We start from the raw sequence: 55,615 nt of genomic DNA on the forward strand, positions 1-55,615 counted from the left end.
ACCTGGAAGGTGCTCCTCGAACTGGATCAGATAGGGACTTCGCAATCACTATCTTCCCAGGTCAGGGGCACTTTTCAGCTCACGCCACGCACTCCGCGACCCTCACCCGATGAAATCCCCGGGCTAAGACGATCTTGAGGTAGTGGCCGACCCGGTAGTCAATGTGCACGTAGATTGATCCCGTATCCGCAAGTAGCTCACGCATGAGAACGAGTCGAGGGGTTATCATTGCCAAGTAAGAGGCGGTTCCATCTGCCCATGTATCCGAGTATGCAAACTGCTCCAACACTGTCGGCTTCTGATTAATCGTGGTACCAGGAAGTGTGATCTTGGTCCGGTAGTCGGCCTTCGAGTCGAATGGAGGATCGATATAGATCAGACTCAGCTTTCCGCGCAGGCTCGGATTCTCCTCATCGCCGGCGAGCAGCGCTGACATCGCCAAGAGATTGTCTCCGTAGATCAGCCGATTGAAGCTGGAGTCTCCGGTCGTGATATCAACGCCAGCCTCCAGCCGCTCGGCTTGCTTGAACATGTCGACGTCGAAGGCATCTTTGGAAGGCATCACCAACTCGCGAGTTTGAAGCATGACTCGATTGCGGCCCTCTATGCCCTCAAGAATTTGTGCTGCGTGCCGCTTTCCGGCCGCGACAATCCCAGGCAACTGCTCAAGCAGGGACTTGTTCACGTGGTTCCTCCCGCGTCGACTTGCACCCGGGGAACTCGTCCGGTGTGCCCGGACTGACCCTACCGACTCAACGACACGCTGGCCGGTCAGGGACAGCGAATCGGATCCAACCCGCCATGCGTATGGCCACTTATGTGTGCACTTAGCTTCGTCGTTGAACTTACGAAGGCCCCCTGATCAGGCGTTTTGCCTGGCCAGAGGGCCTCCCCCGGAGCCGCCTATCGGAATCGAACCGATGACCTATTCAGGCCGTCCGGTCCTAGCGCTCAGTATCTTGCGTGTCGCTCGGCCCGTCGCATACAGCCGTAGACACGGCACACCCGCGCCAAGGTTCCCGCAACGCTGGCGAGCGGCCTGATCCTGATGGTCGGTCGCCACGTTGCTGCGAAGGTTCCTGCTCGTCTGGAGAGGCCGACCCGGGCAACTCGCATCGTTTGCGCCCGGTGTGCGCCCGGCAGGTCCCAAACAACGCGCTGACCTGCCCAAATGCGATCCTCTAGAAGTACCAGGGGTATGGCGACCAGTCGGGATCGCGCTTCTGCAGGAACGAGTCACGTCCTTCAACGGCCTCGTCGGTCATGTAGGCCAGCCGGGTCGCCTCCCCGGCAAACACCTGCTGGCCCATCAGCCCGTCGTCCGTCAGATTGAGCGCGAACTTCAGCATCCGCTGCGCGGTCGGCGACTTGCCGTTGATCTCCGCGGCCGCCTGCAGCGCCTCGACCTCGAGCTGGGCATGGTCGGCCACGATGTTGACCGCCCCCATCCGCTGCATCTCCAGAGCGTCATACGCGCGGCCGAGGAAGAAGATCTCCCGCGCGTTCTTCTGACCCACCATCTTGGCCAGGTAGGCCGAGCCGTAGCCCGCGTCGAACGAGCCCACGTCCGCGTCGGTCTGCTTGAACCTCGCGTGCTCCCGCGAGGCGATGGTGAGGTCGCACACCACGTGCAGCGAGTGCCCGCCGCCGGCCGCCCAGCCGTTGACCACGGCAATCACGACCTTCGGCATGGTGCGGATCAGCCGCTGCACCTCCAGGATGTGCAACCGGCCGCCCTGCGCCTTGGCGCGCGCCGCGTCCACGGTGTCGGCGGTCTCCCCGTCGGCGTACTGGTAGCCCGACCGGCCGCGGATGCGCTGGTCACCACCGGAGCAGAACGCCCAGCCGCCGTCCTTCGCGGACGGGCCGTTGCCGGTGAGCAGCACGCACCCGACGTCCGGGGTCATCCGCGCGTGGTCCAGCGCTCGATAGAGCTCGTCCACGGTGTGCGGCCGGAAGGCGTTGCGAATTTCGGGTCGGTCGAACGCGATCCGGACGGTGCCCTTCGCCGGCCCGTCCAGCACGCACCGGTGATAGGTGATGTCGGTGAAGTCGAAGCCGGGCACCTGCTCCCAGCTGGCGGGATCGAACGGCTGCGAGGACGTGGTGGAGTTGGCGTCAGTCACCCGCACACTGTATGCCGGGCCGAGCTGCGCCAACCTCCTGCACTGGCCGTGCACCTCCCGGACACTCGGAGTACCGTCTGGCCATGTCGAGGTCATCCCTGCCGGCAGAGCCACCGGTCGCCACACCACGTCGCCGCGACGTGCCGCCCCTGGTCGATGTGCTCGATGGGCTGCGCGTCGTCAGCATCCCGCTGCACACGAAGTTTCGCGGTGTGACGCACCGCGAGATCGCCCTGCTGCAGGGTCCGACCGGGTGGGGCGAGTTCTCTCCCTTCCTGGAATACGAGCCGCACGAGGCGTCCCGGTGGCTTGCCTCCGCGATCGCCTCCGCGTGGGAGGACTGGCCGGCGCCGGTTCGCGACCAGGTCGCCATCAACGCGACCGTCCCCGCCGTTGCCGCCGACCGGGTGGCATCGGTGCTCTCGCACTACGACGGCTGCCGCACGGCGAAGGTGAAGGTGGCCGAGGCCGGGCAGACCCTTCAGCAGGATGTCGACCGAGTGGCGGCCGTACGAGCCACGATGGGTCCGGACGCCCGTATCCGCGTCGACGCCAATGGCGGATGGACCGTCGACGAGGCCCGCACCGCGCTGAGCAGGCTCTGTGCCTACGACCTGGAGTATGCCGAGCAGCCGTGCGCAACGGTCGAAGGGCTCCGCGACCTGCGGATCGCCCTCGCCCGGCAGCACACCGATGTGCTGGTTGCCGCCGATGAGTCGATCCGCAAGGCCGAGGACCCGATGCGGCTGGCACTGCTCGAGGCCGCCGACGTGGCCGTGGTCAAGGTGGCGCCACTCGGAGGCGTCCGTGCGGCGCTGGAAGTTGCTCAGCGCTGCGGTCTGCCGATCGTCGTGTCGAGCGCACTCGACAGCAGCGTCGGCATCGCGGCGGGTGTTGCGCTCGCGGCCACCCTGCCGCAGTTGCCGTTCGCCTGCGGACTCGGCACCGTCAACCTCTTCGAGGGCGACGTCACGGTCGAGCGGTTGGTGCCACAGGACGGGGTCATCGAGGTCCGCCGTCCGGCCGTGGACGAGGCCGCACTCGATCGGTGGCAAGCCCTGCCCGACCGCGTGGAGTGGTGGATCCAGCGGGTGCACGCCTGCCACGACGTGCTGATCTCCTGATCGGTCAGGCCAGCTCGGCCCCGGACTCCACGACCCTGTCGTATGCCGCGCGGCCGGCCGCAACCACCAGCGGCGCCGCCAGCGTCTTCGGGTCGTAGGCCGTGCCGTCCAGATAACCGGCATACCCGCCGGTCTCGGCGACGATCAGCGCACCGGGCACGTGATCCCACGGCATCGTCGAACCATAGACGAGATAGTCCGCCACGCCTTCGGCGATCCGCGGGTAGTCGACCCCGCAACAGGCCCACGACAGGTCCATCGGGGTAAGACCCGGCAGCGCCCGGCCGACCCAGCGGCGCCGGGAGGTGCGACCGCGCAGCGCCTGCAGATCCGGTGCAACCCGCGTCATCGGCTCACCGTTGCGCATGACCCCGGCACCGCGCTCGGCCACGTAGGACGCCCGGTGCTGGGGCTGCCAGATCCAGCCCCGCACGATCTCGGCGCCACGGACCTCACCCACCATCACGGCGTGATCCGGCGAACCGTGCACGAAGTTCTTGGTGCCATCGACCGGGTCGACGGTGAACCAGTGGTCGGCGCTCGCCGCCTGATCCAGGATCGAGCGATCGGCCGACACCGCTTCCTCACCCACCACCAGCGCATCCGGGTAGGCCTGCTGCAACCGGCGGGTCAGGATGACCTCCGCCTCCCGGTCGGCCACGGTGACCAGATCTCCGGGATTCTTCTCCATCACCTCGCCGTCGGCCAGGGAACGGAAGCGCGGCTCGATGACTTCGGCCGCGACCTCCTGGAGCATGGTCAGCACCGCATCTGTCTGCACGGCGCCCACTATGCCGTCCGCACCCCAAGCACGGGCAGTCGCCCTCGTTTCGGACAGCCAATCGGCAATTCTTCGACGGTCGGTGGGCCTATGGCCTGAGCAGCAGATCCAACTCGTGCTGGTAGTGCGACGCGACCCGCAGCCCGCGCCGACTGGTGCGGGCGAGCCAGCCCCGGTCGAGGAACGCCTGGGTCATCGCAGCCGGGAGCGCTCCGGCCAGATGGGGCCGCCGCTGGGTCCAGTCGAGACACGACCTGGCAAACACCCGCCGGGTGGCCCGGAGCAGGTCCACATCGATGTCCAGCTCGGCCAGCACCCGATCACCACGCTCAGTGAGCCGGTGATCGAGGTCATCGACCTGTTTCAACACGCCTGCAGTCAGCAGCCGTTCACGCAGCTCGACTCCGCGGGCGCCAGCGAGGTGGTCGTAGCAGGTGCGCGCCTCGGCGAGCACGTGCGCCTCGCGCGACTGACGCAACGACCGGATGGGCGTGCTCGGCGCAATCCGGGCCAGCGACTCCAGCACGACCGCCACCTGCGGACCACTCAGCTCGTGGTACCGGTGCCGTCCCTGACTGGTCACGCGGACCAGCCCGCCGTCGACCAGCCGCCGCAGATGAGCGGTCGCGGTGGCGGCGGACACCCCTGCGATGGCGGCGAGCTCGCCGGCAGGCAGCGCCCGACCATCGGCCAGCGCGGTCAGCATCGCCACCCGGGCCGGATCCGCGAACAGTGCCCCTGCTGCGGCCAGATCAACCTGCCGGACTGGATGCTCCATACGGTCCAGCATGCCACGACCACGTTTCGGTCGCTGACGTAATGTCCGTCCGGTAACGTCGCGGCCATGGACGCAACCAGGGATTCGACTCAGCCGAGCTGGACCGCCAGCAAAGAGGATGCGGCCTTCATCCATCGGGAGTGGGACAGCCGCACCCGAGCGCAGGACCTCGACGGGCTGCTCGACCTGTACCTGCCCGATGCCGTGCTCGAGTCACCACTGGTCCCTCGGGTGCTCGATCAACGTAGCGGCGTACTGACCGGGCACGCTCAGCTGCGGACGTTTTTCGAACGCGGCACCAGCGGCCGCCCGAACGACCTCGTCCGCTGGCATCGCACGGAGCACTACCAGTTCAACGGGCACACCCTGATCTGGGAATACCCCCGTCGCACGCCCGACGGCGACCAGGTCGACCTCGTCGAGGTGATGGACCTGATCGGGCCCAAGATCGCCCACCACCGCATCTACTGGGGGTGGTTCGCCGCCCCACTGCTCACCCGCTCGGGGTCTTGACCACTTCAGCCCTCCGTGTCGGCGCGGGACGGCGCCCCGTCGACGTCGCCGAGTCGCGCTTCGGCGAGAGTGGGCTCGAACAGCTCGACCGGGTTCCCGGACGGATCCTCGACGAGAACCTGCTTCCCACCCACCCCGGAGACGATCTCGTTGCGAAACCGCGCCCCGGCATGGCGCAGAGCCGCCACCGTCGCTTCCAGGTCGTCGATCTCGATCGCGAACCGGTTCCAGCCGCCCGGCTCCGGCGCGGTCCCGTCCGGCATCGACTGACCGCCGCCGGGTCCACCCCCCGGAGCGCTGAGCACCAACCGCAACGGGCCCCTGGTGAGCATGGCGAAGGTCGGAGCCGGATGCATCTGCTCGCTGAAGCCAAGCTGCGAGCAGTAGAAAGCGATCGCGGCGTCGACGTCATGGACGATGTACCGCACGCTCACCTGCGCCATGGGCTGTCTCCGTTCGTATCTGGATACATCATGGCGCCCGTGTCACGCACGCGTCTACAGCGCGATCCTGCCGTGCACCCTCCCCGTCGACTTCGTCGATGTCAGCTCGAAGCCGACCCCTCTCATCATGACCTGCGCGGCAAGGTTCGTGTCGGCAGTATCTGCACGAATGGCACTCGCCCCACCGGCACGAGCCTGCGCCAGAACTCCCCTGATGGCGAGCCGTCCGACTCCGCATCCGCGAGCGACCGCACCAGCCAGATCCCGGCCTCGACGACATCGCCATCGCCGGTGCGCTTCAGCCGCACCGCACCCACCGGTGTGCCGGAGCTCGTGATCGCCCAGATCGCCTCACCGGCGGGCCCGTCCAGACCTTCGCGGCAGGCACGGTGGTAGGCCCGAAGCCACTCCATGCGCTCCGGTGTCCACTCGTTGTTTTCCGAGAGCGGCGGGGTGACCTCATCGGCGTCAGCACCGTTGACGGCCGCCTGGATCAGTGCCTCGAGCACCGGCTCGTCGATCGGAACGAGCTCGATGTCAGGCACGCCGCAACGATACCTACCTTCAGATGCAGATCACCGTCTCAGGTTCCTCTTGCACGGCGAGCTCCGGCCGCTTGGCATACTTCTCAGTGTCATGCCGCCGAGGTCGCAGTTTTCGGCGCTACCCGTAAACCACATCGCAATGCTCAGCCCTTCCACCCAGTTCCAAGGCGAAGAAATGCGACCTCGACGACGCGCAGGCCGAGGAACAACGAGCGTCTGCACCTCGACACCTACCCCCCGCTTCACCACCCCGCTGACACGAACTGCTGACGGTCGGCGCGGCTCGGCAACGCGGTCTACAGCGGCACCGTCCACGCGTCGTACCCGTAGACCCAGTCGCCATTGCTCGAGTCCTTGAGCCACTCGTTGCTGCGCGACTGGGTCTGCACTCGGCTCGTGCGGTCGACTCGCGCCACCTCGTAGGCCTTCAGCGCATTGGCTACGTCATCGTGGGCGGCGATCGATCGGGCGAGGACCACGGCGTCCTCGATCGCCATCCCTGCGCCTTGGGCCATGAACGGCATCATCGGGTGGCAGGCGTCGCCCAGCAGGGTCACGCAACCTTGGGACCATGTCGGTAGCGGGCTCCGCACGTAGAGAGCCGATTTCAAGACCGTGTCGCATGCGTCAAGCAGCGCTCGTGCGTCGGGGTGGAAGGCGCTGTAGGCGGCCCGCAGCTCCTCGACGCTGCCGGGTGTCGTCCACGACTCCTCACGCCAGTCGTCCTGCGGCGTCGTTGCGAAGATGAAGGTGTCGTTTCCACGCGTGAGCGGAAAGGTCACGATCTGAGTGGCTGGATCCGGGCCCCACCACTTGGTGAACGCATCCCGATCGGGCACCCCCGTCAGGCGTTCCCCGGGCACCACGGCGCGGTAGGCAACAACTCCAGTGAACTCCGGGTGCTCCTGGCCGAGGAGAGCAGAACGCACGACCGAGTGAATGCCGTCGGCGCCGATGAGCACATCGACGTGCTCGGTTGTGCCGTCGACGAGCTCGAGGCGTGCGCCATCTTCTTCCGGCGTGAGCCCGGCGAGCTTGCTGCCAAAGCGCAGTGCTCCCTCCGGCAGCGCCTGCTCGAGGGCAGTGAGCAGGTCCGCACGGTGCATCGTCAGCTGAGGAGATCCATACTTCTCCTCGGCAGCGTTGCCCATCTCGAGTCGCGATGTCACGACCCCGGTGTTCCAGGTGCGACTGATGCGGCGAGCGGGACGAGCTGCCGTGCGGCGCAGGTCGTCTCCGACACCGAGACCGTCCAGGGCCCGCACGGCGTTCGGTGTCAGGTTGATGTCTGCGCCAACCCGGCCGAATCGGCTTGACTGCTCGAACACCTGAACTCTTATTCCCTTACGTGCCAGAGCAATTGCTGTCGCTAGACCGCCGACTCCGCCGCCGATGATGCCAATCACCGAATCACCTTCTCCCATGAGACTCTCTGCTGACTTTGCCCGAAAGTAGCCGTGCAAAACTACGCATCTCGCCTGCCCCGCTGTGCGCCGCGGATCTCGCGCACGACGACCACTACCAGGGCGATCGCGCCGAGTGAGGGAAGCATCCGCTGCATGATCGGCGCCGATCCCCGGCTGAGACGGTGCAGGCGCCCCGGGTCGGCCGAGTGGGACGAGTCGCGCCCGGCCATCTCCGCACCATCGGGCTCTCGGTCGATCTCGAGAGCCAGGTTGTCGGCGAAGGTGGCGATGAGCTTGGCTGCGACACCCGAGATGATTCCTCGGCCGAACTGCGCCGGCCTGCCGGTGAGGTCGAGGTCGGTGCACACCCGCACGCCGGTAAGGTCCGCCGCCACCTGCTCGAGCGTGGCGGTGATGGTCGCCGAGACCGATCCTCCGCCCCGCTGCTCGGTGCCGTGCGCCTCGACGGTGATGCGATGGTCCGATGCTTCCTGCTTGAGTAGGCCCTCGCCGCGATAGGTCAGTCTCATCGGGCCGAGCTTGACCGTGACTCGACCGGTGAAGGTGTCACCGGTCACCGAGTCGACGGTGGCGCCGGGCACGCTGCGCACAACCCGCTCGAGGTCAAGGAGAACGGGCCACACGGTCTCGATGCTCGCGGGGACACGGAACTCGTTGTGAAACTGCATGGTCACCTTTCGGTTGCTCGCCCCGCGCGCAACAGCGCCCAGAGTCGATCTGGAGTAAGCGGGCAGGAGTGGATTACGACGCCGAAAGGGCTCAGAGCATCCTCCACCGCGTTGGCCAACGCGGCCGGTGGGCCGACCGCCCCGCCCTCACCAAGACCCTTCACCCCCAACGCGTTGGTGGGACTGGGGCAGACAACTTCGGCAAGGCGAATGTCGGGGACCGTGTCAACCGTCGGCAGCCGATAATCCATGAAGGTCGACGTGACGGGCTGCCCGGCCTCGTCGTACTGCATGTGCTCCAGGAGCGCCCCGCCGATACCTTGGGCGGTCCCTCCGACGATCTGGGCGTCGGCGATCTGTGGGTTGACGATCCTGCCCGCCTCATGAACGACGACGTAGTCCAGGATCTCCACGCGACCCGTCGCGGGCTGCACCTCGACCACGACCGCATGCAGTCCGGATGACGTCGCGTAGTTCGGCGGCTGGAAGTAGGAGACCTCGGAGAGTCCGTCGCGACCGCTGCCTCCCTGAGTCATGGGTATGGCCCGCATCAGCTCGGCCAGACTCATGGCACTGCCGGGAGAGCCCTTGACGACTACCTGGTTGTCCGCAATCTCGAGGTCCGCCGGATCGACCTCCATCAGTTCGGCTGCGCTGTCCAGAATGCGTTGACGCACGAGGACGGCGGCCTGATGTATGGCGTTTTCGGCGGTGACCAGGGCGCGGCTCGCGATCGTGCCGACCCCGAATGGGATGGTGGCGGTGTCCCCCGCAACGAGTTCGATCTCCCCCATCTCGACGCCGAGCGCGTCGGCGGCGATCTGGACGAAGGTCGTGCGATGACCCTGTCCCTGCGACGGGGCGCCCGTGTGTATGCGAATCCGTCCGCTGGGCAGCACACTCACCTTGGCCCCTTCGAACGGCCCGAGGGCGGTTGCCTCCAGGTACATCGCAAACCCGACCCCGACGTAGCGGCCGTCCACCCGTGCCTTCTGCTGCTCTGTACGCACTCTGGGCAGGTCGATCATCTTGACGGCCCGGTCGAGCATCTCCGGGTAGTCACCGGAGTCGTACTGCTGGGTCAGCCCGCGCCGGTCGAGCAGACCGGTCTGGTAGGGCATCTCTTGAGGTGTGACCACATTGCGGGCACGCAGCTCCGCCGGCTCCATCTCCAGCTTGGCCGCCAGCCGATCCATGATGCGCTCCATGGCAAAGGTCGCCTCCGGGCGACCCGCACCCCGATAGGGCGACGTGAACATCGTGTTGGTCAGCGCGCCCGTCGCCTCGATCTGCACGTTGGGCACCCGGTAGGGGCCGATCAGGTGACATAGCGAGTTGTATGGCACGACCAGGCCGACCATGTTGCGCGCGCCCAGGTTGACCACGAACCGGTCGCGGACGGCGAGCAGCCGACCGGATTCGTCTGCGGCGGCAGTGATGTGGTGAATCTGCTCGCGCGCGTGGCTACCCGCCGTGAGGTTCTCCTGGCGGTCCTCCGTCCACCGCACCGGACGTCCGAGGTCCTGGGCGACCAACGGGATGAGCAGCTCCTCGACCACCAGAATCCCCTTCTGGCCGAACCCGCCTCCGACGTCCACGGCGACGACGTGCACGTCGTCGGCAGGCAGGCCGAGACAAGACGCGATGTGGCCTCGAACCCGGTGGGGTGTCTGGGTGTTGGACCACACAGTGAGGCGGCCGCTGAACGGGTCCCGGTGCGCGACGATTCCTCGGCACTCCATGGGTGAGGGCACATATCGTTGCGATGCGAAGGTGTCCTCGACGATGACGGCCGCGCTCCGCAGGGCCTGATCGACATCACCGGTGCCATGCTCGAGGTGGATCCCGATGTTGTCTTCGGCCTCCAGCAGCACACGAGGCGAACCCTCCTCCAGTGCGGCTTCTGGGTCGATCACCGCGGGGAGCTCGTCGTACCGCACGTCGATCACTTCCAACGCGTCCTCGGCCAGGTAGCGTGACTCGGCCACCACCATCGCGATGGCCTGGCCGACGTAGTTCACCTCACCGGAAGCCAGCAGTGGCATGGGCTGAATTCGAACGACCGGATCGATGGTCGACCGGATGCCTTCAGGTATCCGAAGCTCTTCACTGTTGAGCAGTGGTTCGACCCGTCCGACCAGGGCTGCCGCGTTGTAGACGGCGACGACGCCAGGCAATCCGGCGGCCGCGGTCAGATCCACTTCATGAATTCGCGCATGCGCAACCGGACTTCGTAGAAATGCCACCTCCAGCATGCCCTCGATCTGGAGGTCGTCGATGAATCGGCCCTGTCCGCGGAGGAGCCGGTCGTCTTCCACCCGCGGGATACTGCGGCCGATGAATGGCGCCGGTCCCTCCTCTTCAGGCGTCACGGTCGGCCCCTTCGTCGACGGGGCGAGACCGCTCGCGCAGGCACGCACGCCGTGCCGCGTTGCGGATGTTCACGTATCCGGTGCAGCGACACAAGTTGCCGCCCAAGTGTTCCATGATGGCGTCATCGTCGATGACCTCCGATGACTCCTCGAGCGCAGTCATCGACATCAGAATGCCCGGTGTGCAGAAACCACACTGCATTCCGTGCTCCTCATGGAACGCCCGTTGCAACCTGTTCAGCTCACCTGACTCGGCGAGACTCTCGACAGTCCGCACGTCGCTGCCGTCGGCCTGGACGGCAAGAGTCAGGCAGGATCGCACGCCGACTCCGTCGACCAGGATGGTGCACGCTCCGCACGAGCCCTGCTCGCAGCCGACATGGGTGCCAGTCAGACCGAGCCGGTGTCGTAGGAAGTCGACCAGCAGCAGTCGAGACTCAACCTGCGCGCATACCGGCGCACCGTTGACCGTAACCCTGATGTCGTGCCAGCAGGAGGGTTCCGAAAGCGGTGGCCCCAATGGCCTTCGTGGAAGCTGGGGGTGGTTGAGGTCTGCCGTTGGTTCATTCATGCGCATCGCTCCCATGCCTGGTTGATCCCAGTGACCGCCAGCTGAGCCGCCAGCTCCTTGCGGAATGCCGCCGTGGCGTGAATGTCTCCGACGGGATCGAGCTGCTCCTCGAGCGCGGACACCGCTGCCGCAGTGGAGCTTGGGGTCACCGGCGCGTCGAGCAGTGCCTGCTCGGCGGCTGCCACCCGCACCGGCGAGCCACCCACCCCGAAGAACACCAGCCGCGCAGCCGAGACCACGTCGCCGGCGCGTTCGAGACGCACGACGACCCCGGCGGTCGCGAAGTCCCCGACCCGGGTGCTGAACTCCTGGAAGGACGAGCCGGACCACGCGGGCTGCCGGGGGAACACCACCTCCGTGAGGAGCTCGTCCTCCTCCAGGACCGTGCTGAACGGTCCGTCGAAGAAGTCAGCTGCATTGAGCCGCCGCAGACCGCGCTGCGATCGGGCAACCAGCTCGGCGTCCAAGGCCACCGCTACTGCGGGCAGCTCGGATGCGGGGTCGTTGTGTGCCAGGCTGCCGCACACTGTTCCTCGGTTGCGGATCTGCGGATGCCCGATGTGGCCGATCGCCTCCGTGAGCACCGGCCAGCCGGACCGCAGACGCGGGTCGGCGTGGGCCTGTGCCTGCCGGACGGCAGCACCGATGTGCACGGCCTCCTGGCTGTCCACGTCGATCGATCCGAGCTCGGGGATCCGGCAGATGTCGACGAGGACGTCCGGGTGCCCCATCCGCATATTGAGCACCGGCAGGAGCGACTGGCCGCCGGCGAGCACCTTGATCTCCCGGTCCCCGTCGCCGAGGAGTCGGATCGCCTCGGCGACACTGTGAGCCGCGCGATAGTCGAACGGGGCCGGCTTCATCTCGCCCGGTTCCGGCCGCCGCTGCCCTGCTCGTGCCTCATGCCGTGACCTTCGCTGCGAGGCTGCCGGCGCCTGTCGGGGCTTCAGGGATGTTTCGGAGCAGCCGCAGCACGTGTGCGCGCAGGCGAATGAACTCGGCATCCTCCTTGGTGGTGATCTGGTCGCGGGGCCGGGCCAGTCTCACGGGTATCTCCTCGGAGACCCGGCTGGGGGCCTTCGACAGCACGATGATGTTGTCGGCGAGGTAGACGCTTTCGTCGATGTCGTGGGTCACGACCAGAACGGTGATCTTCATCGTGGCCTGGATCGTCAGGAGAAGGTCCTCCAGCTCCGCGCGGGTCTGTGCGTCCACGGAGGCGTAGGGCTCATCCATGACCAACAACCGCGGGTGACAGGCCAGCGCTCGAGCGATCGCTACGCGCTGCTGCATTCCGCCGGACATCTCCCACGGATAGAGATGCTCCTTGCCTGCGAGTCCAACCGCCTCGAGGGCTTCCATCACCCGGGATCGACGAAGCTTCTTGTCGATCCGGCGTAACGGGAAGCCGACGTTTGCCTCGACTCGCAACCACGGGAAGAGTGACCTGGAGTAGTCCTGAAAGACCATGGCCAAGCCATCGGGCACCCCGTCGATCGGCGCCCCGTCGAAATGCACCTGACCGGAGGTTGGTGCGTCCAGGCCGCAGATGATGCGCAGCAGGGTGGTCTTGCCGGCACCGGATGGCCCGACAATGACGGTCACCTGACCGGCCGGGACGGTTGCGGAGATGTCATCGATTGCTCGGTTCGTGCCGTAGACCTTGGCGATGCCGGTCATCACCAGCTCGGCGGGTATCTGGTTGTCAGTCATGTTGCGACGTCGCTCCTTGATGCCAGGCAAGCACCCGGCGCTCGATCCGGACAATGATGATGTTCAAGATGATCCCAATGAGGGCCAGGACGAGCAGGACCGACCAGAACCCGGGATAGTCGAAGTTGCGCTGCGTCGCAACCAGGAGGTAGCCCAGGCCGTTCCGCGACTTCTGCAGCTCGGAGATGATCATCATGATGAGGGACAGCGACAGCGCGACACGTGCGCCGGCGAAGATCTTCGGCGCAGCGCCGGGCAGCAGGATCCGGAACAGCACGTCACGACGGCGGAGCTTGAAGACCTCCGCCACATGGGCGCGACCGGTGCCGATGCCTTGAACCCCATCGATCGTGTTGAACAGGATCGGCCAGATCACGCCGAAGGCGATCAGCAGGACCTTGGGCCAGTCGCCAGTGCCGAAGAGCAGGAAGAAGACTCCGAGCAGGGCAGGCGTCGGCAGGGACCGACCGAGATGCACCAGGGGCTGGAAGAGCGCGGCGACGACAGGCTTGACGCCCAGGGCGGTCCCCACGACAACCCCGACAACCAGGGCGAGCCAGAAACCCACTGTGGCGCGCCACAGGCTGGGCAGCAGGTCCTGCCAGGCGACCGTTCCCAGGAACAGGTGAGAAGCGTTGCCGCCGAGGAAATCTTGGAAGGTCCGCACGACGGTCGCCAGCGGCGACGCAATGAACAGTCCCTTGGTGGGACTGAGCGAACCGAGCCACCACACCAGGAGGATCAGGATCGGCACGATCGCAGACAGCACGACCCTGCGGCCGATCAACCGACTCCGCCTGGGGAGGTCAGATGCCGAGACGCCGGGCTGTGCTGCCCTGGTCAAGACGCTCACTGTGCGAGTCCTTTCTTCCACCCGAATGCGGCGCGATCGGCGAGCGCGAACAGGCCACTCACGAGCACACCGAGCAGGCCCGTCACCGCCGTTGCGGCGTAGACGACGTCAAGGTTGGAGGCACTGGTGCTGGCCAGCAGGATGTAGCCGCCGATGCCTCCGCCGGATCCGAGCAACAGCTCAACGCTGACCGCGACAATCAGTCCGATGGAGGCGGACACGCGAATTCCAGTGAACATGAAGGGAAGCGAGGCCGGAAGCCGCACCCTGGCCATGATGCCGAGCGGTGAGACGTGCATCGTCTTGGCGGTCTGGACCGCCACCGGGTCCACCGACCGCATGGCATACATCGCGTTGAAGAGAATCGGCCACACGCAGGCGGCCGCCACCGTCAACGACATCGGCAGCATGCTCGTCCCGAGCAGCAGCAAAAGCAACGGGCCGATGGCGATGGCCGGTAGCGGCCGAAGCACCTCGACGGGAAGCGAGAACATGGTGAAGACCGTGGGGATTGCGCCCATCAGACCGCCGAGGATCACACCGACGACCGAGGCGATGAGTAGACCCAACATCCATTCACGCAGGGTGTAGAACACCTGCGTCAAGAAGGCCGTGTTCCCCAGCAGGTGGTAGCCCTGCCGGACAACCGCACTGGGCAGCGGCAGCCCCGCACCGGAGATGACTCGGGTTCGGATCAGGACTTCGAGTATCAATCCGATGCCGAGTGTCCCGATGACTCCAAGGACGATGCGCTTCAGCAAGGACAGCGGTTCGCTGATCAGTTTCATCAGGCGCTCATTTTTCGTTGACGATCGTGTAGGCCGAGGCTTGGTAGCCCTTCTTGACCTGCCCGAGGCCTATCATGATGTCGGCGATTTTCTGCATGGCCGCGTCGCTCAGCTTGACGTCGAAGTTCGGCAGATTCATCGCTTTGGCGGCCTTTGCATTGGTGCCCAGGGCCTTTGGCATCCATGCCCGAAACTCTTTCTGATGCTTGGCGATATCGGCGCGGGCATTGTTGAGCGCAGTGGCAAACTTCTTGACGGTCCCCGGATCCGACTTTGCATAGTTCGTGCTGGTCACGAACGTCGAGACGGGTAGCGCCTCGTTCGGGCCGGTGACGAGGGGCGCTACTTCACGCAGGCCGGCATCCTTTGCGGCGGTAGCGAACGGCTCGGGCAGGTAGCCCGCCTGAATCGAGCCGTTCTTGACGCCGTCGATCATCTGCGGGAACGGCACCTCCACCCAGGATGGCTTGGCGTTGAGTCCTTTTGCTTTGGCCAGATTGGCGAACGAAACGTCGCCGACGTTATTCAAGGTGTTGATGCCGACCGTCTTGCCGTTCAGGTCGGACAGGGTCTTGATCGGCGAGTTCGGCTTGACGAAGATGCCCAGCTCACCGACACCAAGCCCGGACACGAGCGCGACGGTCTGCACCGGGGCGCCCTTGCTGGTGGCGATCGAGGAACTGATCGTGTTGGAGAAGCTGAACTGCAGCTGCCCGGTGGCGACCTCCTGCACGCCGACCGGACCGCCCTGCAGCGTCTGGAACGTCACGTCCAGCCCTTCCTTCTTGAAGAAGCCGTGATCCTTCGCCCAGTAGACGGGCGCATAGTCGGCCAGCGGTAGGACCCCGACCTTGATCGATGCAACTTTGGCGCTGGCGGAAGTGCCACTCGCCGCGTTGCCGCTGCCGGAGGAACCGCAGGCGCTCAAGAGCACGGCGACGGTGACGGATGACGCCGCCAGCTTCCAATGGACGGTCTTCATGGAATCTCCTGGTGAGGGTGGGGGCGAACGAGGGCCGCGCCGCCAGTGTGACTTACTTAACACTAAGAGGTCAAGGGCTAAGATTGATTTGGATGAAGATTTCTCGAGGCAGGCGGCACGCGTCAGTCCAGTAGCGAGAAGCCGGAGTGATCTGTGCGACGATGAGACAGGCCTCGCGTATCCTCCGAGCGGTCAGAGATACCTCACTACTCAGGAGCTCTCCATGGGAACACGTCACTCCGGTTCTGACCTGGTCGATCTGATCCTGGATCAGTGGCACCGCGAGACGCCCGACCTGGACGTCAGCAGCATCGCGGTCCTGGGCCGCCTGCATCGGGCAGACCTGCGGTACCAGGCGCTCGTCGCGGACGAGCTCGGCCGTTTCGGACTGTCGACTGCCGCCTTTGACGTCCTGATGTCCCTGCGACGCAGCGGCCCGACCTACCGCCGCACCGCGGGTGAGCTGGCCGAGGTCGGACTGATCACCAGCGGTGGCCTGACCCAGCGCATCGACCGCCTCGAGCGCGACGGACTCGTCGAGCGGACAAAGGAGCCGGGCGATCGCCGCAAGGTTTTCATTCAGCTCACGGACAGCGGCCGCAAGCTGATCGACGAGGTTCTCCAGGCGCACTTCACGGAGCAGAACCAGATGTTGGCCGGGTTGACCCAGACGGAGCATCGGCAGCTGGCCAAGCTGCTCGCCCGCCTGGAGGTCTCTCTTGAGGTCTACGACGGGCACCAGCTCGGCCGGGCCGAGCCGGCGGGCTGATCGTCCCAGCCCGTTGCCCGGCGCCACCCGAGACGGTCGCACCGCAAGCCCTATTCATGCTCCGCCCAGGGCAGCGGAGATCCGGCCGTCTCCCAGTAGATGCTCTTCTGCCGCATGTAGGACTTGATGCCCTCACGGCCCTTCTCCGTGCCGAGCCCGCTGTTCTTGTGGCCGCTGAACGGCGTGGAGATGCTGAACTGCTTATAAGTGTTGATCCACACGGTCCCCGCCTGGACGGCCTGTGCGATTCGCCAGGCTCGCCGGTAATCCGCGGTCCAGATCCCGCACGCGAGACCGTATTCGCTGTCGTTGGCCTGCGCGACAAGATCCGCCTCGGTGCCGAACGGCAGCACGACCGCCACCGGCCCGAAGATCTCCTCCCGACAGATCCAGTCCGTGTTCGCCACACCCGCGAGCACGGTGGGCAGGTAGTAGGCGCCAGTCGCGTAGCCCTCCCCCTCAGGCGACGAGCCACCGCACAACACCTGCGCGCCCTCGGACTTCGCCCGCTCGACCATCGCGCGCACCTTGTCGCGGTGATCGCGGTGCACCAGCGGGCCCACCTGGCTCTCCGGGTCGTCTCCGGGGCCGACTCGCAGGGCACGGGTGCGCTGGACCAGTTGGGAGACGAAGTCGTCGTAGATGCTCTCGTGCACGAAGACGCGCGAACCGGCAATGCAGCTTTGCCCGCTCGAGGAGAAGATTCCGAACAGGATCCCGGCCAGCGCCTGCTCCCGGTCGGCATCGGGGAACACGATGGTCGGCGACTTGCCGCCCAGCTCAAGGGTCACCGGCATGACCTTGTCCGCCGCGGCGCGACCGATCGAGCGGCCGGTCGTCGTGCCACCGGTGAACGACACCTTTCCCACCTGCGGATGTCGCACCAGCGCGTCGCCCACCACGGCGCCGGAGCCCGGAAGCACGGAGAGAAGGCCGGCCGGCAGTCCGGCCTCCTGGCAGATGCGGCCGAGCAGCAGTGAGACGCACGGCGCCCACAACGGGGACTTCAGGACCACGGCGTTTCCGGCTGCCAGCGCCGGCGCAACTTTCTGAGCCTCGCTGGCAATGGGTGAGTTCCACGGGGTGATGGCGGCAACCACACCGTACGGCTCGTGTGCGCCCATCGTCAGGTAACCGCCGCGCGCCGGTGTCACCGGCTCCTCCATCGTCTCCAGAGCGGCAGCCGTGTAGACAAATGTGCCGGCCGCACTCATGGCAAGCGCCCGGGTCTCAGCGCGAACCTTGCCGGTGTCGGCGGTCTGCACTGCCGAGATCAGGTCGGCGCTCGCCTCGATCTCGGTCCCGATCCTGCGGAGGACCGCGGCCCGCTGGTGCGCCAGCAGGTTACGCCACGCAGGATCCTGAGCGGCGGCCAGCCCTGCCGCAACGGCCGCATCGACGTCCTCGAGCCCGGCGCCATGGAAGCGGTGCACGACGGCACCGGTTGCCGGATCCACCGACTCGATGAGCGGACCGCAGCCCCTGCGCCACTGACCACCCACCAGGATCTCGTCGGCCCAGCCGGCCATCGGCGAGCGGTCCACCTTGAGTTGAGTCCTGCTCATCGACATGCTCCTTAGGATAAAGATGCTTAGTGCTATATCGGACAGAGAACCCCGAGAGTCGCCCAGTCACGAGTTCCCACCGGGAACAAAGCTCTTATACATACGCTTCGAGACAGCCCCTTGACGGATGCCGTGACGTAGATCATAGTAGAACTATCTCAGCTCTAAGACAATGCTTTGGAGGAACTCATGACAACCACAGACTCGGCGACCTCGCCCACCACTGACCTGGACGCCTTGATCGACTCGTGCATCGCTTCTCGCGACTCGCGCCAGGAGGACTGGGACACGCTGGCCTTCCAGGCCGAGAAGCGCGGGGACAAGTTCCGCCGCGCGCAGATCCGCTACGTGGGCTCGGGCGCGACAGGCGATCACGACAACGACTCTCGCACGCTGCCCGCAGGTGGATTCACGTTCTCCAACATGCGCCTACCCGTGGGTGGTGTCGGTCCGGAGCACACCCACCACGACGTGGAGGAAGCCTTCTTCGTCCTGGAGGGCGACCTGGAGGTCACCGTCCACGACGTGCAGGACGGCACCAAGACCGCGACCCGCCGGCTCGGGTACCGCGACCTGATCCGCGTGCCGGCCGGCGTGCCGCGCAGCCTGAAGAACGTCGGCGACTCCGACGCTCTGTTCTGCGTGATCATCGGCACTCAGAAGCCGCAGCTCCCGACGTATCCCGAGTCGTCGGAGATGTACGGCGTCACGCGCTGACCCGTCCGATCAACCAAGAGCAACGCAGGCACCCGGAAGGTGGACATGATGACTGAGGCACGGCAACTACGCGTCGCCCAGATGACTTGGGAAGCCGAAGGTGTGCTGAGTGTGCGCCTGGCCGACCCAGCCGGGGCGCCACTGCCCGGCTGGGAGCCGGGGGCACATCTTGCGCTGCATCTACCGGGCGGCAACATACGAGAATTCTCGCTCTGCTCCGACCCCAACGATCTGACCGGCTGGACCGTGGCGGTCCTGCGGGAACCCAGTTCGCGCGGCGGCAGCGCCTACGTCCATCTGCAGCTGCGGGTGGGGGATCTGGTGTCTGTCGACGGGCCACGCAACAACTTCCGCCTCGAGGACGCGCCGAGGTATCAGCTGATTGCCGGCGGCATCGGTATCACCCCCATCCTGGCGATGGCGCGAGAGCTGGAGTCGCGTGGCGCCGACTGGAGCATGCTGTATGCCGGCAGGTCCGGCCAGACCATGGCCTTCGTCGACGAGCTGCGGTGCCTTGCCCCAGGCCGGGTGCGTATCCACGCGGACGACAGTGCGGGTGGACCGCCCGCGCTGTCGGAGGTGCTGGAGGACAACGACACCCGGACTCTGGTCTACTGCTGCGGACCCGAACCACTGATCACCGGAGTCGAGCAGGCCCTCACCGATCCGCAGATGCTGCGCATCGAACGGTTCAAGGCACCGGAGCCGATTGCTCCGCCCGCGGGTGGGGACCAGCCATTCGACATCATCTGCGCCGGGAGCGGCGCCCGAGTGCACGTGCCGGTCGACACAACGGCGCTGGCCGCACTTGAGGACGCCGGCTGCGACGTGCCCAGCTCATGCACCGAGGGCATCTGCGGCACCTGCGAGACGAAGGTGCTCGCCGGCACGGTCGATCACCGCGACTTCCTGCTGTCCGACAGCGAGAAGGAAGCAGGGGACACCATGTTCATCTGCGTGTCTCGTGCACTGACAGCAGAGCTCACTCTCGACATCTCCTGACCCCAATCACCCGTAAAGGAGCCCAGTGCCCATGATCCAAGCTCACGCCGGCCCACCGGTCGCCCGCCCGCACTCCCTGCGATCGGTCTCACTCCTCGTGCCCGACCCGGAGGCGATGGCGGATTTCTACACCGGCACCTGGGGGCTGACCGCGACCGAACGTGGCGAGGGCACCGCCTGGCTGCGCGGATCCAGCAGGGAGCATCACATCCTGCATCTGGCCAGAAACGAGCAGAACGCCCTCGGCAAGATCGTCTTCGCCGTGCGCGACCGGCGCGAGGTCGACGACGCAGCCCGTGCGCTGGCCGCGCTCGACATCCTCCTGGTGCACGAGCCCGGCCCGTTGGACGACGCTGCAGGAGGTTACGGGCTGCAGTTCGTCGACCCCGAAGGGCGCCTTGTCGAGCTCAGCACGGAGCTGTATGCCGTGTCCGAACGGGATGCCAACGGCCGAGAGGCCGTCCCCCGCAAGATCGCCCACGTCGTGCTGAATACGGTCGACATCGATGCCGCGTGCGCGTTCTACACGAGGGTCCTCGGCATGCGCGTGTCCGACTGGTCCGAGCACCAGATGGCCTTCCTGCGCTGCAACAACGACCACCACGTCATCGCGTTCAACCAGGGCGACTGGACGTCGTTGAACCATGTGGCCTACGAGATGCCGTCGATCGATCACTTCATGCGCGGCATCGGCAACCTCCGTCGTTCCGGCATCACCCCCGAGTGGGGTCCCGGTCGGCACGGGCCCGGCGACAACACGTTCTCCTACTTCACCGACCCCGCAGGGCTGGTCTGTGAGTACACCTCCGAGGTTGCCCAGATCGAGGAGGACAGCTGGCTGTGCCGCGTCTGGCCGCGCACCGCGGAGCTGTCCGACCAGTGGGGAACGGCCGGCCCACCCACGCAGACCGTGCGCACCCACATGGCCGGGGTCCCTGACCTGGGCTACCTGAGCCGACACAAGCGTGCGTCGTGAGCGGCGTGGACAGCTCGCAGCGGTCGACCGCCTTCCTCGACGGCGCGCGCGACCGGGCCGGCCGGACCCTTCGGGTGGTCGTGGTCGGTGACGGTGCGATCGGTCGCCCGGTCGCCCGGCGCCTGAGCGAGTGTCAGGTTCCAGGCGTCGAACTTGTCGGCATCATGGATGTTGATGGCGGCGTGCACGCCACGGACGGTGGCAGATTCACTGCGTCCGACCTGCCAAACGTGGCCGACCTGGTCATCGAGGCAGCCGGTCAGGGCGCACTCGCGGAACTTGGTCCGAGGCTCATCGCCGCCGGCGTTGACGTGCTGGCGTTGTCCGTCGGCGCACTGGCCGACCCTGAGCTGCGGGCCGATCTGCAGTCGGGTCCGGGACGCCTGTTTTTGTCCACGGGCGCCGTCGGTGGACTCGATCTGCTGCGCACTGTCGCCGACGCGGGCACGCTCACCCGGGTCACCATAGAGACCGCGAAGCTTCCCGCCACCTTGATCCAGGACTGGATGAGCCCGGCCCAGCGGACTGCCCTGCTGGAGACGACCAGCCGAGTGGAGGTGATGCGCGGCTCACCCGCGATCATCGCGCGTTCATTTCCTCGCTCGACCAACGTGGCCGTGTCGGTCGCCATGGCCGCCGACGACTGGGACCGCGTACAGGCAGTGGTCGTGGCGGACCCGGCCGCAACCCTGACCACCCACGTCATCACTGTCGAAGCGACGACCGGCAACTACCGGTTCGAGATCCGCAACCACCCGTCACCGACGAATCCCGCGACCAGCGAGCTCGTGCCGCACGCAGTGCTGCGCGCGGTCCGCGACCTGGCAGGACGGCCGGTGACGTTGATATGACCGGCCTCCTGCGACCGACCGTGGCCGCCGATGTGCGCGGCACGGGAGATCCCGTGCTTCTACTGCACGGGATCGGCGGCTGCGCCGCCACCTTTACCGCGCTGGCCGCCCTGCTCGACGACGCCGGCTTCCGTGCCATCGCCTGGGATGCTCCGGGCTACGGGGCGTCGGACGATCCGACGGAGTTGCTGGGGCGGGATGGCTATCTGCGGGCCCTCACCACGCTGCTGTCCGAGCACGGTGAGACCTCGGCACACGTGATCGGCACCTCCTGGGGCGGCGTGCTCGGCACCTGCCTGGCAGCTGCTCGACCCGAGCGCGTGCGCAGCCTGACTCTGCTGGACAGCACCCGCGGCTCCGGGGTGCAAACAGCCCGCGCCCACGCAATGCGTTCCCGCGTGGACGAACTGGCCACCGTAGGCGCTGTCGAGTTCGCCAGCCGTCGGGCGCACCGACTCGTTGCCCCGGGGGCCGACCGGGCCGTCGCCGACGAGGTCGTGCGACAGATGGCCGGCGTCCGGGTCCCTGGATACCGCGCAGCCGCCGAGTTCATGGCGGACACCGACACGACGGCCCTGCTCTCCGACCTCGAGACGCCGACGCTCGTGCTTGTCGGTGAACACGACCGGGTGACCGGAGTTGCCGAGTCCGAGCTGCTGGCCTCGCGGATCCCCGGCGCTCGGTTCGCGGTCATCGCCGACGCCGGGCATGCCGCCGTGCAAGAACGTCCGGAGTCCGTGGCGAGTGCCGTCACAACCTTTTTGGCGGAAGTGGCCACCCGGCCCAGCATCGGGGTGCGCTCATGAGCAACGACTCGTCGCGCCTGATCGTCGTCACCGGCGCCGGCCGCGGACTGGGCAACGCCATCGCCGAGCACCTCGGCTCCATCGGGGCGCGCGTCGTGGTCGCCGAGCTGCATCCCGAGGTCGCCGAACGCGGCTGCGCCCAGCTGGTCCAGCTCGGCATCCACGTGCACCGTGTCGACACGGACGTCAACGACCCGGCGTCGGTGGCCCGGATGGCCGCGGCCGTGCAAGAGCTCGGTGGCGCAGCAGGACTGGTCAACAACGCCGCACTGGCAGACGGTGTCGGCGGCCTTCCGTTCCACCAGATCGAGGTGGACGCCTTCGACCGGGTGCTGAGCGTCAATGTGCGCGGCACGTGGCTGGTCTCGCGGGCGCTCTACCCGCAGCTCGCCGCCCACCGCGGCGCGATCGTCAATCTGGCCTCCGACGCGGCGATCTATGGCTCTCCGCGGCTGGCTCACTACGTGGCCTCCAAGGGCGCCGTCGTTGCACTGACCCGCAGCATGGCGCGCGATGCGGGACCCGACGGGGTCCGCGTCAACGCCGTGGCTCCGGGGCTGACCCGTGTCGAAGCAACCGAGACCGTGCCCACCGAGCGCTACGACCTCTACCGCACCGGTCGCGCGCTGACCCGCAATCAGACCCCCGAGGACGTGACCGGTGCGGTCGCGTTCCTCCTCTCCGACGCCGCCGCCTACGTCACCGGCCAGACCCTGGTCGTCGACGGCGGCTTCGTGATGCCGTAACCGAACCGAATACGAAGGACACGATATGGATCTGCAACTCGCGGGCAAGACCGTCCTGGTCACCGGCGCCAGCTCCGGGGTGGGTCTGGCGACCGCACGGATGCTGCTCGCCGAGGGCGCCCGAGTCGCCGGGTGCGCGCGTGACGTCGACCGGCTGCGGTCTGCCTTGGGCGGGGCGCCCGACCCGGTTCACGCCGTGGCATGCGACGTGCTGGATCAGGCTGCGGTGACGACCTTCGTGACCTCCACTGTGGACAGGTGGGGCGGGGTCGATGCAGTGGTCTGCAACGCGGGTCGGTCCCTGATGGCCACGCTCGACGAAACAAGTGACGCACAGATCCGTGACGAGCTCGAGCTGAAGGTCTTCGGCGCCCTCAATGTGATTCGAGCCGCCCAACCCCACCTGGCCGAGTCGGACGACCCGTCCGTGGTGGTGGTCAACGCCATTCTGTCCCGGCAGCCCGAGCCGCGACTGGCGGTCACGTCGGCCGCCCGCGCTGCGCTGCTGAATCTCACCCGCTCACTGACCTCGTCGTTGGGGGTCGATCGCATCCGGGTCAACTCGGTCCTCCTCGGACTGATCGACACCGGCCAGTGGAGTCGGCGCTACGCCGCGGCCGACACCGACCTGACCTACGCCCAGTGGGCTGCCGAGATCGCCGCCGACCGCGGCATCGTCCTGGGCAGGTTTGGTGCCGCGGAGGAAGTCGCCTTCGCCATCGTGTCCCTGCTCTCCCCCCTGTCCGGCTATACGACCGGCGCCAGCGTCGACGTCGGCGGCGGCATCGCCCGCTACCTGTGACAACCGCACCCGCACCCGACCACCGCCAGGAGCAACCATGAGCAGCACCAACACCCCTCGACCGACAGGCGGTGACGTCCTGGTGGACGTCATGCGGACTCACGGGGTCGATACGGCGTTCGGCGTCGTCAGCATTCACAACCTGCCGCTGGTCGAGGCGGTCGACCGCGAGCTGCGGTTCGTGCCCGTCCGGCACGAGGCCGCCGCCGTGAACGCGGCCGACGGGTATGCCCGCGCAACAGGCCGGTTCGGGGTCGCCCTGACCAGCACGGGCACCGGAGCCGGCAACGCGGCGGGCTCGATGGTCGAGGCTCTGACCGCCGGCAGTCGGGTGCTGCACGTCACCGGGCAGATCGACAGCGAGTTCCTCGGATCGGGTCGAGGGGTGATCCACGAGGTTCCTCGCCAGCTGCAGCTGCTCCAGGCCGTCTCCCGTTTCGCCGCGACCGTGCAGCACGCGAGCGAGTCACGAAGCGTGCTCGAGTCGGCGATTGCGGACCTGTCCTCCGCCCCGTTCGCGCCGGCCAGCGTCGAGTGGCCCATCGATCTGCAGTACCTCGCTTCCTCGGCCGAGCAGGCCGACCATCAACCAAAGCCCTCGAGCCGCAGCGCGGCCTCGTGGGAGGCCGCCGTGGCCGAAGCGATCGGGCTGCTCAGCGCCGCGCGGCGGCCACTGATCTGGGCTGGTGGTGGCGCCCGGTGGATCGGGGCGCCGCTCACCGCTCTCGCGGAACGGCTGGGGGCCGGCCTGCTGACCAGCAACTCCGGGCGCGGGTCCGTGCCCGAGGACCACCCGCTCGTGTTGGGCAACTTCGCAGCCAACCCCGGGCTCGCGTCACTGATCGACGACGCCGACCTGATCCTCAGCATCGGCACGCACTTTCGCTCCAACGAGACCAAGCACTACAGCCTGTCGCTGCCGGCCACGCACATCGCAATCGACCTCGACCCGGCCGCGCTGGGTCGGGTCTACCCGGCCACTGTCGCGCTGACCGGAGACGCGGCTGCGCTCGTGCCAGAGCTCCTTGCCGGACTTGCGCCCCACACTGCTGACGGCTGGCGGCATCGGGTCACCACCGCCCGGCAGGACGTGCGCCACTCCCTCGCCGAGGACATCGGCGCCTACCGGCAGATCTGCGAGTCGATCCGCCACCGGCTGCCCCGTGACGCCATAGTCGCGCGCGACGTCACCATCCCCTCCAGCTCATGGGGCAACCGACTTCTCGAGATCTACGACCCGCGCAGCAATATCTTCCCGGTCGGTGGCGGTATCGGGCAGGGCCTGGCCATGGGCATCGGCGCATCCATCGGACGGCCCGACGTGCCCACGCTGGTCATGGCCGGCGACGGCGGACTCGCGGTCCACCTCGGGGAGATGGCCACCCTTGCCGACCAGCAGCCGTGGTGCGTCCTGGTCATCTTCAACGACGGTGGATACGGCGTCCTGCGCAACCTGCAGAGCCAGCACACCGGTCGCGTCTCCGGAGTGGACCTGTTCACACCCGATTTCGGCCTGCTGGCCGCATCCCTGGACCTACCACACACCCTGGTCCGCGATGGTGCCGCATTCGACACCGCGTTGGTCAAGGCGCTCGAGCTGCAGCGCCCCTACGTCATCGAGGTCGACGTGACCACGCTGCAGCCCACCCCCAAGCCGTTCGTGCCCCCGGTGCACGTCCCTGAAGGTCAAAGGAGATCAGGACGATGAAGCTCGATGACACCGCGCCTGCCGTGCTGGCTCTACACACCGCGGCGCCCACAGCCGACTGGCCGGCCCCCAGCATCGACGAGGTCACACTCCGAAAAGTGACCTTCGCCGAAGACACCGATCTCGCATCCCGAGTCACCGTCGCTGCCAGGGCGATCGACGAGTTCGGCTCGCCGATGCACGTGCTTGCCAGTGGGGACGACGGGGCCGTCGCCATCCGCCTGGCAGTCACCCACCCTGAGCTCGTCAAGAGCCTGGTGTTGGCCGACGCCACCTCCCACACCGCTCTCGGTGACGTGACCGCGGACCTGACAGCGGTCACCGTGCCCGCGCTGGTGGTCTGCGCGGCGCCAGAACTCAACAGCGACCTCACCGCATCGCAAGAGCTCGCCGGTCAGATCAGCAACGGCGTATTCGTGGTGATGGACCGCGTGGAGCGGCCCGCGCATCGTGCTCGCCCCGACTCATTCAACGCCTGGTCGGACTCCTTCATCTCCATCGTCGAGGGGCTTCGAGGCCTGGCCTGACCACCACCACCAAATCAACAACTACGAACTGGAGGACGCCGTGCAAGCACCGCTCTACCTGGAACCGAACCAGACCCGTGAAGGCCCTCTCACGCCCTACGAGGCAAAGCTCTCCGGCCTGATCCAACGAGTATTCGCCGAAGGCCACTACGGGCTCCAGGAGCTCGTCCAAGGACTCAACGACCACGGATCAACCGCGCCGGACGGCGCACCGTGGACCGAGGAGTCGTTCCGTGCAGAAATGAGCAGGTTGGGAGCCTGAGATGACCATCACCACCGAACGAGTCAACAGTGCGGGCAAGAACACCGGCCCGTTGGACCTCGACGAGCTCACCGCCACCGGGCTCCGCGACCGCTGGTACCCCGTTCTCCCGTCCAAGCTGGTGCCGCGCGGAGACATGAAGAAGGTCACCCGGCTCGGCAAGGACTGGCTGCTCTTCCGCGATTCCAAGGGCAAGCTGTCGGTCCTCGCCGACCGGTGTCCACACCGCAATGCGCCACTGTCCGCAGGCCAGCACCTCGGCGATCGGGTGAAGTGCCAGTACCACGGCGTGGAGGTCGACGACAGCGGCACCGTGGTCAAGGTGCCAGGGATGCCTGGGTGTGCGCTCGAGGGCAAGCAGGCCGCCCTGAGCCTTGAAGTGGTCGAGGCGGCCGAGGTGATCTTCGCGTGGTTCCCCGCGACCCCGGACAGCAAGGCACCCGAATTCGTCCTGCCGGAATGGCTTGGCTCGCCCGAGTGCTCCTTCTTCCCCAACTTTGTGGAGTGGAAGGCACCCTGGCGCTTCTACCTCGACAACGTCCTCGACCCGATGCACGGAGCCTTCCTGCATGCCGACTCGCACTCGATGTTCCAGGGTGACACCACGGCCCGGTTCCGGATCCGGGAGACCGACCGCGGATTCTTCTTCGAGAAGACCGACCAGGTCGGCAAGAACTTCGACTGGGTCGAGTACGTCAGCGAGAACGGGCTCGACTACGTCAACCTGGAGATCCCGTATGGCCCCGAGGCGGGGCCCGGCGGCCCGTTCGGCATCGTCGGCATTCCAGTGCCGATCAGCGCCGACACCACAGCCGTATTCCACTGGCGCACTCGCAAGGTGGCCGGCTGGGAACGTGACGTGTGGCGCTTCCTCTACCGCAGCGCGTTGGAGGACAAGCACTGGGCGGTTCTGGAGCAGGACCGCAACATGCTGGAGAACTTCGCCACCGACGCCGACCAGGCCGAGCACCTCTACCAGCACGACCTCGGCGTCGCACGCATCCGCAGGATGTACCGCGCCGCGGCGCAGGAGCAGGCCAAGCAGATCGCCGAGCACGGCTGACGCGGCCCTGCTCCACCCGCCTGGCTCGCTCGTGCGGCCGCGCGCAGCCTACCCACACCCGATTTCAGCGACGGGGCGCACAGTGTGCGTTGCTAACCGGTGACCCTGTGCAGCTTGTGGGCGGCGGCCTGGGCGCGCGGCCGCACGACGAGCTGGTCGATGTTCACATGCGCCGGCCGGCTCGCGACGAAGGCGACGCAGTCGGCGACATCCTCCTGCTGCAGCGGGTCCACCCCCTCGTAGACCTTCGCGGCGCGCTGCTCATCGCCGTGGAACCTCACCAGCGAGAACTCGTCGGACTGCACCAGGCCCGGCAGGATCTCGCAGATCCGGACGGGCTGGTCCACCAGCTCGAGGCGCAACGACGCCATCATCGCGTGCTCGGCGAACTTCGCGCCGCAGTAGCCGCCGGCCCCTTCATACGCCACCAGTCCCGACGTGGACCCGATCGTGATCAGCACGCCCTGCGCCCCAGTCAGGGCTGGCAGCAGCGCCTGGATGGTCGCCGTCGCACCGATCACGTTGGTCTCAAACATCGCTCGCCACTCGTCGAGATTCGCCTGAGCGACAGTATCCATCCCGAGCGCGCCACCGGCGTTGACCACCAGGACGTCCAGTCGGTCCCCGACGACCTCTGCCAGAGCGGCCAGATCGCTCGGCCTGGTCACGTCGCAGGTGACCGCGCGACCGTCGATCTCCTGGGCGAGCTCCTCGACCCGCTCGGTGCGCCGGGCCGCGCAGAACACTTCGAACCCGTCCGCCGCCAGTCGGCGGGCGCTCGCCCGGCCGATCCCGCTGCTCGCCCCGGTCACCACTGCCACAGGTCTGGTTTCCACGTCGCAAAGTTACCCGCACCGCTCGCGGCAGCGCGCAGCGGCCAGGTCTCGCGTCAGTCAGGTCAGCTGCAGGTGAACGGCCAGCCGCACGACGTCCGCGTGCATCGGGTCAGTGCGCGATCAATGGACTCGCCCGGCTCCAATCGTCCTCCTGGCAGGAATCGCCCTTCCTCGCTGGAACGACAACACCGTGACCTTCCCTGGTGCTTGGCACGCGCGACCGCATGCACCCGGTGCACCAGATCCTGCGGGGCTGTTGCAGGGTTCCGCGGATGTCCGCATCCGCATAGTCAACGTAGGACGGATCGAACAGCGACTGGAAGCGGTGCCGCATGCTACCTATGGCCGACCAGGCCAGACCTGTCTCGCCAGCCGCGGCGACCGCATCGGCTCGGGCTTGAGGTTTCCCAGTCGATGTCGCGGGATCTTCGGGGGTAGTCGACACTGTCGACCCCGAAGGGTCGAATCGTCCGTTCGGCATGGCGTGTCGGTTGCTCGTGCCAATATGGGCGACCCCGACGGCTTCCGCTGGCAAATCGCCTACGACCCCTACCCGATCGGACAGAAGGTGACGCGGATGAGCGACAAGACCGAGACCCCGCCCGACCCGAAGCGCACACTGACGGAGCTGGAGCTGGTCACCGAACAGCTGCCCGACTGGCGGATGCTGATCGACCGGCTGCACGCCAGCTTCGACACCGGCGATTTCATCACCGCGGTCAAGCTCGTCGACGCAATCACGCTGACCGCCGAGGAGATGGACCACCATCCCGACCTCGACCTGGCCTACGGGCGGCTCGATGTCCGGCTGACCAGTCATGACGTCGGTGGCGTGACCCCGCGCGACGTGGTGCTGGCGAGGGCCATCAGCGAGCTGGCTCTGGCCGCCGAGGCCACGCCGCATCCGGAGCGCACCAGCGTGCTCGAACTCGGCCTCGATTCGGCCGACGCCGCAGAGATCAGGCCGTTCTGGGTGGCCCTGCTCGACTACGACACGGTCGAGGCCTGGGGCGAGATCCAGATCCGCGACGTCACCGGGCGCCGGGCGACGATCTGGTTCCAGCCCACCGAAGCCCACGACGTTCCACGGCAGCGATGGCACCTCGACCTGCGCATCCCGCCCGAAGTGGTCGAGGACCGCATTGCCGCCGCGATCGAAGCCGGCGGCGACCTGGTCGACGACACCGCCGCGCCGGCGTTCTGGGTGCTCGCCGACCCGCAGGGCAACCGCGCGTGCCTGACCACCTGGCAGGGCCGCGAGCCGCAAGGAGTGTGAGACACACGTCTTGGCAGACGAGACGCGCCACCGTCTCGCTACACGACCTGTTTGTGGTGCCATTCAGACCATCGGGATGGCACCGGTGTAGTAGTCGCAGTGATGCCTGAAGCCGGCTTCGGTGAGGTTGTTGGAGAGGGCGTCGTCGCTGGAAACCTGGTTGACCACGATTGCAGTAATCCACGCCTGGCCCCAGCCGAGCCCCTTGCGATGAACCGTTCGCCGATCCGCTGTCGGTCGACGCTCAACTGGAACAGTCGACCGCGACTGCCAGAGCGACGCAGATCGCGCGCATGCGAGCGTCGGATAGTCGCCCAAGGCGTTCGACGAGGATCCCGGTCGAGACACTTTCGATGGAGTCGAGGTTGACGGCGGAGCGCAGCGGCACCGGGTCATCACCGGGTTCGAGAACAACTTCGCTGCCGAGTCCTCGAATGCTCGTCGTGCATGGCGCTACGAGCGCGCGGCGATGCCGTGGATAACGGCGTCACGCGAGAGAACGACGACGGGGCGGCGGCCGATCTCGGCCATCTCGCACCACCAGACTTCCCCACGCCCGGGGAGGCCGTTCACGACCCGGCAACTGCCCGCCGGAAGGAGGCCAGGTCTCCCCATTCGTCCGGCTCGTCTAGTGGGTGCTTGTCATAGGCGGCGTAGCTTGCGTCCACCTCGGTGGAACGGTGCCGAGCCAGCAACGCAGCAAGCGCCTCGTCCACCAGTGCCGCGTCCGTCGTCCCGCAAACCTTGCGGGCACCTTCCAGGAGTGCAGCGTCGACCGTGGTGCTCAAACGTATGCGGGCCATGCCACTACCATGCCACATTCGTGGCATGGCTGGAAGCCCGGCATCCGGGCCCGACCACCCGGGCATAACCTGAACCTCGTGCCCACCCTCCGACCTTTCCGAGTGCGCCCGACCGGGCACGCCGCATACCTCGAAGCGCTGCGCGCCGCGCTCGACGGCACCGGACCCGCCCTGCTGCCGTATGCGGGGGCCGACGCCGCGCCGGAACGGGACTGGGCAGAGACGGACCTGCCCGACGGACTGGCGCTGGTGGTGAGTACCTCAGGATCCACCGGCCGCCCGAAGCGCGCGATGCTGACCGCCGGCGCGCTGATCGCGAGCGCCGACGCCACCCACGAGCGGCTCGGCGGCCCCGGGCAGTGGCTGCTGCCGATGCCGGCGCACCACATCGCGGGCAGCCAGGTGCTGATCCGGTCGGTGCGAGCCGGCGAGCAGCCGGTCACACTGCCCGAGTTCAGCCTCGACGCATTCACGGACGCGGCCGAGGCGATGAGCGGTGGGCGACGGTACACCGCGCTCGTGCCGACCCAGTTGCGCCGCCTCCTCGATCAGGGCAGGGCCGCCCTGCTGGCCGACTTCGACGGGATCCTGCTCGGCGGTGCGGCCAGTCCCCCGGCGCTACTGCAGGAGGCACGCCGCGCCGGGATCTCGTTGCTCACGACCTACGGCATGAGCGAGACGGCCGGGGGGTGTGTCTATGACGGCAGGCCGCTGCGCGGCACCACGGTCGAGCTGGACCCTGACGGGCGCATCCTCCTGGGCGGACCGACGATCGCCACCGGGTACCTCGCCGACCCCGGCCGGACCGGCGACGCGTTCCTCCTCGACGGCGCCCGCCGTTTTCGCACCGACGACCTCGGCAGCCTCGACGACGGCGTCCTACAGGTCCTCGGCCGCATCGACGACCTCATCACCACCGGTGGCCTCAAGGTGGCACCACGCATCGTCGAGGAGGCGGCGGCCGCCCTCCCGCAGATCGGTGAGGCGGTCGCCGTCGCAACACCGGATCCCGAGTGGGGGCACGCGGTCAGTCTGGCCATCACCTGCCGCGAGGCGACCACCCTCGAGCGGCTGCGGGATGACCTGCGAGCGAGCCTGCCGGCATACGCCCTCCCCCGGCGCCTGCTGACGCTGGCGACGATCCCGACACGCGGACCCGGCAAACCCGACCGTGCCGCTATTGCGGCGATGTCGGGGTGGCAAGATCTGCCATGAGACACCGGCACCGCGCCGGCACGAACCTCAGCCGACACGCAGCACATCGGAGTACATCACCACATGGCCACGCTCAACCAATGGATTGCCGGCGCTCGTCCCCGCACCCTCCCCATCGCGATCGCCCCGGTCGCGGTCGGCACCGGGTCCGCCTACACCTTCGAGCGGGCGAACACGGGCTATGCACTGCTCGCCCTGGTGGTCGCACTGCTGCTGCAGGTCGGCGTCAACTTCGCCAATGACTACTCCGACGGCGTCCGCGGCACCGATGACAACCGCGTCGGTCCGGTGCGCCTGGTGGGCCAAGGGCTCGCGACCGCCGTCAACGTCAAGCTCGCGGCGATGGCATGCTTCGTCTTCGCGGCCGTATGCGGTATCGCCCTGATCGGCCTGGCCGGCACACCCCTGCTGCTACTGGCCGGTGTCGCTGCGATCTGGGCCGCCTGGCACTACACCGGCGGCAAGCATCCCTACGGCTACCTGGGCCTTGGCGAGGTCTTCGTCTTCGTATTCTTCGGGCTCTTCGCAACTCTCGGCACCACCTACACCCAGGCCGGCCAGATCGACCTGGCCACGGTGGCCGGCGCGGTCGGCGTGGGTGCGCTCGCCTGCGCCATCCTGGTGGCCAACAACCTGCGCGACATCCCCGGAGACATCGAGTCGGGCAAACGCACCCTGGCGGTCCGGCTGGGTGACCGTGGCACGCGAATCCTCTACGTGGCGCTGGTCCTTGTGTCGCTGGTGATGGTCCTGCTGGCCGCCACGGTGCACACGTGGGCCGCGCTGGGCATCGTCGGGCTGCTGCTGCTGGCCAGACCGCTGAAGGTCGTGGTCGGCGGAAACCGCGGTCGCGACCTGATCCCGGCGCTCTCGGACACGGGCCTGGCGATCCTCGCCTACGGCCTGACGTTCGGGATCGGCCTCTACCTGGCCTACCGGCTCGGCTGATGCGCTTTCGCTCCAAAGGCACAGGTATACCTGCGCCTTTGGAGCGAAAGTGCCCAACTGGGCGGGGCTACGCTGACTTGCCGTCGACCTCGTCGTCCTCGTCCTCTTCGGCGGACCGGTACTCACGACCCGACTTCAGCCGGCGCTCCTCGACCTTGTGCTCGATCTGCGCGGCGAACTTCTCGCGCGGGCGGTTCAGGAAAACCAGCGACAGGACTGCCGAGATCGCGGCCGCCGCGATGAGCAGCAGCCAACTACGCAGTCCCGCGACCCAGAGTCCCAGGAAGACGATGATGAAGATGAAGATGCGGTAGAACGAGTACTGGATCATCACATTCCCGAGTAGGAGTGCATCCCGACGAAGAACACGTTGACGATCATGTAGTTCACCAGGATGCAGGCAAAGCCGGCGAGCGCGATATAGGCAGCCTTCTTGCCGGTCCACCCCGCCGTGAGCCGGGCGTGCAGATAGGCCGCGTAGACAACCCAGATGACCAGGGTCCACACCTCCTTGGGGTCCCACGTCCAGTAGCTGCCCCACGCCTTCTGTGCCCAGATCGAGCCGGCGATCAGGGTGAAGGTCCACAACGGGAAGGCGAGAATGATCACGCCGTATGAGGTGCGGTCCAGCACATCGGACTTCGGCATCGAATCCATGAACCGGAAGCGGGCGCCGCCCTCGGCCTGCCACTCCTCGTCCTTCTCCTCACGCCACAGCTGGATGAAGTAGAGGATCGTCAGACTGAAGGCGATGGTGAACAGCGCGATGGACAAGGTGGCCACGGTCACGTGGATCATCAGCCACGGACTCTTCAGTGATGGCAGCACCGAGCTGGCCGCGGTGTAGAACACCACCGCACAGAGCATCTCGACCAGCACCACCGGAGCGACCACGAAGAGGCCGAGCCAGCGCACGTCCTTGCGCAGGCTCCAGCCGAGGAACGCGACCATGACGAACATCGTCCCGACGGCAGCGAACTCGTACATGTTGGCGAGCGGCGGGCGATCGACGGACCAGGCCCGGAAGACGACGTTCGCCACCAGCAGCAGACCACCCAGCCAGGACAATGACATCCCGATGCCGGCCCACTTGCGCTTCTCCTCGGCGTCACCGCCTTCCGCGGGGTTCGCCGGCCGCGGGGCGCTGTCCAGCACCGCAGTGCCGCCACCGGCCCCTGTCGCGACCTTCTGGGCGACAGCAGAGTTCTCCAGTGCCTTGGCCCGTTCCGCCTCCCGCTCTTTGGCTCGAGCGTCGCGAGCGGGAAAGCCGGCGAGGTCGATGCCAAAGGCCAGCATCGCCAGAGTCAGCACGGCCGCCGACGACCATAAGAAGTGGATCGAGGCGGTGTTCAGGGCCGCGTTGGCCACGTGGTCGGTCGCTGCTGTGATCATGGTTTACCTGTCCGTTTCACAATCGACTCGAGGAGGTTGTCAAGCCCGACCGGGAGCCGAGGGTCCTCTCCCTTGGAGAGGCCACCAATGGTGACCAGGGTACGCCGGTCGTCCGGCTCCCCTTCATCGGCCGCGGCTGCGACCTTCACGAAGAGGCGCCGGCGCCGCAAAGTCATCGACATGATCAGCCCGAGCAGCGCCAGCAGCGCCCCGTAGAGGGCGGGCATCTTGCCCGGGTCGTACCGTACGGACAGCCCGGCCCAGCGGGGCACGGAGTCCAGGGTGATGGATCCGAGCTTGTCCGGCAGCTTCACGGTCTGACCGGGGCGGATCAGCAGTCGCAGCGGCTGGCCGTCGCTGCCCTTGACCTGGGTCATCTGCTGCGTGTCCAGGGTGTAGACCGACTGAGGAGAACCATCCGGGAAGAGGTTGCCCTCGTAGAGCCCGAGTACCAACGCCGGGTTGTTCAGCGCAGGGAAGGTCGAGGTCGGGCCCTGCGTGGAACTGAAGGAAGCCGTCGGCAGGAAGAACCCGAAGAAGCCGAGTTGTTTGGGGCTTGCGCCGGGCACCTTGATCGCACCGACCGACGTGTAGTTGTTGTTTTGCGGAAGGAACGGCGTCTCATCCGCGTAGAGGATCTGACCCTTCGCATTGCGCACGGTCACCTTCGGCGCGTACCCGTTGCCGAGCAGGTAGACCTCGGTGCTGGCGATGTCCAGCGCATGGTTGACCTCGATCGTGGTCGCCTTCGGCGCCATGTTCGGCAGCTTGGCGGTCACCGACGCGACGAAATCCCGGGGCTGGCCGTACTGAGGCGAAGTCGACGGCACATCGTGCTCGAACGTCACGTCCATGTGGTTGACGTTGATACTGAACGGGGTGAGGTTCGCGATGTTGACCAGAGGCCCGGTATCGAGCGTGTCATAGCGTGAGGCGGTGCTGGTGAATCCCTGCCCGGCCGGCACGATCACCTGACCGTTCCAGCCCACGAGGTGACCGTAGGCGACCGCGATGATGACGAAGACGAGGCAGGTGTGGAAGAGCAGGTTGCCCGCCTCACGCAGTCGTCCGCCCTCTGCTGCGATGGCCTGCGGCACGCCCTCCGCGGTGGTGTCCACCCGGAAGCGATAGCGCTTGGCGCGCAGGACGCTCTGGGCGGCCTGCAGCACGTCCTGAGGGCTTGCGTCGATCGTGCATTCGCGGTGTTCGGGCAGCCGGTCGAGGCGCCGGGGCATCTTAGGGATGGGGGCGTGTAGGGCCCGGACCTGCTTGCGCGTCCGGGGAATGATGCAGCCGAGCAGCGAGATGACCAGCAGTAGGTAGATCGCCGCGAACCAGGGGGAGCTGAAGACGTTGAAGAAGCCGAATCGGTCCAGCCACGGCCCGATGGTCCGGTGCTCGGCGAGGTAGTTCGTGACCCGCGTTGAGTCGATGTTGGTTTGCGGGAAGATCGACCCGGGCACCGCGGCAACCGCCAGGATCAGCAGCAGGAACAGCGCCGTACGCATCGAGGTCAGCTGCCGCCAGAGCCACCGCAACGTCCCGAAGAACCCCAGCTTGGGCTGCTGCGCCGGACTCTCGCGTCGCTCGCGCTTGCTCGCTTTCGCGGACTGGGCCGCGCTCTTGCGGTCAGTGGCGTTCGTCATCAGATCACCGGCTTGAAGCCGTCGACGCCGACCAGCGAGGTCTGGATCCACACGATGAAGTGCTCCCACACTCCGGCAACCATCAGAACTCCTACCGCGAGCATCAGCCCGCCACCAATCAACTGCACCGGACGATGGTGGTTCCGCAACCACCGCGATGCCCTCTCCGCACGGGTCCATCCCGCGGCGATCAACATGAACGGCACGCCCAGCCCCAGGCTGTAGAAGGCGGCAAGGATGATGCCGCGGGTCACGGTCGACCCCGCGCCACCGATCGGCGACGCCATGACCAGGATCGACCCGTAGACCGGCCCGATGCACGGGCTCATCCCGATCCCGAACACCACGCCGAGTAGCGGCGCCCCAACCAGCCCGGCCGTCGGCTTCCAGCGTACGGCGACGCCCCGCTGGCCGATGAAGCCCAGATAGACGAGGGCAAGCAGGATGACCAAGACCCCGCCGATGCGAAGTGTTGCGCCACGGTAGGCGCGGGTGAGGTCCATCGCCCAGCCGTAGGTGGCGGCGAGGCCGACCATGACCACGCTGAAGCCGACAACGAAGAGGAAAGCCCCCGTCACCAGCCGGGTTCTGCGACGCTCGTCGGTCAGACCGGTCACATAGCCGAGAAAGCCCGGCACGAGAGGCAGCACGCACGGAGAGGCGAAGGACACCGCACCGGCGAGCACGGACAACGCGATCGCGAGCGGCAGGCTGCCGCTCGCGACCATCGTGGCCGCATCAGCATGCACGTTCAGCTCTTCTCCTTCAGGACGTCCTGGACGAGGCCGGTCAGGGTGGACGCGGTGACCTGCCCGGAGACCCGTGCCGCGATGCGATGCTGCTGGTCCAGCACCAAAGTCGTGGGAGTGGTGACGACCTTGTTCTGCAGGTCGAGCAGCATCTGCCCACCGTCATCCCGCAGCGAAGGGTAGGTGACCTTCCACTTCGCGATGGTCGCAGCCGCTCGCGCCGGGGAGTCCTGCTGGTCCAGTCCCATCATGGCAACCGGCTGGCCCCCCTTCTGAAACTGCTTCCACGCCTTCTCCAGCTCCGGCATCTCCGCCTGGCATGGCGGACACCAGGCGCCCCAGACGTTCAGCACCAGGACCTTGCCCTTGACGTCGTTGGTCGACCACGGTTTGCCGGCCAGGGTCTCACCGGCGAAGGAGACCGGCTTTTTGCGCTCACTCCGACTCAGCTGCTCCACCGTGCCGTCGCCTGCCTGATAACCCTTATCATTGCCCTGGTTCGCCTGTGCCGCAATGGAATTCGCACTGCTGCTACATCCGGCGGCTCCGCCGATGACGCCGAGTGCGAGCACGGGCACCAAGACGCCGCGCAACAGTTTCCGGCGAAGACTTTGTGGGGTGACTCTCATGCGCCGACCGCCCCGGAGGCATTGGGGAGCAAGTCGCGTGCCGGCTCGGCATACCCGATCGACTCCAGCTCGGCGCCGAGGAAGGTCAGGCTGGTGACGGACGCGAGCGAGCACTGCCGCTTGCGGGGGTCGTGCCACAGCCGCTTGTCCGCGTAGTGCTGCCGGGCGGTCCACACCGGCAACTGGTGGCTGACGATGACCGCCTCGTGGCCGAGGGCCGCGTCGCGCGCATCAACGATCGCGGCGCTCATCCGCTCGGCGACCTCCTGGTAGGGCTCGCCCCAGGAGGGCTGGATCGGGTTGACCAGCTTGGGCCAGAAGCGGGGGTTCAGCAGCTGCGCGGGCTTCTTGCCGACGGTCAGACCCTCGAAGTCGTTCGCGGCCTCGATCACCCGGTCGTCGAGGGTGACGGGCAGTTTGAGGCGCTCGGCCAGTGGTTCCATCGTCTCTTGCGCACGCTCCAGCGGCGAGGAGACCAGATGGGTGATGGGGTGGCCACCGAGGTAGGCAGCGGCGCGCTGCGCCATCTCCCGGCCGAGGGCCGACAGGTGAAACCCCGGCATCCTTCCGTAAAGGACTCCACCGGGGTTGTCGACCTCTCCGTGGCGCACGAGATGCACGACGGTGCGGTCATCGCGGGACGTCATGCGGGTAGTGTCCCATCGCTGTCTGTGACTGCCCTGGCGGCGCCGGGAAGCGCGTCGATCACGGCGTTCACCGCCTCGTCGTCGTGCGCGGCACTGACGAACCACACCTCGAAGGCGCTCGGCGGCAGGTGGACACCCTGCCGCAGCATCGCGTGGAAGAACCGGGAGAACGCCGCCAGGTCCTGGTCCTTCGCATCGTCGTAGCACCGCACCGGTTCACCGCGGAAGAAGACACTGAACATCGAGCCGGCCCACTGCACCACATGCGGTACCCCGGCGAGGGTCAGCTGCTCGCTTGCCGCGTCCGCGATGGCGTGGCTGACCACGTCGAGCCGGGCGTAGACCTCGGGAGTGCAACCGCGCAGGTTGGCCAGTCCGGCCGCCGTGGCCACCGGGTTCCCGGAGAGGGTACCCGCCTGATAGACGGGCCCTTCGGGGGCCAGCTGCGCCATCAGATCGGCGCGACCACCGAAGGCGGCGGCGGGAAAACCGCCGCCCATCACCTTGCCGAAGGTGAACAGGTCGGGTGCGCTGCCGCCCTGCTCCCCCTCCAGGCCGTACCACCCGGCCGCCGAGCAGCGGAATCCCGTCATGACCTCGTCCGAGATCAGCAGCGCACCGTGCGCCCGGGTGATCTCCCGCAAGCCGGCTGTGAAACCTGGTGTGGGTGGGACCACGCCCATGTTGCCTGGCGACGCCTCGGTGATCACGCAGGCGATCTCGCTGCCGTGTTGGGCGAACGCCTGCCGCACCGCGTCTAGGTCGTTGTACGGCAGCACGATCGTCTCGTGCGCGCTCGAGGCGGGCACGCCGGCCGAGTCCGGCAGGCCGAAGGTGGCTACCCCGCTGCCGGCCGAGGCCAGCAGCGCATCCACGTGCCCGTGATAGCAACCGGCAAACTTCACGACCTTGTCCCGGCCGGTGGCACCGCGCGCCAGACGCAGCGCGCTCATCGTTGCCTCGGTGCCGCTGCTGACCAGTCGCACCTGCTCGACCGGCGCGACACGGGCCACGAGCTCTTCCGCGAGCGCCACCTCGTTCGCACTCGGCGCGCCGAACGAGAACCCTTTACGGGCGGCCTCCTGGACCGCCTGCTCGACCAGCGGGTGGGCATGCCCGAGGATCATCGGCCCCCAGGAGCAGATCAGGTCGACATAGCGGTTTCCGTCCACATCCGTCAGCCAGGCGCCCTTCGCCGCGTCGATGAACGGCGGAGTCCCGCCAACGGCGCCGAAGGCTCGGACCGGGCTGTTCACGCCGCCGGGGATCACCGCCCGCGCACGCCGCATCAGCGTGTCCGAGGCGGGCATGGAGCGCGACGTGGTAGAGGCGGGCCGGTGCGTCATGCACCCAGTGTCGCAACATCGATCCGAGTGGTATGCAGGGTGGTCGGTCGATGTGATCTGGCCCACTCGGGCCGGGGTCTACAACAGGTGCTCGCGAACCCGACCCATCGCATCGCCTACGGCCTGGAACTGCCCCGGCTCCAGCTGCGAAAGGAAGTGCTGACGCACCCCGACGACGTGCACCCGGGACGCACGCTCGATGGCCGCTCGACCGGTGTCGGTGAGCACCAGGCGGATGCCGCGGCGGTCGTCAGCACACGGTTCGCGGACCACCCAACCGCGGCCCGCCAGCCGGTTCGCCGTGTGCGTGACCCGACTCCTGGACTGGACGATCAGCGCAGCCAGCTCACTCATTCGCATCGACTGATCGGGCGCCTCGGACAGCATCGAGATCAGCTCGTACTCGGCAAGGGAGAGCCCGGCATTCTGCAACTCGTTGTCGAGGGCGGCCTCGAGAGCCCTGCTGGCGCGCAGATAGTTGCGCCACGACGTCTGCTCATCCTCGGTCAGCCATGGGATCTCGCCGTCGCTCATAGTGGTATCACCCTAGTGCGATCCCGTGGGTCTTTCGTGCGCAGCCATCCGCCATCTCCTAGTTGAATTTTCAATCACGTACGGTTACAGTTGCCCCCAGTAGCCGGCGCGTCAGGCGGAGCGCCGGCCGAACATCCACTCATCCGCCGACGAAGGAGCACGATGAGCACACTGACCGATCTGACCCCAGGCGTCTGGACCGTGGATGCCGCGCACAGCGAGGTGGCCTTCGTGGCGCGCCACCTGATGGTGACCAAGGTACGTGGCAAGTTCGAGCAGTTCGAGGCAGACGTCAAGGTCGGCGAGCAGCTGGAGGACTCCAGCGTGTCCGCGACGGTCCAGATGGTCTCGGTCAAGACCGGTTCCGAGGACCGCGACAAGCACCTGCGGACGAACGACTTCTTCGAGATCGACACCTATCCGACCATGACGTTCAACGCGTCGAACGTGACCTCGCGGACTCTCGAGGGCGACCTCACCATCAAGGGCGTCACCCAGCGGGTGACCTTCGACCTGGAGTTCGGCGGCGTCTCCCCCGACCCGTGGGGTGGCACCCGCGCCGGATTCGAGGCGACGACCACCATCCGCCGCAAGGAGTTCGGGCTGACCTTCAACGTCCCGGTCGAGGGCGGCGGCGCCCTGGTGAGCGAGAAGATCGACATCGTGCTCGACATCCAGCTCGTCAAGGCCTGATCACCGGCAGACCGAGCAACGCACGCGGAGGTCCACCGAGCAGGTGGGCCCCTGCCTGTGTGTGCGGCGCCTGGACGTGTCGGGATGCGCCCAGTTTGGACCCGCTCGCGGCGAAGATCCGTGGGCGTATGGCGCGTCGGGAGATCGCCTCGTCCGTCGCCGGTGACCGTTCCTCCCACGGACGCCCTCATGCCGTTCGCGTGCCTGGGGACCGGTGCCCCCTTGAGCGAGATCGCAATTTCCCGCCTCACTCCTGCTCGAGATCGCTTTCAGCTGGGCGTGTTTCGCAATTTCGGGCGAGACAATGCGATGCCGCGCGAGCGTATGGGCAGACCGTGCGACGTCGATACAGACCACTTGCCTTACGGGTTGGGTACCGACTCGGTCGCTCGCATGCAGCGTGGCCTCGCCTGACGACATCGACCGATGGAACGCCGCAGCCGACACCTAGGCCGCGATCATCGGCCAGCCCTCGAATTCGTTCTATCGCCGAGCCGAGCCGACGCTCAACGCCGTGATCGGCAACTCGGCGGGAAGCGAATTCTCGACGTGGGTTGCGGTCATGGCTGACTCGGCAGCCGGTACGCCAGGCAGGGGCAGATGTCGTGGGCGTGGACGGCAGTATGGCCCTCATCGACAAGGCCCGGGCGGCGGAGCCGAACGCCGCGTGGCTGGTGCGTGACCTGGACCACGGACTACCGCCCGCTCGAGGCCTACGTGCGCAGCCTCACGAAGACGTGTTTCGCCGTCACCGGCATGGCCGAGCCGCCGAGCCTGCCGCACTCGCTGCGACCCGAAGCCGAGTGGACAGACTACGAACGCCGCAAGGGGCCGCTGCCCGGTGAACGATCGTCATCCGGAGCAGGTTTGACCAACGACTGGTTCACCACATCGTCGAACCGTCGCCAACCGCTGGGCATACCGAGCTGCCGTCAGATCGGGCACCGCGGTCTCGGCAGGACGCTTGGGCGTTGTCTGCGCCCGAAGCCGCGCCTAGCGGTGCAAGAGGTTGGACTCCGCCTTGGTCACGGGCGCGTGCGCGCCGGGCAGGTGGAAGGCCTGCTCGAGCGTCTTCGTGTGTGATGACTTCAGGTAACCCGCCAGCCGGCTGCCGACATAGCGCAGGTGCCACGGCTCGTAGATGTAGCCGGTCACCTTCTCCTGCCCCAAGGGGTACCGCACTATGAACCCGTATGCCGCCGCGTGGGAGGCGACCCAGCGCCCGGGAGTCGAGGGTGGCGGGACTGGCCTCCAGCTTCTTGGGCGCGTACCGCCCTACGCCGATCTGCTTGTCGACCACCATCCAGCCGCTGCGCCGAACCGCTGTTGAGGTCGTCGTCGCGACCACGCCGGCCGGCTCGGCCACACCACGGGCCGCACCAGCAGCCGCGTGATGCTCGCCGCCTTGACGCTCACCGGCACCAGGACCCGGCCGTCGGGCGCGGCGGTGCCAATACCCAGCCGGGTGCCGTCGGGCGTCGTGCCCACAACGGTCGTGCTCGCCGGCGCATTCTGCAGCTGCGCGGCGACCACGACTCGTGTCGCGGTCACCGGCGCGGCCAGCGCGCGTCATCGCTGGACGACTTCCAGCGACGGGACTGGGCAGGATCAGCGCGGGCAGGAGGGCGGCAACGGGCACGGTGGCCGCCAGTCGGCTCGCATTCTTCAGGGCCGGCGGCGTGGCTGCCTCCTCACCGCTCGCGCAGGCGGCGGGCGACCTCGGTGGCGTAGTAGGTCAGAATCATCTGCGCGCCGGCTCGACGAATCGACACGAGTGACTCCAGCACCATCCGGTCCCGGTCGATCCAGCCGTTGGCGCCGGCAGCCTCGATCATCGCCATCTCACCACTGACCTGATACGCCGCGACCGGCACGTCGCTCACCTCCGCCACCGACCGCAGGACGTCCAGGTAGGGCAGTGCCGGCTTGACCATCACAATGTCCGCGCCCTCGGCCAGGTCGAGACGCAGCTCTCGCAGCGCCTCGGTCGCGTTGGCCGGATCCTGCTGGTAGGTCGAGCGGTCCCCCTCGAGGGTCGACTCAACGGCCTCCCGGAACGGCCCATAGGCCGCCGACGCGTACTTCACGGCATACGCCAGGATCACGGTGTCCTGGTGGTCGGCCTCGTCCAGCGCCGCCCGGCAGGCGGCCACCTGACCGTCCATCATCCCGGACAGCCCGACCACGTGTGCTCCGGACTCGGCCTGCACCACGGCCATCTCCGCATACCGCTGGAGGGTCGCGTCGTTGTCGACCCGGCCCTGCTGATCCAGCACACCGCAATGCCCGTGGGAGGTGAACTCATCCAGGCACAGGTCGGCCATGAGCACCGTGGTGTCACCCAGCACATCCCGCAGGCGGCGCAGACCCCGGTTCAGTATGCCCTTCGGGTCCGTTGCGCCAGAACCGATCTCGTCATGCTGTTGGGGTACGCCAAAGAGCATCAGGCCGCCGACTCCGGCATCGACCGCCTCGCGTGCGGCCTGCACGAGAGAGTCCAGGGTGTGCTGCTGAACGCCGGGCATGGAGTCCAGCAGCACCGGCTCGTCGATGCCTTCCTTGACGAACATCGGCAGGATCAGCTCGGCCGGATGCAGCCGGTTCTCGCTGACCAACCGCCGCACCGCGGCGGTCTGACGCAGCCGCCGTGGGCGTTCGGGGATCGGACCGCTCACGCTCAGGCCTTCGCCTTCCGCCGCGAGGAGGACTTCTTCTTCTCGCTGGGACGACGCACCGGCTCGCCGGCCTCGATCGCGGCAAGTGCCAGGCCACGGCCATACCCGGCAAGCGCGTCGACAAGTGCGTCGGCCGTCGGCTCCGCGGCCATCACGTCGACGCGTAGTCCGTGCTCCTCCGCCGTCTTGGCCGTTGCCGGACCGATGCAGGCAACCACGGTCGTCGAGTGCGGCTTGCCCGCGATGCCGACCAGGTTGCGCACGGTGGAACTCGAGGTGAAGCAGACCGCATCGAACCGGCCGGCCTTGATCGCCTCGCGAACCTCCGGGGCGGGCGGCGCCGCACGCACGGTGCGGTAGGCCGTGACGTCGTCGACCTCCCAGCCCATCTGCTCCAGACCGGCAACCAGCGTCTCGGTGGCAATATCGGCCCGCGGCAGGAAGACCCGGTTGATCGGGTCCAGCAGGCTGTCGTATGCCGGCCAGGCGTCGAGCAGGCCCTTGGCGGACTGATCCTCCGTCGGCACGAGGTCCGGCTCCAGACCCCACGTGCGCAGCGCCTGCGCCGTCACACCCCCAACCGCTGCGATCTTCAGTCCGGCGAACGCTCGAGCGTCCAGCCCGAACTCGACGAACTTCTCTCGGACCGCCCGCACGGCGTTCGCGGAGGTGAAACCGATCCACTCGTAGCGACCGGTAACCAGCCCCTTGATGGCACGTTCCATCTGCTGCGGCGTCCGCGGCGGTTCGACGCTGATCGTCGGCACGATGTCGCTGGACGACCCGTAGGAGGCAAGCCGGTCGGTCATCGAGGCGGCCTGCTCCTTGGTGCGCGGCACCAGCACATTCCAGCCGAAGAGCGGCTTGCTCTCCCACCAGGACAGCTTGTCCTGCAGGTCGACCGTGCTCCCGACGACGGTCACGGCGGGCGGTGTCAGCCGGACGGTCTTCAGGGCGGTCGCCGCCTCGCCGAGCGTGGTGCGATGCGTCGACTGCCGGATCGTCGTGCCCTGCTGGGTCACCGCGACCGGGGTCTGCGGGTCACGGCCGGCCTCCAGCAGGCGCCGCAGGCCCTCGCGGATCGCATTCGGCTCGCCCAGGATGACCACGGTCGTGCTGGCGTCGATCGAACGACTCCAGTCGACCCGAGCGTCCCCGGATGGGATCACGTGCACGGCACGAGACGACCTGCTGGTCAACGGCACACCCGCGTACGCGGGAACCGCAGAGGCTGCGCTGACACCCGGGACGATCTCAAAGGCGATGTCCGCGTTGTGGCAGGCAACAGCCTCCTCGGCCAGTCCGTTGAACGTGGCCGGGTCGCCGTCCATGAGGCGCACCACCAGCGGTTCCCCACTGACGCGTGCGGCCTGCTTGGCCGCCCTCACGACCAGCTTGGCTCGTGACGCCGTCGTCAACGGCTGGCCGGTCTGGCCGTGGCCGGCGTCGACGATCTCGACATCCGGGCGGGCAACCCGAGCGACGAAGTCCTCACGGGCGACCTGGTCGATGACCACGACGTCTGCACGCCGCAGCAGCTCGACAGCACGCATCGTCAAGAGCCCCGGGTCGCCGGGGCCGGTCCCGACGAAGGCGACGCTGGCCGGAATCTTGGTCTGATTGGTGGTGCTCACTTTTCACGCTCCGCAGCGCTGGTTGGGACATGTCGGCTGTTGTCTCGTATGACGGTCGGGGAGCTACCCGTCCTGGTGGCTGCCTCGGCGCGACCGGTCGGTGGTCGCTCACCGGGCGCTGGGTCCGGGGGTTGCCCGGCCGGTAGGTCAATAATTTCGCCTGCACCGTCCTCGAGCAAGATCCGCGCAAGGTCGGCGCCAAGCTCGGCTGCCCTCTTCGCAGGACCATTGGTGGAACGACGCAGGTCGAAGGAGCCGTCCACGGTGCCCGCGAAGGCGCGCAGAGAGATCTCCAGACTCCCGTCGACGTCCTCGGTGACCTCCGCAAGAGCTCCGATCGGTGCGGAGCAGCCGGCCCCGAGTGCTCCCAGCAGGGCGCGTTCGGCGGTCACGGCCGCGCGGGCATCGGCATCCTCGAGCGCGACAACCGCGGCACGGATCGGGGCGTCATCCGCGCGCACCTCAAGGGCGAGCGCACCCTGACCTGGGGCGGGCAGCATCTGCACCGGTTCGAGAGTCTCGGTGATCTGCTGCGTCAGCCCGAGCCGGTCGAGACCGGCACGGGCCAGGATCACCCCGTCCAGCTCACCGTCTCGCACATACCCGAGTCGCGTCTCGACGTTGCCGCGGACGGCCTTGATGGTCAGGCCGAGGCCGAGCGCCATGAGCTGCGCGGCGCGGCGTGGTGAACCGGTGCCGATGACCGAGCCCGGCGGCAGCTCGCCCAGCGTCAGCCCGTCACGTGCCACCAGCGCGTCCCGCGCGTCCGCCCGCCTCGGGACGGCGGCCACGACAAGACCGGGTTCGGGTGCGACGGGTAGGTCCTTCAGGGAGTGGACGGCGAGGTCGACACGCTGCTCGGTCAGTGCGTGACGGATCGCCGCGGCGAACACGCCGGCGCCACCCATGGTCGCCAGCGGCGCCTTGGACACGTCGCCCTCGGTCACCACCTCGACGAGCTCGACCTCGTGGCCGTGCTGCACGAGCAGGTCGGCGACCCACTGGGACTGGGTGACCGCCAGCCGGCTGCGCCGGGTGCCGAGCCGGATCTTCAGACCCGACGACGTCGTGGGGTGGTCACTCATGCGAGATCACCGCCTTTGGGGAGCTGGGACACGCGCGACTCGTGCGGGTCCAGGTCGAACAGCTGCTGCAGGAGCTGCGCCACGTCCGTACCATTCTCGCGTCCCGCCATCTGCTTCATCCGCACCGTCGGCGTGTGCAAGATCTTCTCCACCACACGGTGCATCGCCAGGCGCACCTGCGCAAGTTCATCCGGCGAGAGGTCCAATCGACTGTCCAGCCGGGTCAGCTCGGCGTCCATCACCGTCACCGACTGGGCCCGCAGTGCGGCCACCGTTGGGATGATGGCCGACTCACGGCGCCGGACCAGGAAGTCGGCAACTGCGCCGGTCACCAGGTCCTGCACGCGACGCACCTGGTCGTGCTCGCCGCTGTCACCGGTGCCGGATCGGCCCAGGTCCTCCAGGGTCACCAGCGTCACCCCGTCCCGGGCAGCGACCTGCGGGTCGATGTCACGCGGCAGCCCGAGGTCGACCAGCACTTGCCGCCGATCGCCGGCGGGAAGTTCGGCGATGCCGATCACGTGCCCCACGGCCCCCGTGCAGGACACCACGACATCGGCTGCGGCAAGCGCCTCCGGGAGCTGCGTCCACGGGCGCCAGCTCGCACCGGTCGCGCTCGACAGCCGTTGCGCCTTCTCGCTGGTGCGGTTGACGATGACCAGCTCGGCCACTTCGGCCCTGGCCACCGTGTGCGCGGCGAGCCCGCTCATGGCGCCGGCTCCGACGACCACGACGCGCTGGTCGTGGAGGTCCCCGAGCGAGCCCTCCACCATCCGCAGCGCGCGCTGCACGAGCGAGCGGCTGACTTGGTCGATTCCGGTCTCCGTGTGTGCTCGCTTGCCGATCCGCAACGCCTGCTGGGCCAGGGTGGAGAGGCCGGCGCCGAGGTGCTTGTCCCGCTGGGCGGTCTGCAGCGCATCCCGCAGCTGGCCCAGGATCTGACTCTCGCCGACGGCGACGGAGTCCAGCCCGGCGGCCACCGAGAAGAGGTGCGCCACCGCACGGTCCTCGAAGTGGACATATAGGTGATCGCGCAGCTGGTCGATCGGCACCGCGGTGACGTCCGAGAGGGACTGCGAGATGTCGGTGACGGCCCCGTGGAACGCCTCCACCTCTGCGTACACCTCGAGGCGGTTGCAGGTGGAGAGCAGCACATGATCGGCCACGTGCTCCGAGCGCGCCAAGAGCTCGGTCAGCTGCTGCTGCCGATTACTCGCCAACACGACACGCTCGAGCAGCTCGACCGCTGCGGTGCGGTGCGAGATACCCACGACAACAAGGCTCACCGTGCCGCCTCCGCCACTCGTGCGGCATGGACGCCCAGGCGCGCGGCGTCATCGTCCTCGTCACGGCCCCGCTGCTCATGAAAGGCCAGGATCTGCAGCTCCGTCGCAAGATCCACCTTGCGCACCTCGACACCTTCCGGCACCTGCAGGACGCACGGTGCAAAGTTGAGGATCGAGCGGACCCCCATGCGGGTCATCTGGTCAGCAACGTCCTGGGCCGCCGTCGGCGGGGTCGCAATCACGGCGATGAGCCCGTCCCCCGCAACCATCGCCAGCTCGTCGAACCCGATCACGGTCAGTCCGGCGATGACCGTGCCGATGACCTCCGGGTCCTCGTCGACCAGCCAGCGCACCTTGAACCCGCGGGTCGCGAAGCCGCTGTAGGCCGCCAGCGCGTGGCCGAGGTTTCCCATCCCGACGATCGCGACCGCCCAGTCGTGCTGCAGACCGAGCTCTCGAGCGATCTCGTCGGAGAGCCGCGCAACGTCGTAACCCACGCCGCGAACCCCATACGAACCCAGGTGTGACAAATCCTTGCGCAGCCCCGTCGAGCGGACCCCCGCGGCCTGCGCGAGATCCTCCGATGAGACGACGTCGATGCCGGCTGCAGTCAGCGCGCGAAGGGCGCGCAGATACACCGGTAGCCGCGCCACGGTCGCGTCGGGAATGTCCCGACGGGTGCCAGGTGCCTGGGTCATATGGCTCCGACTCCTCCCGTCGTGGGCAGTGCGTATATCAAACGCCTGCACCAGAGGATCTAAGACCCCCCGAGAATAGGTCTTTGTGAACGCGCGCACAAAGTCGCGAAAACGATCGGAAGGTGCTATGACCCTTCACGTCCGGGCAGAACCGGCAGGTCAGGCGCCGAGAGCGACCCGCAACCGGCCCTCGTCGACTCGCCAGTAGTCGTGCTGCCGGCCGTCCACCAGCGTGACCGGAATCTGCTCGGCATACCTGCTCATCAGGTCGGGGTCATCGAGTATGGACAGCTCGGCCCAGGCAAGGCCGAGGTCCGCGGCGACTCGTGCAATGACCTCCCGGGCGTCATCGCACAGGTGACAGCCCGGTTTGCCGATCAAGGTGATCCGTGGTGCGGTCATCTCAGAAGAACACCGAGCGGCGCCTCGAGAGCAGCGAGTACAGCGTCTGCTGGATGGTCTCCCGCACCTGATCGGACAGCTCGAGGACGACCATCGGGTCCTCTGCCGCGGCCACGCCGTAGGACGCGGTCTCGATCGGTTCGCCGAACTCGATGATCCACTTGCTCGGCAACGGAATCGCACCGAGCGGCCCCAACAGCGGAAACGTGGGCGTGATCGGGAAGTAGGGGAAGCCGAGCATTCTGGCCAGACCCTTCGCATTGCCCATCATCGGGAAGATCTCCTCCGCCCCCACGATCGAGCAGGGGATGATCGGGGCGCCGGCGCGCAACGCAGCCGTCACGAAACCACCGCGGCCGAAGCGTTGGAGGCGGTATCGCTCACCGAACGGCTTGCCGATGCCCTTGAACCCCTCCGGAAAGACCATCGTGAGCTCTCCCGACGCCAGCAGTCGTTCCGCATCCGGGTTGGCGGCCAGCGTGGCACCGGCCTTGCGCGCCAGCGATCCGACCAGCGGCGACTGGAAGACCAGATCGGCGCCGAGTGAGCGGACGTATCGATGCCGACGATGCGCGTCGTGGATCGCCACCTGCGTCATCAGCCCATCGATCGGCACCGAGCCGGAATGGTTGGCCACGACAAGTGCGCCCTGGTCGTCCGGGATGTTCTCGATGCCGCGCACCTCGACGCGGAACCAGTGCTGGTAGAGCGGGCGCAGCAGCGGCAGCCACACCTCTTCGGTGAAGTCCGCGTCGAAGCCGAAGTCGTCGATGTCGTAGTCACCCGTCAGTCGGCGACGGACAAAGGCCAGGGTCTGGGCCACCCGGCGCTCCAGCTCGGCGCCCTCCAGGCCCGCTGCCGAGCCGGCGGCACGCAGCATCCACACCGCCGCGTTGACCGCCGCCTCGATCGTCATGCCGGGCAGGCCCGGGATGACCGGCTGGTCCTGGATCCGGGCCGGCGCCGCCGGCCCGGACTCGCCGACGACCGGGTCCGGAACAACGCGTAGTGCCCGCTCCGGGGCGGTCCGCGATGGTTGGGTGAACGCGCTCCGGGGCGGCCGTTTGCGACTCGCCGTCGAGGTCTGCCCGGCGGGTGTGTCTGCCTTCGCCCGCCCGCTCACCCTCGTGGACTCGGACCCGTTGCGACCCGGCGTCGGTCGCTCGGTCTTCTTCACCGTCGCCTTTCGCGCTGCGGTCTTCCTCGCCGGTCGGGACTTCGACTGGTCCTCAGGCACGCGACCCTCCTGTTACTGCATCCAGTAGTCCACGTGCCGGCCCGTTCCGGAATGCGTCTTCGAAGACCTCACGAGTCGTCATCGTGGGCTCAAGGCCCAGGTCGACCCGCATCCGCGTTGTGTCGATCCCACGCCCGAAGCACAGGAAGTCCATCTGCTCGGCATCGAACTGGCCCCACCCGAGATACCGTGCGGTCTGTTGGACCAGCGGCGCCGACTGCGCCACGACCGGAATCGTGCGGAGGCGCGCCAGCCGCGCCGCCTGCCGGATCGTCAGCATTCCGTCACCGGCGACGTTCACGATGCCGGTGACCTGGCCGTGGACGGCGAGCCGAAGGGCCGCCGCCGCGTCGACCAGACCGAGCAGCTGGAAACGGCCGTCGAAACCCAACGGGACCGGCAGCGCCGGCAGGCTGAAGTAGTCGGATAACGCGGTGCGGAGCCCCGGTCCGATGATGGACGCCGTCCGCAGCATGCACACGTCGACCCCCGGACTGCGTCGCGCGAACCCGCGAATGTAGGTCTCGATGTCGACCGAGTCCTTGCCGAGCCCGCCAAGCGCCCCCCGCTTTGCGGTCATCTCCTCGGTAAACATCGCCGGGTCCCGTGGTGAGGAGCCGTAGACCGTCGAAGACGACTTCGCGACCAGGCGCTCGAGAGTGTCTGCCTTCTGGCACGCGGCAAGCAGTTGCATGGTGCCGATGACATTGATCTCCTTTTGAGAACTGCGGCTGCCCGCCTGACGGGATGTCGCAAGGACCCCCAGGTGCAGCACCGTGTCGACCCGCTCCTGGCTGAGGATCTTGCCGATCATCGGGTTGCGAATGTCGGCGCGGACGAACTGCGCGCGGCCCATGTCGTGCAGCGGCGGCACCGCGTCGACACCGATGACCCGCTCGAGCTGCGGGTCGTTGCTGAGGGTCCGCGCCATGAGACCACCGAGCACACCGGATACACCGGTCACCAGCACGACGTTCGCCATGGCCTCTTCCTCCTTGCCCCGAATACCGAAAGTCTAAGGCGAGGTGCTGAATGACGAAGACCCCGTCAGTCATGTGGACTGGTGCGGGGTCTTGGTCTGCGAGGTCGCGGACTACTTCTTGTTACGACGCTGGTGACGCGTCTTGCGCAGCTGCTTGCGGTGCTTCTTCTTGGCCATGCGCTTGCGGCGCTTCTTGATGACGGATCCCATACGTGAGCTGTCCTAACTAGTCGTTGCCGGTGAGGGCGCTGGTCGTGCTCTGGCCGCCGGCGGTGCGTGCCCCAACCACCGGCGCATCCAGCTACCGCTCGCGGCCGAGTGACCTCGACGCAACCCGCGCGGCAGAAAGCATACGCTCGAAGGGTACGGCATACCGCTACGGCGGCAGAATCGACCCGGCCGGAAGGGCCGCCGTCAGGCCGTGCCCATGTAGGACTGGTTCAGGTAGTCGTTGACGGCCTGCTCCGGCACTCGGAAGGACCGCCCGACCCGAACGGCAGGCATCTCGCCGCTGTGCACCAGTCGATACACGGTCATCTTGGACACGCGCATGATGGCCGCGACCTCGGCAACGGTCATGAAGTTGACCTCGCCGATCTGATGCTCCTGCGCCATGGCATGTCCCTTCCCGGATGGCTTGCCTTCCACTGCATGCACGATAGAGGTAGTTGCTATCGTATGGAAAGTCCGCGCCACAATTTGTCGAGCCGACACGCCGTCTAGTGGTGCCGAATTTTGCTAATCGAACCACATATCGAGGCCATGGAGGGGGAAAACCGCCTCACGAGTCGCCAGGACGCTCTGATCGACCCGCTCGCTCGGGTCGCATCCGCTGGCCCACGACCGCCACCAGACCCGTCCCGACTCGCTGGCCCCGTCGCCCATCCGCTCTGGGCCCGGGCGCCCATAGCGGTTGCTGACGTAGTCCCGCCAGGACTGTGGGACCGCAGTCTCAACGGGAATGGGACGGTGCGCGGCGATGGCACTCAGGTGAGTCCAGGCACGTGGCACAACGTCGATCAGCTCATAGCCGCCGCCGCCCAGAGCAACCCAACGACCGTTGGCCACCTCGTGCGCCAGGTCGTGCAACATCTCGTATGCCACCCGTTGCGCGTCGATGGTCAGCGCCATGTGGGCCAGCGGGTCGCTGTAGTGGGAGTCGCAGCCCTGCTGGGTCACCAGCACCTGGGGACCGAAGGCCCGCACGAGTGGTGGCACCACGGCATGTAGGGCTCGCAGCCACGGTGCGTCACCGACACCCGCAGGAAGGGCGACGTTGCAGGCCGAACCCAGCGCCGGCGCGCCGCCGACGTCACCGGCAAAGCCGGTCCCGGGGAACAGCATTCGCCCGCTCTCATGGATCGAGATGGTGAGCACTCGCGGGTCATCCCAGAAGATCTTCTCCACGCCGTCCCCGTGGTGCACGTCGACATCGACGTAGACGACCCGTTCGGCGCCCAGCTCGAGCAACCGCCGGATGCCGAGAGCCGCGTCGTTGTAGATGCAGAACCCGGAGGCCCGATCCGGCATCGCGTGGTGGAGCCCGCCACAGAAGTTCACGCCGTGGTCGATCTCTCCGGACCAGACCGCCTCGCAGAGATGCCGCGTCCCGGCAGCGATGAGCGCGGACACCTCGTGCATGCCCGGGAATGCCGGGTCGTCCTCGGTTCCGAGCCCGTAGCCGGTCTGTGCACCGGCCGGATCGGACGACGCCTGGCACACCGCCTCGATGTAGCCGACGGTATGCACGTCGCGCAGGAACCCGTCGGACCCGCCGGGCAGTGTGGGAGCCACGATCTCCACACCGGGGCTGTCGAAGACTCCGAGATCACGCGCCAGCCGGGCCGTCAGCTCAAGGCGCAGCGGGTTCATCGGGTGATCCGGGCCGAAGTTGTAGGCCGTGAGCTCTTCATCCCAGATGAACCGGGTGCGTGTTGTCTCGGTGCTCACCAGGGCACTGCCAGGCTCAGGCCATCGCGCTGGGGGTTGCGCCCGGGTCATCCCCGAGCGGATAGACCATCGCCATCTCGTCATCACCATTGCCGTCGCTGCGGTCGCCCTCAGGGTTCTTCATCGGCCGACGGGTGTCGGTTGGACGGAACCCGAAGCTGCTCGCAAAGGCAACGGCCCGGCCGTTGTCCGTTCCTACCCAGTAGAGAACGAAGTCGTAGGAGTCGCTGCGGGCCTGGTCGACGCCGGCCTCGACCAGCCGCCAGGCAACACCCTTGCCCCGCAGTTCCGGCATGACCCAGAGGCCGAAGAGCTCGCTGACCCGCTCGTCCTGGGACCCCTTGTGCCCGACGGAGACGACACCGACGACCTTGTCGTCCTGCTCCGCGACGAGCCGACGGGATCGAGCAATCCGCTTGCGCCAGAGCTCCTCCTCGAAGGCCTGCTCGTGCGCAGCCTTGGCCGCAAACGCGTCCGGCGACTCTGCAAGAGCGGCCAATCGCACGTCGCGGTATACCTGCCAGTCCTCATCCCCGAGGGCACGCACCGTGATGTCAGTCATGGCACAACTCTCGCATGCCGGAGCCTCCCAATGTCATTCAGTACCTATTTTCAGGACGTTCACAGGCAGTTCGTGCGCTCACTGCCCGGAGGACAGCTCCGCCGATCGGACCGCGGCCGCCTCTATGGCCCGTAGGAAGGCAGCCCGGACCTTGTGATCCTCCAGCTCGCGCAGAGCCGTCACGGTCGTGCCACCGGGGCTGGACACCCGCTCGCGCAGGACAGTGGGGTGCTCGCCAGTCTCCTTGAGCATGGTGGCGGCGCCGTAGAGCGTCTGAACGGTCAGCTCCGTGGCCGTCGCGCGCGGCAGGCCGAGCAGCACGCCGGCCTCGATCATCGCCTCCACCACATAGAAGATGTAGGCGGGGCCGCTTCCGCTGATGGCCGTGATCGCGTCCTGCTGCTTCTCCGGAACGGCGAGCACCTTGCCGCAGCCTCGCATCAGCTCGCTGGCAATCTCCACCTGCGCGGGTCGGCAGTGCGCGCCCGGGCTGACCGCGCTCATGCCCTCGTCGACCAGGGCAGGGGTGTTGGGCATGACCCGGGCAACGGCCGTCCCCTCCGGCAGGCGCTGCTCAAGGAACGCCGTGGTGATTCCTGCCGCGATCGAGACCACCAGGACGTGCGGCCTCAGGTGCGGACCTACCTCGTCGAGCAGCGCGGTCATGTCCTGCGGCTTGACCGCGATGACCACGGTGTCGGCCTCGGCGACCGCCTCGGCGGGTGACAGCCCCGTGACGCCGTAACGCGCCTGAAGGTCGGCCAGTCGCTCGGGGCTGCGGTCGCTGACCCGCAGGTCCGCCGGTCGCCAGCCGGACCGAAGCAGCCCGGACATCAGCGCCTCACCCATGACGCCGGCGCCCAGCAGCGCCACCAGACCGGTCGCCGGGGGGTTCGTCTCCTCCATGGCAGCTCCTACTTCTTGGTTGCGACGGCCCTCAGGAAGAACATCGTGTTCGCGGGCCGTTCGGCCATCCGGCGCACCAGGTAGCCGTACCACTGGTCGCCGTACGGGACGTAGATCCGCATCTGGTGTCCCGCCTTCGCCAGCCGGCGCTGCTCGTCGGGACGGATGCCATAGAGCATCTGATACTCGAACGAGTCCGGCTCCCGGTGGTTCTTGCCGGCGAGCGAGGACGCGATCGCGATGAGGCGTGGATCGTGGCTGGCGACCATCGGATACCCCTCGCCCTCCATCAGGACCTTGAGACAGCGCACATACGACAGGTCAACATCGTGCGCGGACTGGTAGGCCACGGACTCCGGCTGCTTGTAGGCCCCCTTGCAGAGGCGCACGCGGCTGTCGGCCGTGGCGAGGTCTCGGCAGTCACTCTCCGTGCGGTGCAGGTAGGCCTGCAGCACCGCCCCGACCCACGGGAAGTCCGCCCGCAGGTCCCGCAGCACGGACAACGTGGCGTCCGTCGTCGTATAGTCCTCCATGTCGAGGGTGACGGTCGTCCCGCACGTCGCCGCCAGCTCGCAGACCTGCCGTGCGTGCTCCAGCGCGAGCTTCTCGCCGTCTGCGCCGAGCGCCAGTCCGAGAGCGCTGAGTTTCAGACTGACCTCGGCCGCGCCGTTCGCGGTCAGACCACGGTCGGACAGCGCGGACAACAGGTCGAGGTAGGCATCTCGGGTTGCACTCGCCTGACGCCGATCGAGGGTGTCCTCACCGAGGAAGTCGACGGTCGCCAGCCGACCGTCCTCCTGCAGGCCGACCACGGCCGAGACCGCGTCTGCGGTCCGCGCACCGGCAACGAACCTGTTGACCACGCCGCGGCTGACCGGCGCGTTCTCGATGAGGTTCTTGACCTTGTCGCTCTTGCTGATTCCGAGCAAGCCGGCACGCAGGACGGTACTGGGATCGATCACGGGTCGTGGCTCCTTTGGCACTATGCGAGGCGGCTGATCTCCACCGCTGCGTTCATCTTGCTGCCGGGAGATCCGGTGAAGATCCCGCGCAACGGCACGACATCGGTATAGTCCCGGCCCCGTGCCATCTCAATGTAGAAGTCGTCGGGGACCCGCCCCGACGCAGGGTCCACTCCGAGCCACGCCCCGTCCCACCATTGGATCCACGCGTGCGATGCGCTCGTGATCGACTCTCCCAGCGGGGCGTCTCGGTCGGGCAGCACGTAGCCGGACACGTAGCGCGCTGGAATTCCCTGCGAACGCAGAGCCCCGATCACCAGATGTGCCATGTCCTGGCAGGTGCCCTCCCCCGTGGCCCAGGCATCCCGCGCCGGGCTGCGGACGGTGGTGCGCCCCTGGACATAGCTCACACTGCCGTGCACGCGACCGACGACCGCATCCACGAGCGCGGCAGGCGTGGTCGCCGTGCCTCGCAGTTCGCGCACCACCTGCAGGAAGTCGGATCCGGGGTCGACTCGGTCCCCGATCTCCAAGAGCTCGTCGAACTCGTCGCGCACCGCCGGTGCGGCCAGCTCGTCCCAGGTCAGCTCGTCGCCCGCGACCGTCTTGCGATCGACGGTGACGGTGCTGATCGCGACCACCTGAAGCTCGTCATGCTCCTCGTGGACCTCGAATGAGGTGACCTGCGTGCCCCAGTAGTCGGTCCAGGCCTGCGACCACGCAGAGGGCGACACCTCCAGACGATGATGCAGGATCGTCTGATCGGCGGTGGCCAGCGGCGCAAGGCGTGCCTCGTTGTAGGACGCCGTCGCCGGCCCGTTGTACGTGTAGCCCGTGGTGTGCACCAGTCGCAGCGTTGCACTCACAGCGCACCTCCCAACCACTCAGGGGCGACAGCGCCCTCGAAGTACCTCTTGGCAACTGCGTTGCTCGCATCCGCACAGACCTGTTGCAGCACACCCATCTCGGCGGGCAGGTCCGCCAGCAGCTCGGTGAGCGACAGGTAGTCCATCCGCGCCCGCGCCTGACCGATGATGCGTGCCG

At 67.4% G+C, this 55,615-nt stretch carries 62 protein-coding genes and 1 pseudogene (1 of these 63 cut by a window edge); 18 read left to right on the plus strand and 45 right to left on the minus strand.

The genetic code is table 11. The features are described from left to right. Positions 1–79: 79 nt before the first annotated feature. Both FGL98_RS16220 and FGL98_RS16225 read right to left on the minus strand, forming a co-directional pair. The gene (locus FGL98_RS16220) at positions 80–685 is read right to left on the minus strand and encodes a DNA methyltransferase (RefSeq protein ID WP_246136587.1); all 606 of its coding nucleotides are present in this window, start codon (positions 683–685) and stop codon (positions 80–82) included. Positions 686–1,181: 496 nt separating this feature from the next. Continuing rightward, positions 1,182–2,126, minus strand: coding sequence for a 1,4-dihydroxy-2-naphthoyl-CoA synthase (locus tag FGL98_RS16225; RefSeq protein WP_246136588.1), 945 nt, complete (start codon positions 2,124–2,126; stop codon positions 1,182–1,184). A gap of 83 nt (positions 2,127–2,209) precedes the next feature. Here FGL98_RS16225 and FGL98_RS16230 point away from each other — a divergent pair, with 83 nt between their 5' ends. After that, on the plus strand, positions 2,210–3,250 hold the full coding sequence (locus FGL98_RS16230; protein WP_146318356.1) for an o-succinylbenzoate synthase: 1,041 nt from the start codon (positions 2,210–2,212) through the stop codon (positions 3,248–3,250). Positions 3,251–3,254: 4 nt separating this feature from the next. Here FGL98_RS16230 and FGL98_RS16235 read toward each other — a convergent pair whose 3' ends face one another. Then, a complete protein-coding gene (locus FGL98_RS16235) occupies positions 3,255–4,031 on the minus strand; it encodes an inositol monophosphatase family protein (protein ID WP_146318358.1) in 777 nt (258 codons plus the stop codon). An 88-nt stretch (positions 4,032–4,119) separates the two neighbouring features. Further along, positions 4,120–4,809: an ArsR/SmtB family transcription factor gene (locus tag FGL98_RS16240; protein ID WP_146318360.1), complete on the minus strand. Its 690-nt coding sequence runs from the start codon at positions 4,807–4,809 to the stop codon at positions 4,120–4,122. Positions 4,810–4,875: 66 nt separating this feature from the next. Between FGL98_RS16240 and FGL98_RS16245 the strand changes: the two genes are divergently transcribed. Next, positions 4,876–5,322, plus strand: a complete 447-nt coding sequence (locus FGL98_RS16245) for a nuclear transport factor 2 family protein (RefSeq protein WP_146318362.1) — start codon at positions 4,876–4,878, stop codon at positions 5,320–5,322. Positions 5,323–5,327: 5 nt separating this feature from the next. Here the strand turns inward: FGL98_RS16245 and FGL98_RS16250 are convergent, their stop codons facing one another. The 11 genes from FGL98_RS16250 to FGL98_RS16300 form a co-directional block, all read right to left on the minus strand. Next, entirely contained in the window at positions 5,328–5,765 is a 438-nt protein-coding gene (locus FGL98_RS16250) for a VOC family protein (RefSeq protein WP_146318364.1), read from the minus strand. Positions 5,766–5,890: 125 nt separating this feature from the next. Beyond that, positions 5,891–6,310: a hypothetical protein gene (locus FGL98_RS16255; RefSeq protein WP_146318366.1), complete on the minus strand. Its 420-nt coding sequence runs from the start codon at positions 6,308–6,310 to the stop codon at positions 5,891–5,893. 296 nt (positions 6,311–6,606) lie between these two features. Then, positions 6,607–7,716 (minus strand): FAD-dependent monooxygenase, encoded by a 1,110-nt coding sequence (locus tag FGL98_RS16260; RefSeq protein WP_246136589.1) that lies wholly within the window; start codon positions 7,714–7,716, stop codon positions 6,607–6,609. A gap of 59 nt (positions 7,717–7,775) precedes the next feature. Then, the gene (locus FGL98_RS16265) at positions 7,776–8,405 is read right to left on the minus strand and encodes an SRPBCC family protein (RefSeq protein ID WP_246136600.1); all 630 of its coding nucleotides are present in this window, start codon (positions 8,403–8,405) and stop codon (positions 7,776–7,778) included. Between the two features lie 2 nt (positions 8,406–8,407). Further along, positions 8,408–10,777 (minus strand): xanthine dehydrogenase family protein molybdopterin-binding subunit, encoded by a 2,370-nt coding sequence (locus tag FGL98_RS16270; RefSeq protein ID WP_246136590.1) that lies wholly within the window; start codon positions 10,775–10,777, stop codon positions 8,408–8,410. Beyond that, positions 10,767–11,348 carry a (2Fe-2S)-binding protein gene (locus tag FGL98_RS16275; protein ID WP_146318372.1) on the minus strand — a complete coding sequence of 194 codons (582 nt, stop codon included), beginning with the start codon at positions 11,346–11,348 and terminating at the stop codon, positions 10,767–10,769. The genes FGL98_RS16270 and FGL98_RS16275 overlap by 11 nt, the downstream gene beginning before the upstream one ends. Then, positions 11,345–12,211 (minus strand): FAD binding domain-containing protein, encoded by an 867-nt coding sequence (locus tag FGL98_RS16280; RefSeq protein ID WP_146318374.1) that lies wholly within the window; start codon positions 12,209–12,211, stop codon positions 11,345–11,347. The genes FGL98_RS16275 and FGL98_RS16280 overlap by 4 nt, the downstream gene beginning before the upstream one ends. Positions 12,212–12,248: 37 nt before the next feature. After that, complete coding sequence (locus FGL98_RS16285; protein ID WP_146318376.1) at positions 12,249–13,061, minus strand: ABC transporter ATP-binding protein; 813 nt, start codon at positions 13,059–13,061, stop codon at positions 12,249–12,251. Continuing rightward, positions 13,054–13,914, minus strand: a complete 861-nt coding sequence (locus FGL98_RS16290; protein WP_246136591.1) for an ABC transporter permease — start codon at positions 13,912–13,914, stop codon at positions 13,054–13,056. Before FGL98_RS16290 ends, FGL98_RS16285 begins: the two co-directional genes overlap by 8 nt. Continuing rightward, positions 13,911–14,702 carry an ABC transporter permease gene (locus FGL98_RS16295; RefSeq protein ID WP_146318380.1) on the minus strand — a complete coding sequence of 264 codons (792 nt, stop codon included), beginning with the start codon at positions 14,700–14,702 and terminating at the stop codon, positions 13,911–13,913. The genes FGL98_RS16290 and FGL98_RS16295 overlap by 4 nt, the downstream gene beginning before the upstream one ends. 7 nt (positions 14,703–14,709) lie before the next feature. Beyond that, complete coding sequence (locus tag FGL98_RS16300; RefSeq protein WP_146318382.1) at positions 14,710–15,684, minus strand: ABC transporter substrate-binding protein; 975 nt, start codon at positions 15,682–15,684, stop codon at positions 14,710–14,712. Positions 15,685–15,907: 223 nt separating this feature from the next. Between FGL98_RS16300 and FGL98_RS16305 the strand changes: the two genes are divergently transcribed. Continuing rightward, a complete protein-coding gene (locus tag FGL98_RS16305) occupies positions 15,908–16,453 on the plus strand; it encodes a MarR family winged helix-turn-helix transcriptional regulator (RefSeq protein WP_146318384.1) in 546 nt (181 codons plus the stop codon). A 50-nt stretch (positions 16,454–16,503) separates the two neighbouring features. Here FGL98_RS16305 and FGL98_RS16310 read toward each other — a convergent pair whose 3' ends face one another. After that, positions 16,504–18,018 carry an aldehyde dehydrogenase gene (locus FGL98_RS16310; RefSeq protein WP_246136592.1) on the minus strand — a complete coding sequence of 505 codons (1,515 nt, stop codon included), beginning with the start codon at positions 18,016–18,018 and terminating at the stop codon, positions 16,504–16,506. A gap of 189 nt (positions 18,019–18,207) precedes the next feature. Between FGL98_RS16310 and FGL98_RS16315 the strand changes: the two genes are divergently transcribed. The 11 genes from FGL98_RS16315 to FGL98_RS16365 are packed head-to-tail and all read left to right on the plus strand — an operon-like array spanning position 18,208 to position 27,478. Next, positions 18,208–18,735, plus strand: coding sequence for a cupin domain-containing protein (locus FGL98_RS16315; RefSeq protein ID WP_146318386.1), 528 nt, complete (start codon positions 18,208–18,210; stop codon positions 18,733–18,735). Positions 18,736–18,783: 48 nt separating this feature from the next. Then, a complete protein-coding gene (locus FGL98_RS16320) occupies positions 18,784–19,737 on the plus strand; it encodes a PDR/VanB family oxidoreductase (protein WP_146318388.1) in 954 nt (317 codons plus the stop codon). 31 nt (positions 19,738–19,768) lie between these two features. Further along, positions 19,769–20,713: a VOC family protein gene (locus FGL98_RS16325; RefSeq protein WP_146318390.1), complete on the plus strand. Its 945-nt coding sequence runs from the start codon at positions 19,769–19,771 to the stop codon at positions 20,711–20,713. Continuing rightward, a complete protein-coding gene (locus FGL98_RS16330) occupies positions 20,710–21,564 on the plus strand; it encodes an aspartate dehydrogenase domain-containing protein (RefSeq protein WP_222432221.1) in 855 nt (284 codons plus the stop codon). The genes FGL98_RS16325 and FGL98_RS16330 overlap by 4 nt, the downstream gene beginning before the upstream one ends. Then, entirely contained in the window at positions 21,561–22,370 is an 810-nt protein-coding gene (locus tag FGL98_RS16335; RefSeq protein ID WP_146318392.1) for an alpha/beta fold hydrolase, read from the plus strand. The genes FGL98_RS16330 and FGL98_RS16335 overlap by 4 nt, the downstream gene beginning before the upstream one ends. Next, the gene (locus FGL98_RS16340; RefSeq protein WP_146318394.1) at positions 22,367–23,116 is read left to right on the plus strand and encodes an SDR family oxidoreductase; all 750 of its coding nucleotides are present in this window, start codon (positions 22,367–22,369) and stop codon (positions 23,114–23,116) included. The genes FGL98_RS16335 and FGL98_RS16340 overlap by 4 nt, the downstream gene beginning before the upstream one ends. A 25-nt stretch (positions 23,117–23,141) precedes the next feature. Next, on the plus strand, positions 23,142–23,918 hold the full coding sequence (locus FGL98_RS16345; protein ID WP_146318396.1) for an SDR family oxidoreductase: 777 nt from the start codon (positions 23,142–23,144) through the stop codon (positions 23,916–23,918). A gap of 37 nt (positions 23,919–23,955) precedes the next feature. Beyond that, positions 23,956–25,626: a thiamine pyrophosphate-binding protein gene (locus FGL98_RS16350; RefSeq protein WP_146318398.1), complete on the plus strand. Its 1,671-nt coding sequence runs from the start codon at positions 23,956–23,958 to the stop codon at positions 25,624–25,626. Beyond that, positions 25,623–26,153, plus strand: a complete 531-nt coding sequence (locus tag FGL98_RS16355; RefSeq protein WP_146318400.1) for an alpha/beta fold hydrolase — start codon at positions 25,623–25,625, stop codon at positions 26,151–26,153. The genes FGL98_RS16350 and FGL98_RS16355 overlap by 4 nt, the downstream gene beginning before the upstream one ends. Before the next feature lie 40 nt (positions 26,154–26,193). Continuing rightward, positions 26,194–26,415 (plus strand): recombinase-like helix-turn-helix domain-containing protein, encoded by a 222-nt coding sequence (locus tag FGL98_RS16360; RefSeq protein WP_146318402.1) that lies wholly within the window; start codon positions 26,194–26,196, stop codon positions 26,413–26,415. Between the two features lies 1 nt (position 26,416). Continuing rightward, entirely contained in the window at positions 26,417–27,478 is a 1,062-nt protein-coding gene (locus FGL98_RS16365) for a Rieske 2Fe-2S domain-containing protein (protein ID WP_146318404.1), read from the plus strand. 92 nt (positions 27,479–27,570) lie between these two features. Here the strand turns inward: FGL98_RS16365 and FGL98_RS16370 are convergent, their stop codons facing one another. Next, positions 27,571–28,314, minus strand: a complete 744-nt coding sequence (locus tag FGL98_RS16370; protein WP_146318406.1) for an SDR family NAD(P)-dependent oxidoreductase — start codon at positions 28,312–28,314, stop codon at positions 27,571–27,573. Positions 28,315–28,891: 577 nt separating this feature from the next. Here FGL98_RS16370 and FGL98_RS16375 point away from each other — a divergent pair. Then, on the plus strand, positions 28,892–29,590 hold the full coding sequence (locus FGL98_RS16375) for a 4a-hydroxytetrahydrobiopterin dehydratase (protein ID WP_146318408.1): 699 nt from the start codon (positions 28,892–28,894) through the stop codon (positions 29,588–29,590). 244 nt (positions 29,591–29,834) lie between these two features. Here FGL98_RS16375 and FGL98_RS26365 read toward each other — a convergent pair whose 3' ends face one another. Both FGL98_RS26365 and FGL98_RS16385 read right to left on the minus strand, forming a co-directional pair. Next, complete coding sequence (locus FGL98_RS26365; RefSeq protein WP_246136601.1) at positions 29,835–30,026, minus strand: type II toxin-antitoxin system PemK/MazF family toxin; 192 nt, start codon at positions 30,024–30,026, stop codon at positions 29,835–29,837. Between the two features lie 133 nt (positions 30,027–30,159). Continuing rightward, the gene (locus FGL98_RS16385) at positions 30,160–30,393 is read right to left on the minus strand and encodes a DUF2191 domain-containing protein (RefSeq protein ID WP_146318410.1); all 234 of its coding nucleotides are present in this window, start codon (positions 30,391–30,393) and stop codon (positions 30,160–30,162) included. A 78-nt stretch (positions 30,394–30,471) separates the two neighbouring features. Between FGL98_RS16385 and menE the strand changes: the two genes are divergently transcribed. Beyond that, complete coding sequence (menE, locus tag FGL98_RS16390; protein WP_246136593.1) at positions 30,472–31,608, plus strand: o-succinylbenzoate--CoA ligase; 1,137 nt, start codon at positions 30,472–30,474, stop codon at positions 31,606–31,608. 63 nt (positions 31,609–31,671) lie between these two features. Then, the gene (locus FGL98_RS16395) at positions 31,672–32,556 is read left to right on the plus strand and encodes a 1,4-dihydroxy-2-naphthoate polyprenyltransferase (RefSeq protein ID WP_146318415.1); all 885 of its coding nucleotides are present in this window, start codon (positions 31,672–31,674) and stop codon (positions 32,554–32,556) included. A gap of 67 nt (positions 32,557–32,623) precedes the next feature. Here FGL98_RS16395 and FGL98_RS16400 read toward each other — a convergent pair whose 3' ends face one another. From FGL98_RS16400 to FGL98_RS16435, 8 genes are all read right to left on the minus strand, one after another. Next, a complete protein-coding gene (locus FGL98_RS16400) occupies positions 32,624–32,887 on the minus strand; it encodes a DUF4229 domain-containing protein (RefSeq protein WP_146318417.1) in 264 nt (87 codons plus the stop codon). Further along, positions 32,887–33,948 (minus strand): c-type cytochrome biogenesis protein CcsB, encoded by a 1,062-nt coding sequence (ccsB, locus tag FGL98_RS16405; protein ID WP_146318419.1) that lies wholly within the window; start codon positions 33,946–33,948, stop codon positions 32,887–32,889. Before ccsB ends, FGL98_RS16400 begins: the two co-directional genes overlap by 1 nt. Then, complete coding sequence (resB, locus tag FGL98_RS16410; protein WP_146318421.1) at positions 33,945–35,594, minus strand: cytochrome c biogenesis protein ResB; 1,650 nt, start codon at positions 35,592–35,594, stop codon at positions 33,945–33,947. Before resB ends, ccsB begins: the two co-directional genes overlap by 4 nt. Next, positions 35,594–36,343: a cytochrome c biogenesis CcdA family protein gene (locus FGL98_RS16415; protein ID WP_146318423.1), complete on the minus strand. Its 750-nt coding sequence runs from the start codon at positions 36,341–36,343 to the stop codon at positions 35,594–35,596. The genes resB and FGL98_RS16415 overlap by 1 nt, the downstream gene beginning before the upstream one ends. 2 nt (positions 36,344–36,345) lie before the next feature. Then, entirely contained in the window at positions 36,346–36,972 is a 627-nt protein-coding gene (locus FGL98_RS16420; protein WP_146318425.1) for a TlpA family protein disulfide reductase, read from the minus strand. Next, the gene (locus FGL98_RS16425) at positions 36,969–37,619 is read right to left on the minus strand and encodes a histidine phosphatase family protein (protein ID WP_146318427.1); all 651 of its coding nucleotides are present in this window, start codon (positions 37,617–37,619) and stop codon (positions 36,969–36,971) included. Before FGL98_RS16425 ends, FGL98_RS16420 begins: the two co-directional genes overlap by 4 nt. Next, positions 37,616–38,965 (minus strand): glutamate-1-semialdehyde 2,1-aminomutase, encoded by a 1,350-nt coding sequence (gene hemL / locus FGL98_RS16430; RefSeq protein ID WP_146318429.1) that lies wholly within the window; start codon positions 38,963–38,965, stop codon positions 37,616–37,618. The genes FGL98_RS16425 and hemL overlap by 4 nt, the downstream gene beginning before the upstream one ends. Positions 38,966–39,043: 78 nt before the next feature. Next, the gene (locus tag FGL98_RS16435; protein ID WP_146318431.1) at positions 39,044–39,499 is read right to left on the minus strand and encodes a MarR family winged helix-turn-helix transcriptional regulator; all 456 of its coding nucleotides are present in this window, start codon (positions 39,497–39,499) and stop codon (positions 39,044–39,046) included. Between the two features lie 162 nt (positions 39,500–39,661). Between FGL98_RS16435 and FGL98_RS16440 the strand changes: the two genes are divergently transcribed. Next, entirely contained in the window at positions 39,662–40,192 is a 531-nt protein-coding gene (locus FGL98_RS16440; protein ID WP_146318433.1) for a YceI family protein, read from the plus strand. 993 nt (positions 40,193–41,185) lie between these two features. Here FGL98_RS16440 and FGL98_RS16445 read toward each other — a convergent pair. From FGL98_RS16445 to FGL98_RS16530, 18 genes and pseudogenes are all read right to left on the minus strand, one after another. Then, a pseudogene (locus FGL98_RS16445) lies at positions 41,186–41,404 on the minus strand (D-alanyl-D-alanine carboxypeptidase family protein); the annotation flags it as partial. A gap of 63 nt (positions 41,405–41,467) precedes the next feature. Next, on the minus strand, positions 41,468–41,743 hold the full coding sequence (locus FGL98_RS16450; RefSeq protein WP_146318438.1) for a hypothetical protein: 276 nt from the start codon (positions 41,741–41,743) through the stop codon (positions 41,468–41,470). Between the two features lie 140 nt (positions 41,744–41,883). After that, positions 41,884–42,867 carry a porphobilinogen synthase gene (gene hemB, locus FGL98_RS16455; RefSeq protein WP_146318440.1) on the minus strand — a complete coding sequence of 328 codons (984 nt, stop codon included), beginning with the start codon at positions 42,865–42,867 and terminating at the stop codon, positions 41,884–41,886. Between the two features lie 2 nt (positions 42,868–42,869). After that, positions 42,870–44,501, minus strand: coding sequence for a bifunctional uroporphyrinogen-III C-methyltransferase/uroporphyrinogen-III synthase (locus FGL98_RS16460; RefSeq protein ID WP_146318442.1), 1,632 nt, complete (start codon positions 44,499–44,501; stop codon positions 42,870–42,872). Then, the gene (hemC, locus tag FGL98_RS16465; RefSeq protein WP_146318443.1) at positions 44,498–45,586 is read right to left on the minus strand and encodes a hydroxymethylbilane synthase; all 1,089 of its coding nucleotides are present in this window, start codon (positions 45,584–45,586) and stop codon (positions 44,498–44,500) included. Before hemC ends, FGL98_RS16460 begins: the two co-directional genes overlap by 4 nt. Then, a complete protein-coding gene (locus FGL98_RS16470) occupies positions 45,583–46,872 on the minus strand; it encodes a glutamyl-tRNA reductase (RefSeq protein ID WP_146318445.1) in 1,290 nt (429 codons plus the stop codon). The genes hemC and FGL98_RS16470 overlap by 4 nt, the downstream gene beginning before the upstream one ends. Further along, complete coding sequence (locus FGL98_RS16475) at positions 46,869–47,570, minus strand: redox-sensing transcriptional repressor Rex (protein WP_146318447.1); 702 nt, start codon at positions 47,568–47,570, stop codon at positions 46,869–46,871. Before FGL98_RS16475 ends, FGL98_RS16470 begins: the two co-directional genes overlap by 4 nt. 159 nt (positions 47,571–47,729) lie before the next feature. Next, positions 47,730–47,972: a glutaredoxin family protein gene (locus tag FGL98_RS16480; RefSeq protein ID WP_146318449.1), complete on the minus strand. Its 243-nt coding sequence runs from the start codon at positions 47,970–47,972 to the stop codon at positions 47,730–47,732. A gap of 1 nt (position 47,973) precedes the next feature. Further along, positions 47,974–49,209: a lysophospholipid acyltransferase family protein gene (locus FGL98_RS16485; RefSeq protein ID WP_246136595.1), complete on the minus strand. Its 1,236-nt coding sequence runs from the start codon at positions 49,207–49,209 to the stop codon at positions 47,974–47,976. After that, a complete protein-coding gene (locus FGL98_RS16490; protein ID WP_146318451.1) occupies positions 49,202–50,191 on the minus strand; it encodes an NAD-dependent epimerase/dehydratase family protein in 990 nt (329 codons plus the stop codon). The genes FGL98_RS16485 and FGL98_RS16490 overlap by 8 nt, the downstream gene beginning before the upstream one ends. 111 nt (positions 50,192–50,302) lie before the next feature. Next, positions 50,303–50,401 carry a 30S ribosomal protein bS22 gene (locus tag FGL98_RS16495; protein WP_146318453.1) on the minus strand — a complete coding sequence of 33 codons (99 nt, stop codon included), beginning with the start codon at positions 50,399–50,401 and terminating at the stop codon, positions 50,303–50,305. A 204-nt stretch (positions 50,402–50,605) separates the two neighbouring features. Continuing rightward, the gene (locus FGL98_RS16500) at positions 50,606–50,806 is read right to left on the minus strand and encodes a helix-turn-helix domain-containing protein (protein ID WP_146318520.1); all 201 of its coding nucleotides are present in this window, start codon (positions 50,804–50,806) and stop codon (positions 50,606–50,608) included. Positions 50,807–50,929: 123 nt separating this feature from the next. Further along, positions 50,930–52,063, minus strand: a complete 1,134-nt coding sequence (locus FGL98_RS16505) for an acetoin utilization protein AcuC (RefSeq protein WP_146318522.1) — start codon at positions 52,061–52,063, stop codon at positions 50,930–50,932. 94 nt (positions 52,064–52,157) lie between these two features. Continuing rightward, positions 52,158–52,703 (minus strand): GNAT family N-acetyltransferase, encoded by a 546-nt coding sequence (locus tag FGL98_RS16510; RefSeq protein ID WP_146318455.1) that lies wholly within the window; start codon positions 52,701–52,703, stop codon positions 52,158–52,160. 78 nt (positions 52,704–52,781) lie between these two features. Then, entirely contained in the window at positions 52,782–53,609 is an 828-nt protein-coding gene (proC, locus tag FGL98_RS16515) for a pyrroline-5-carboxylate reductase (protein WP_146318457.1), read from the minus strand. Positions 53,610–53,617: 8 nt separating this feature from the next. Then, a complete protein-coding gene (locus FGL98_RS16520) occupies positions 53,618–54,571 on the minus strand; it encodes a proline dehydrogenase family protein (RefSeq protein WP_425461002.1) in 954 nt (317 codons plus the stop codon). 20 nt (positions 54,572–54,591) lie between these two features. After that, on the minus strand, positions 54,592–55,437 hold the full coding sequence (locus FGL98_RS16525) for a transglutaminase family protein (protein ID WP_186526211.1): 846 nt from the start codon (positions 55,435–55,437) through the stop codon (positions 54,592–54,594). Continuing rightward, on the minus strand, positions 55,434–55,615 hold the end of the coding sequence (locus FGL98_RS16530; protein ID WP_146318461.1) for an alpha-E domain-containing protein. 745 nt of this gene lie beyond the right edge of the window; the window shows 182 of its 927 coding nt (coding positions 746–927); its start codon lies beyond the right edge, outside the window; its stop codon occupies positions 55,434–55,436. The genes FGL98_RS16525 and FGL98_RS16530 overlap by 4 nt, the downstream gene beginning before the upstream one ends.

The organism is Leekyejoonella antrihumi, from assembly GCF_007845645.1.
GTDB lineage: Bacteria > Actinomycetota > Actinomycetes > Actinomycetales > Dermatophilaceae > Leekyejoonella > Leekyejoonella antrihumi.

Bases quoted from the DNA above. Each gene is read 5' to 3' on its own strand.
- FGL98_RS16230 (WP_146318356.1), top strand. From the start codon at position 2,210: ATGTCGAGGTCATCCCTGCCGGCAGAGCCACCGGTCGCCACACCACGT.
- FGL98_RS16240 (WP_146318360.1), bottom strand. From the start codon at position 4,809: ATGGAGCATCCAGTCCGGCAGGTTGATCTGGCCGCAGCAGGGGCACTG.
- FGL98_RS16245 (WP_146318362.1), top strand. From the start codon at position 4,876: ATGGACGCAACCAGGGATTCGACTCAGCCGAGCTGGACCGCCAGCAAA.
- FGL98_RS16250 (WP_146318364.1), bottom strand. From the start codon at position 5,765: ATGGCGCAGGTGAGCGTGCGGTACATCGTCCATGACGTCGACGCCGCG.
- FGL98_RS16265 (WP_246136600.1), bottom strand. From the start codon at position 8,405: ATGCAGTTTCACAACGAGTTCCGTGTCCCCGCGAGCATCGAGACCGTG.
- FGL98_RS16275 (WP_146318372.1), bottom strand. From the start codon at position 11,348: ATGAATGAACCAACGGCAGACCTCAACCACCCCCAGCTTCCACGAAGG.
- FGL98_RS16280 (WP_146318374.1), bottom strand. From the start codon at position 12,211: ATGAAGCCGGCCCCGTTCGACTATCGCGCGGCTCACAGTGTCGCCGAG.
- FGL98_RS16285 (WP_146318376.1), bottom strand. From the start codon at position 13,061: ATGACTGACAACCAGATACCCGCCGAGCTGGTGATGACCGGCATCGCC.
- FGL98_RS16295 (WP_146318380.1), bottom strand. From the start codon at position 14,702: ATGAAACTGATCAGCGAACCGCTGTCCTTGCTGAAGCGCATCGTCCTT.
- FGL98_RS16300 (WP_146318382.1), bottom strand. From the start codon at position 15,684: ATGAAGACCGTCCATTGGAAGCTGGCGGCGTCATCCGTCACCGTCGCC.
- FGL98_RS16305 (WP_146318384.1), top strand. From the start codon at position 15,908: ATGGGAACACGTCACTCCGGTTCTGACCTGGTCGATCTGATCCTGGAT.
- FGL98_RS16310 (WP_246136592.1), bottom strand. From the start codon at position 18,018: ATGAGCAGGACTCAACTCAAGGTGGACCGCTCGCCGATGGCCGGCTGG.
- FGL98_RS16315 (WP_146318386.1), top strand. From the start codon at position 18,208: ATGACAACCACAGACTCGGCGACCTCGCCCACCACTGACCTGGACGCC.
- FGL98_RS16320 (WP_146318388.1), top strand. From the start codon at position 18,784: ATGACTGAGGCACGGCAACTACGCGTCGCCCAGATGACTTGGGAAGCC.
- FGL98_RS16325 (WP_146318390.1), top strand. From the start codon at position 19,769: ATGATCCAAGCTCACGCCGGCCCACCGGTCGCCCGCCCGCACTCCCTG.
- FGL98_RS16335 (WP_146318392.1), top strand. From the start codon at position 21,561: ATGACCGGCCTCCTGCGACCGACCGTGGCCGCCGATGTGCGCGGCACG.
- FGL98_RS16340 (WP_146318394.1), top strand. From the start codon at position 22,367: ATGAGCAACGACTCGTCGCGCCTGATCGTCGTCACCGGCGCCGGCCGC.
- FGL98_RS16345 (WP_146318396.1), top strand. From the start codon at position 23,142: ATGGATCTGCAACTCGCGGGCAAGACCGTCCTGGTCACCGGCGCCAGC.
- FGL98_RS16350 (WP_146318398.1), top strand. From the start codon at position 23,956: ATGAGCAGCACCAACACCCCTCGACCGACAGGCGGTGACGTCCTGGTG.
- FGL98_RS16355 (WP_146318400.1), top strand. From the start codon at position 25,623: ATGAAGCTCGATGACACCGCGCCTGCCGTGCTGGCTCTACACACCGCG.
- FGL98_RS16365 (WP_146318404.1), top strand. From the start codon at position 26,417: ATGACCATCACCACCGAACGAGTCAACAGTGCGGGCAAGAACACCGGC.
- FGL98_RS16375 (WP_146318408.1), top strand. From the start codon at position 28,892: ATGAGCGACAAGACCGAGACCCCGCCCGACCCGAAGCGCACACTGACG.
- FGL98_RS16385 (WP_146318410.1), bottom strand. From the start codon at position 30,393: ATGGCCCGCATACGTTTGAGCACCACGGTCGACGCTGCACTCCTGGAA.
- FGL98_RS16395 (WP_146318415.1), top strand. From the start codon at position 31,672: ATGGCCACGCTCAACCAATGGATTGCCGGCGCTCGTCCCCGCACCCTC.
- FGL98_RS16400 (WP_146318417.1), bottom strand. From the start codon at position 32,887: ATGATCCAGTACTCGTTCTACCGCATCTTCATCTTCATCATCGTCTTC.
- ccsB (WP_146318419.1), bottom strand. From the start codon at position 33,948: ATGATCACAGCAGCGACCGACCACGTGGCCAACGCGGCCCTGAACACC.
- resB (WP_146318421.1), bottom strand. From the start codon at position 35,594: ATGACGAACGCCACTGACCGCAAGAGCGCGGCCCAGTCCGCGAAAGCG.
- FGL98_RS16420 (WP_146318425.1), bottom strand. From the start codon at position 36,972: ATGAGAGTCACCCCACAAAGTCTTCGCCGGAAACTGTTGCGCGGCGTC.
- FGL98_RS16425 (WP_146318427.1), bottom strand. From the start codon at position 37,619: ATGACGTCCCGCGATGACCGCACCGTCGTGCATCTCGTGCGCCACGGA.
- hemL (WP_146318429.1), bottom strand. From the start codon at position 38,965: ATGACGCACCGGCCCGCCTCTACCACGTCGCGCTCCATGCCCGCCTCG.
- FGL98_RS16435 (WP_146318431.1), bottom strand. From the start codon at position 39,499: ATGAGCGACGGCGAGATCCCATGGCTGACCGAGGATGAGCAGACGTCG.
- FGL98_RS16440 (WP_146318433.1), top strand. From the start codon at position 39,662: ATGAGCACACTGACCGATCTGACCCCAGGCGTCTGGACCGTGGATGCC.
- hemC (WP_146318443.1), bottom strand. From the start codon at position 45,586: ATGAGTGACCACCCCACGACGTCGTCGGGTCTGAAGATCCGGCTCGGC.
- FGL98_RS16475 (WP_146318447.1), bottom strand. From the start codon at position 47,570: ATGACCCAGGCACCTGGCACCCGTCGGGACATTCCCGACGCGACCGTG.
- FGL98_RS16480 (WP_146318449.1), bottom strand. From the start codon at position 47,972: ATGACCGCACCACGGATCACCTTGATCGGCAAACCGGGCTGTCACCTG.
- FGL98_RS16490 (WP_146318451.1), bottom strand. From the start codon at position 50,191: ATGGCGAACGTCGTGCTGGTGACCGGTGTATCCGGTGTGCTCGGTGGT.
- FGL98_RS16495 (WP_146318453.1), bottom strand. From the start codon at position 50,401: ATGGGATCCGTCATCAAGAAGCGCCGCAAGCGCATGGCCAAGAAGAAG.
- FGL98_RS16500 (WP_146318520.1), bottom strand. From the start codon at position 50,806: ATGGCGCAGGAGCATCAGATCGGCGAGGTCAACTTCATGACCGTTGCC.
- FGL98_RS16505 (WP_146318522.1), bottom strand. From the start codon at position 52,063: ATGAACCCGCTGCGCCTTGAGCTGACGGCCCGGCTGGCGCGTGATCTC.
- FGL98_RS16510 (WP_146318455.1), bottom strand. From the start codon at position 52,703: ATGACTGACATCACGGTGCGTGCCCTCGGGGATGAGGACTGGCAGGTA.
- proC (WP_146318457.1), bottom strand. From the start codon at position 53,609: ATGGAGGAGACGAACCCCCCGGCGACCGGTCTGGTGGCGCTGCTGGGC.